Annotated in this window: 62 protein-coding genes, 2 tRNA genes, 1 other RNA gene and 1 pseudogene (1 of these 66 only partly in view); 30 read left to right on the plus strand and 36 right to left on the minus strand. The window is 65.5% G+C overall.

Annotation, left to right across the window (positions count from 1 at the left end; genetic code table 11):
- Positions 1–110 precede the first annotated feature (110 nt).
- Entirely contained in the window at positions 111–722 is a 612-nt protein-coding gene (gene recR / locus VGG53_RS17895) for a recombination mediator RecR (protein WP_331519423.1), read from the minus strand.
- On the minus strand, positions 715–1044 hold the full coding sequence (locus VGG53_RS17900) for a YbaB/EbfC family nucleoid-associated protein (protein WP_331519424.1): 330 nt from the start codon (positions 1042–1044) through the stop codon (positions 715–717). Before VGG53_RS17900 ends, recR begins: the two co-directional genes overlap by 8 nt.
- 104 nt (positions 1045–1148) lie before the next feature.
- On the opposite strand from VGG53_RS17900, the gene VGG53_RS17905 reads away from it, so the two are divergent.
- Positions 1149–1919, plus strand: a complete 771-nt coding sequence (locus tag VGG53_RS17905; protein ID WP_331519480.1) for an Rv3717 family N-acetylmuramoyl-L-alanine amidase — start codon at positions 1149–1151, stop codon at positions 1917–1919.
- Positions 1920–1972: 53 nt separating this feature from the next.
- Here VGG53_RS17905 and VGG53_RS17910 read toward each other — a convergent pair whose 3' ends face one another.
- The 4 genes from VGG53_RS17910 to ffs form a co-directional block, all read right to left on the minus strand.
- Positions 1973–2410: an SRPBCC family protein gene (locus VGG53_RS17910; RefSeq protein WP_331519425.1), complete on the minus strand. Its 438-nt coding sequence runs from the start codon at positions 2408–2410 to the stop codon at positions 1973–1975.
- 32 nt (positions 2411–2442) lie between these two features.
- Positions 2443–4239, minus strand: a complete 1797-nt coding sequence (locus tag VGG53_RS17915) for a DNA polymerase III subunits gamma/tau (protein WP_331519426.1) — start codon at positions 4237–4239, stop codon at positions 2443–2445.
- A gap of 108 nt (positions 4240–4347) precedes the next feature.
- Positions 4348–5658: an aminotransferase class I/II-fold pyridoxal phosphate-dependent enzyme gene (locus VGG53_RS17920; RefSeq protein ID WP_331519427.1), complete on the minus strand. Its 1311-nt coding sequence runs from the start codon at positions 5656–5658 to the stop codon at positions 4348–4350.
- Between the two features lie 20 nt (positions 5659–5678).
- An RNA gene (gene ffs, locus VGG53_RS17925) (signal recognition particle sRNA small type) lies at positions 5679–5773 on the minus strand.
- A 126-nt stretch (positions 5774–5899) separates the two neighbouring features.
- On the opposite strand from ffs, the gene VGG53_RS17930 reads away from it, so the two are divergent.
- From VGG53_RS17930 to VGG53_RS17940, 3 genes are all read left to right on the plus strand, one after another.
- Positions 5900–5985, plus strand: a tRNA-Ser gene (locus VGG53_RS17930).
- Between the two features lie 74 nt (positions 5986–6059).
- The gene (locus tag VGG53_RS17935) at positions 6060–6839 is read left to right on the plus strand and encodes a hypothetical protein (protein WP_331519428.1); all 780 of its coding nucleotides are present in this window, start codon (positions 6060–6062) and stop codon (positions 6837–6839) included.
- 27 nt (positions 6840–6866) lie between these two features.
- Complete coding sequence (locus VGG53_RS17940) at positions 6867–7922, plus strand: dihydrodipicolinate reductase (protein ID WP_331519429.1); 1056 nt, start codon at positions 6867–6869, stop codon at positions 7920–7922.
- Here the strand turns inward: VGG53_RS17940 and VGG53_RS17945 are convergent.
- Positions 7919–8248, minus strand: a complete 330-nt coding sequence (locus VGG53_RS17945; protein ID WP_331519430.1) for a DUF732 domain-containing protein — start codon at positions 8246–8248, stop codon at positions 7919–7921. The two genes, VGG53_RS17940 and VGG53_RS17945, sit on opposite strands and share 4 nt — an antisense overlap.
- Before the next feature lie 217 nt (positions 8249–8465).
- Between VGG53_RS17945 and VGG53_RS17950 the strand changes: the two genes are divergently transcribed.
- Complete coding sequence (locus tag VGG53_RS17950) at positions 8466–9020, plus strand: MmpS family transport accessory protein (protein WP_331519431.1); 555 nt, start codon at positions 8466–8468, stop codon at positions 9018–9020.
- Positions 9021–9082: 62 nt separating this feature from the next.
- Positions 9083–11947 (plus strand): MMPL family transporter, encoded by a 2865-nt coding sequence (locus VGG53_RS17955; protein ID WP_331519481.1) that lies wholly within the window; start codon positions 9083–9085, stop codon positions 11945–11947.
- Here VGG53_RS17955 and VGG53_RS17960 read toward each other — a convergent pair.
- Together VGG53_RS17960 and VGG53_RS17965 are read right to left on the minus strand one after the other, a co-directional pair.
- Complete coding sequence (locus VGG53_RS17960) at positions 11944–14877, minus strand: RND family transporter (RefSeq protein ID WP_331519432.1); 2934 nt, start codon at positions 14875–14877, stop codon at positions 11944–11946. The genes VGG53_RS17955 and VGG53_RS17960 overlap by 4 nt on opposite strands.
- Before the next feature lie 26 nt (positions 14878–14903).
- Positions 14904–15362, minus strand: a complete 459-nt coding sequence (locus VGG53_RS17965) for an MmpS family protein (RefSeq protein ID WP_331519433.1) — start codon at positions 15360–15362, stop codon at positions 14904–14906.
- 186 nt (positions 15363–15548) lie between these two features.
- Here VGG53_RS17965 and VGG53_RS17970 point away from each other — a divergent pair, with 186 nt between their 5' ends.
- Positions 15549–16235 (plus strand): TetR family transcriptional regulator, encoded by a 687-nt coding sequence (locus tag VGG53_RS17970; protein ID WP_331519434.1) that lies wholly within the window; start codon positions 15549–15551, stop codon positions 16233–16235.
- A gap of 20 nt (positions 16236–16255) precedes the next feature.
- Here the strand turns inward: VGG53_RS17970 and VGG53_RS17975 are convergent, their stop codons facing one another.
- Together VGG53_RS17975 and VGG53_RS17980 are read right to left on the minus strand one after the other, a co-directional pair.
- Positions 16256–16765, minus strand: a complete 510-nt coding sequence (locus VGG53_RS17975; protein ID WP_331519435.1) for a DUF5078 domain-containing protein — start codon at positions 16763–16765, stop codon at positions 16256–16258.
- A 53-nt stretch (positions 16766–16818) separates the two neighbouring features.
- Positions 16819–17217, minus strand: a complete 399-nt coding sequence (locus VGG53_RS17980) for a PPOX class F420-dependent oxidoreductase (RefSeq protein ID WP_331519436.1) — start codon at positions 17215–17217, stop codon at positions 16819–16821.
- 96 nt (positions 17218–17313) lie between these two features.
- On the opposite strand from VGG53_RS17980, the gene VGG53_RS17985 reads away from it, so the two are divergent.
- Positions 17314–18168 carry a phytanoyl-CoA dioxygenase family protein gene (locus VGG53_RS17985; RefSeq protein ID WP_331519437.1) on the plus strand — a complete coding sequence of 285 codons (855 nt, stop codon included), beginning with the start codon at positions 17314–17316 and terminating at the stop codon, positions 18166–18168.
- A gap of 7 nt (positions 18169–18175) precedes the next feature.
- Here the strand turns inward: VGG53_RS17985 and VGG53_RS17990 are convergent, their stop codons facing one another.
- The gene (locus VGG53_RS17990) at positions 18176–19480 is read right to left on the minus strand and encodes a serine hydrolase domain-containing protein (protein WP_331519438.1); all 1305 of its coding nucleotides are present in this window, start codon (positions 19478–19480) and stop codon (positions 18176–18178) included.
- Between the two features lie 60 nt (positions 19481–19540).
- On the opposite strand from VGG53_RS17990, the gene VGG53_RS17995 reads away from it, so the two are divergent.
- On the plus strand, positions 19541–20176 hold the full coding sequence (locus VGG53_RS17995) for a cutinase family protein (protein ID WP_331519439.1): 636 nt from the start codon (positions 19541–19543) through the stop codon (positions 20174–20176).
- A 40-nt stretch (positions 20177–20216) separates the two neighbouring features.
- On the opposite strand, the gene VGG53_RS18000 is transcribed toward VGG53_RS17995, so the two are convergent.
- Both VGG53_RS18000 and ligD read right to left on the minus strand, forming a co-directional pair.
- On the minus strand, positions 20217–20558 hold the full coding sequence (locus VGG53_RS18000; RefSeq protein ID WP_331519440.1) for a hypothetical protein: 342 nt from the start codon (positions 20556–20558) through the stop codon (positions 20217–20219).
- A gap of 77 nt (positions 20559–20635) precedes the next feature.
- Positions 20636–21661, minus strand: a complete 1026-nt coding sequence (gene ligD, locus VGG53_RS18005) for a non-homologous end-joining DNA ligase (protein WP_331519441.1) — start codon at positions 21659–21661, stop codon at positions 20636–20638.
- Positions 21662–21699: 38 nt separating this feature from the next.
- Between ligD and VGG53_RS18010 the strand changes: the two genes are divergently transcribed.
- Together VGG53_RS18010 and VGG53_RS18015 are read left to right on the plus strand one after the other, a co-directional pair.
- Complete coding sequence (locus VGG53_RS18010) at positions 21700–22791, plus strand: ATP-dependent DNA ligase (protein WP_331519443.1); 1092 nt, start codon at positions 21700–21702, stop codon at positions 22789–22791.
- A complete protein-coding gene (locus tag VGG53_RS18015) occupies positions 22784–23218 on the plus strand; it encodes a nitroreductase family deazaflavin-dependent oxidoreductase (protein WP_331519444.1) in 435 nt (144 codons plus the stop codon). The genes VGG53_RS18010 and VGG53_RS18015 overlap by 8 nt, the downstream gene beginning before the upstream one ends.
- Positions 23219–23220: 2 nt before the next feature.
- Here VGG53_RS18015 and VGG53_RS18020 read toward each other — a convergent pair whose 3' ends face one another.
- Positions 23221–24453 (minus strand): cytochrome P450, encoded by a 1233-nt coding sequence (locus tag VGG53_RS18020; RefSeq protein ID WP_331519445.1) that lies wholly within the window; start codon positions 24451–24453, stop codon positions 23221–23223.
- A gap of 94 nt (positions 24454–24547) precedes the next feature.
- Between VGG53_RS18020 and VGG53_RS18025 the strand changes: the two genes are divergently transcribed.
- Positions 24548–24988 (plus strand): lipoprotein LpqH, encoded by a 441-nt coding sequence (locus VGG53_RS18025; RefSeq protein ID WP_331519446.1) that lies wholly within the window; start codon positions 24548–24550, stop codon positions 24986–24988.
- An 11-nt stretch (positions 24989–24999) separates the two neighbouring features.
- On the opposite strand, the gene VGG53_RS18030 is transcribed toward VGG53_RS18025, so the two are convergent.
- The 3 genes and pseudogenes from VGG53_RS18030 to VGG53_RS18040 all read right to left on the minus strand — a co-directional run bounded on the left by VGG53_RS18030 (position 25000) and on the right by VGG53_RS18040 (position 27772).
- Entirely contained in the window at positions 25000–25905 is a 906-nt protein-coding gene (locus tag VGG53_RS18030; protein ID WP_331519447.1) for a haloalkane dehalogenase, read from the minus strand.
- Positions 25906–25926: 21 nt separating this feature from the next.
- On the minus strand, positions 25927–26412 hold the full coding sequence (locus VGG53_RS18035) for an NUDIX domain-containing protein (protein ID WP_331519448.1): 486 nt from the start codon (positions 26410–26412) through the stop codon (positions 25927–25929).
- A 5-nt stretch (positions 26413–26417) separates the two neighbouring features.
- A pseudogene (locus VGG53_RS18040) lies at positions 26418–27772 on the minus strand (WS/DGAT/MGAT family O-acyltransferase).
- 121 nt (positions 27773–27893) lie between these two features.
- On the opposite strand from VGG53_RS18040, the gene VGG53_RS18045 reads away from it, so the two are divergent.
- The 3 genes from VGG53_RS18045 to usfY all read left to right on the plus strand — a co-directional run bounded on the left by VGG53_RS18045 (position 27894) and on the right by usfY (position 29539).
- Positions 27894–28667, plus strand: coding sequence for a DUF732 domain-containing protein (locus tag VGG53_RS18045; RefSeq protein WP_331519449.1), 774 nt, complete (start codon positions 27894–27896; stop codon positions 28665–28667).
- Between the two features lie 62 nt (positions 28668–28729).
- Positions 28730–29110, plus strand: coding sequence for a hypothetical protein (locus VGG53_RS18050; RefSeq protein WP_331519451.1), 381 nt, complete (start codon positions 28730–28732; stop codon positions 29108–29110).
- Positions 29111–29239: 129 nt separating this feature from the next.
- Positions 29240–29539 carry a protein UsfY gene (usfY, locus tag VGG53_RS18055; protein ID WP_331519452.1) on the plus strand — a complete coding sequence of 100 codons (300 nt, stop codon included), beginning with the start codon at positions 29240–29242 and terminating at the stop codon, positions 29537–29539.
- A 6-nt stretch (positions 29540–29545) separates the two neighbouring features.
- Here the strand turns inward: usfY and VGG53_RS18060 are convergent.
- From VGG53_RS18060 to VGG53_RS18070, 3 genes are all read right to left on the minus strand, one after another.
- Positions 29546–29636, minus strand: a tRNA-Ser gene (locus VGG53_RS18060).
- Positions 29637–29665: 29 nt separating this feature from the next.
- Entirely contained in the window at positions 29666–30124 is a 459-nt protein-coding gene (locus VGG53_RS18065; RefSeq protein ID WP_331519482.1) for a nucleoside deaminase, read from the minus strand.
- A gap of 77 nt (positions 30125–30201) precedes the next feature.
- A complete protein-coding gene (locus VGG53_RS18070; RefSeq protein ID WP_331519453.1) occupies positions 30202–30714 on the minus strand; it encodes a tRNA adenosine deaminase-associated protein in 513 nt (170 codons plus the stop codon).
- A gap of 130 nt (positions 30715–30844) precedes the next feature.
- Between VGG53_RS18070 and VGG53_RS18075 the strand changes: the two genes are divergently transcribed.
- On the plus strand, positions 30845–31789 hold the full coding sequence (locus tag VGG53_RS18075; protein WP_331519483.1) for a prephenate dehydrogenase: 945 nt from the start codon (positions 30845–30847) through the stop codon (positions 31787–31789).
- On the opposite strand, the gene VGG53_RS18080 is transcribed toward VGG53_RS18075, so the two are convergent.
- From VGG53_RS18080 to VGG53_RS18100, 5 genes are read right to left on the minus strand one after another with little or no spacing between them, the layout of a single operon-like run.
- Positions 31752–32312, minus strand: coding sequence for a putative glycolipid-binding domain-containing protein (locus VGG53_RS18080; protein WP_331519484.1), 561 nt, complete (start codon positions 32310–32312; stop codon positions 31752–31754). The genes VGG53_RS18075 and VGG53_RS18080 overlap by 38 nt on opposite strands.
- Positions 32313–32350: 38 nt before the next feature.
- Positions 32351–33073, minus strand: a complete 723-nt coding sequence (locus VGG53_RS18085; RefSeq protein WP_331519454.1) for an ABC transporter permease — start codon at positions 33071–33073, stop codon at positions 32351–32353.
- A complete protein-coding gene (locus VGG53_RS18090) occupies positions 33070–33753 on the minus strand; it encodes an ABC transporter permease (RefSeq protein WP_331519455.1) in 684 nt (227 codons plus the stop codon). The genes VGG53_RS18085 and VGG53_RS18090 overlap by 4 nt, the downstream gene beginning before the upstream one ends.
- 2 nt (positions 33754–33755) lie before the next feature.
- Positions 33756–34853, minus strand: coding sequence for an ABC transporter ATP-binding protein (locus VGG53_RS18095; RefSeq protein ID WP_331519456.1), 1098 nt, complete (start codon positions 34851–34853; stop codon positions 33756–33758).
- A gap of 3 nt (positions 34854–34856) precedes the next feature.
- Complete coding sequence (locus tag VGG53_RS18100) at positions 34857–35798, minus strand: ABC transporter substrate-binding protein (protein ID WP_331519457.1); 942 nt, start codon at positions 35796–35798, stop codon at positions 34857–34859.
- Positions 35799–35891: 93 nt separating this feature from the next.
- Here VGG53_RS18100 and VGG53_RS18105 point away from each other — a divergent pair, with 93 nt between their 5' ends.
- Positions 35892–36236, plus strand: a complete 345-nt coding sequence (locus VGG53_RS18105) for a LapA family protein (protein WP_331519458.1) — start codon at positions 35892–35894, stop codon at positions 36234–36236.
- Between the two features lies 1 nt (position 36237).
- Here the strand turns inward: VGG53_RS18105 and VGG53_RS18110 are convergent, their stop codons facing one another.
- Positions 36238–37272 (minus strand): phosphotransferase family protein, encoded by a 1035-nt coding sequence (locus VGG53_RS18110; RefSeq protein WP_331519459.1) that lies wholly within the window; start codon positions 37270–37272, stop codon positions 36238–36240.
- 16 nt (positions 37273–37288) lie between these two features.
- On the minus strand, positions 37289–37954 hold the full coding sequence (locus VGG53_RS18115; protein WP_331519460.1) for a histidine phosphatase family protein: 666 nt from the start codon (positions 37952–37954) through the stop codon (positions 37289–37291).
- An 82-nt stretch (positions 37955–38036) separates the two neighbouring features.
- Here VGG53_RS18115 and VGG53_RS18120 point away from each other — a divergent pair, with 82 nt between their 5' ends.
- The 5 genes from VGG53_RS18120 to VGG53_RS18140 all read left to right on the plus strand — a co-directional run bounded on the left by VGG53_RS18120 (position 38037) and on the right by VGG53_RS18140 (position 42776).
- A complete protein-coding gene (locus VGG53_RS18120) occupies positions 38037–39050 on the plus strand; it encodes a phosphotransferase family protein (RefSeq protein ID WP_331519461.1) in 1014 nt (337 codons plus the stop codon).
- Positions 39047–39811, plus strand: a complete 765-nt coding sequence (locus VGG53_RS18125) for an SDR family oxidoreductase (RefSeq protein WP_331519462.1) — start codon at positions 39047–39049, stop codon at positions 39809–39811. Before VGG53_RS18120 ends, VGG53_RS18125 begins: the two co-directional genes overlap by 4 nt.
- Before the next feature lie 76 nt (positions 39812–39887).
- Complete coding sequence (locus VGG53_RS18130; protein WP_331519463.1) at positions 39888–41183, plus strand: acyl-CoA dehydrogenase family protein; 1296 nt, start codon at positions 39888–39890, stop codon at positions 41181–41183.
- Positions 41179–41802 (plus strand): TetR/AcrR family transcriptional regulator, encoded by a 624-nt coding sequence (locus tag VGG53_RS18135; protein ID WP_331519485.1) that lies wholly within the window; start codon positions 41179–41181, stop codon positions 41800–41802. Before VGG53_RS18130 ends, VGG53_RS18135 begins: the two co-directional genes overlap by 5 nt.
- Positions 41802–42776, plus strand: a complete 975-nt coding sequence (locus tag VGG53_RS18140) for an NADPH:quinone oxidoreductase family protein (RefSeq protein WP_331519464.1) — start codon at positions 41802–41804, stop codon at positions 42774–42776. Before VGG53_RS18135 ends, VGG53_RS18140 begins: the two co-directional genes overlap by 1 nt.
- Here the strand turns inward: VGG53_RS18140 and VGG53_RS18145 are convergent.
- Complete coding sequence (locus VGG53_RS18145; RefSeq protein WP_331519465.1) at positions 42766–44592, minus strand: alkyl/aryl-sulfatase; 1827 nt, start codon at positions 44590–44592, stop codon at positions 42766–42768. The genes VGG53_RS18140 and VGG53_RS18145 overlap by 11 nt on opposite strands.
- Before the next feature lie 202 nt (positions 44593–44794).
- On the opposite strand from VGG53_RS18145, the gene VGG53_RS18150 reads away from it, so the two are divergent.
- Complete coding sequence (locus VGG53_RS18150; protein ID WP_331519466.1) at positions 44795–45277, plus strand: lipoprotein LpqH; 483 nt, start codon at positions 44795–44797, stop codon at positions 45275–45277.
- Between the two features lie 78 nt (positions 45278–45355).
- Here VGG53_RS18150 and VGG53_RS18155 read toward each other — a convergent pair whose 3' ends face one another.
- From VGG53_RS18155 to VGG53_RS18180, 6 genes are all read right to left on the minus strand, one after another.
- Positions 45356–46825, minus strand: a complete 1470-nt coding sequence (locus VGG53_RS18155; RefSeq protein ID WP_331519467.1) for a HAMP domain-containing sensor histidine kinase — start codon at positions 46823–46825, stop codon at positions 45356–45358.
- Positions 46826–46827: 2 nt separating this feature from the next.
- A complete protein-coding gene (locus tag VGG53_RS18160; protein ID WP_331519486.1) occupies positions 46828–47532 on the minus strand; it encodes a response regulator transcription factor in 705 nt (234 codons plus the stop codon).
- A 121-nt stretch (positions 47533–47653) separates the two neighbouring features.
- Complete coding sequence (locus VGG53_RS18165) at positions 47654–47809, minus strand: hypothetical protein (RefSeq protein WP_331519469.1); 156 nt, start codon at positions 47807–47809, stop codon at positions 47654–47656.
- A 65-nt stretch (positions 47810–47874) separates the two neighbouring features.
- Entirely contained in the window at positions 47875–48030 is a 156-nt protein-coding gene (locus VGG53_RS18170; RefSeq protein ID WP_331519470.1) for a hypothetical protein, read from the minus strand.
- Positions 48027–48293 (minus strand): hypothetical protein, encoded by a 267-nt coding sequence (locus VGG53_RS18175; RefSeq protein WP_331519471.1) that lies wholly within the window; start codon positions 48291–48293, stop codon positions 48027–48029. Before VGG53_RS18175 ends, VGG53_RS18170 begins: the two co-directional genes overlap by 4 nt.
- 209 nt (positions 48294–48502) lie before the next feature.
- Entirely contained in the window at positions 48503–49435 is a 933-nt protein-coding gene (locus tag VGG53_RS18180; RefSeq protein ID WP_331519472.1) for a class I SAM-dependent methyltransferase, read from the minus strand.
- A 122-nt stretch (positions 49436–49557) separates the two neighbouring features.
- Here VGG53_RS18180 and VGG53_RS18185 point away from each other — a divergent pair, with 122 nt between their 5' ends.
- Both VGG53_RS18185 and VGG53_RS18190 read left to right on the plus strand, forming a co-directional pair.
- Entirely contained in the window at positions 49558–50544 is a 987-nt protein-coding gene (locus tag VGG53_RS18185; RefSeq protein ID WP_331519487.1) for a phosphotransferase family protein, read from the plus strand.
- Positions 50541–51725 (plus strand): acyl-CoA dehydrogenase, encoded by a 1185-nt coding sequence (locus tag VGG53_RS18190; protein WP_331519473.1) that lies wholly within the window; start codon positions 50541–50543, stop codon positions 51723–51725. The genes VGG53_RS18185 and VGG53_RS18190 overlap by 4 nt, the downstream gene beginning before the upstream one ends.
- Here the strand turns inward: VGG53_RS18190 and VGG53_RS18195 are convergent.
- Complete coding sequence (locus VGG53_RS18195) at positions 51722–52087, minus strand: STAS domain-containing protein (RefSeq protein ID WP_331519474.1); 366 nt, start codon at positions 52085–52087, stop codon at positions 51722–51724. The genes VGG53_RS18190 and VGG53_RS18195 overlap by 4 nt on opposite strands.
- 163 nt (positions 52088–52250) lie before the next feature.
- Here VGG53_RS18195 and VGG53_RS18200 point away from each other — a divergent pair, with 163 nt between their 5' ends.
- The 5 genes in view from VGG53_RS18200 to VGG53_RS18220 are tightly spaced (at most 33 nt apart) and all read left to right on the plus strand, a layout consistent with a single transcriptional unit that may run on beyond the window.
- The gene (locus tag VGG53_RS18200) at positions 52251–53156 is read left to right on the plus strand and encodes an STAS domain-containing protein (RefSeq protein ID WP_331519475.1); all 906 of its coding nucleotides are present in this window, start codon (positions 52251–52253) and stop codon (positions 53154–53156) included.
- Between the two features lie 33 nt (positions 53157–53189).
- Positions 53190–53576, plus strand: a complete 387-nt coding sequence (locus VGG53_RS18205) for an STAS domain-containing protein (RefSeq protein ID WP_324438493.1) — start codon at positions 53190–53192, stop codon at positions 53574–53576.
- Positions 53563–53976: an ATP-binding protein gene (locus VGG53_RS18210; protein WP_414688994.1), complete on the plus strand. Its 414-nt coding sequence runs from the start codon at positions 53563–53565 to the stop codon at positions 53974–53976. Before VGG53_RS18205 ends, VGG53_RS18210 begins: the two co-directional genes overlap by 14 nt.
- Complete coding sequence (locus tag VGG53_RS18215) at positions 53969–54595, plus strand: SpoIIE family protein phosphatase (RefSeq protein ID WP_331519476.1); 627 nt, start codon at positions 53969–53971, stop codon at positions 54593–54595. Before VGG53_RS18210 ends, VGG53_RS18215 begins: the two co-directional genes overlap by 8 nt.
- On the plus strand, positions 54592–54861 hold the 5' portion of the coding sequence (locus VGG53_RS18220; protein WP_331519478.1) for a SpoIIE family protein phosphatase. The gene runs 1935 nt beyond the window's last position; 270 of the gene's 2205 nt are visible here — the first part of the coding sequence; the start codon lies at positions 54592–54594; the stop codon falls past the right edge of the window. Before VGG53_RS18215 ends, VGG53_RS18220 begins: the two co-directional genes overlap by 4 nt.

The following is a 54861-nucleotide window of genomic DNA, read 5'->3' on the forward strand; positions in this document are numbered from 1 at the left end:
TATCACGGCGTCATTCGCCGGGCCGGTGATATCGCCGGTGGTGTCGATTTGCGACAACGCCTATTGGGCCGGTCTCGGTGCCAGAGTTGCCGGTGTGACTGAAACCCGCGTCAGACCATTGCGCGGCGGCCGGTCAGCGCGCGGCCCAGGGTCAGCTCGTCGGCGAATTCCAGGTCGCCGCCCATCGGCAACCCGGACGCGATCCGGCTCACGGTCAGGCCGGGGATATCGCGCAGCATCCGCACCAAGTAGGTGGCCGTCGCCTCGCCCTCGGTGTTGGGGTCGGTGGCAATGATCACCTCGGTGATATCCACGCCGTCGACCTGTTCACCGATCCGGTTGAGCAACTCGCGGATCCGTAACTGGTCGGGCCCGACACCGGACAACGGGTCCAATGCTCCGCCCAAAACGTGGTAGCGCCCGCGGAATTCGCGGGTGCGCTCGACGGCCTGCACATCCTTCGGCTCTTCGACGACACAGACCTGCGAGCCGTCCCGGCGCGGATCGGCGCAGATGCGGCAACGCTCGTCGTCGGAGACGTTGCCGCACACCGAACAGAACCGCACCCCGTTGCGAACCTTGGCCAGCACCGCGGTGAGCCGGTCGATGTCCGGCGGCTCGACCGACAACAGATGAAAAGCGATGCGCTGCGCACTTTTAGGACCGATACCCGGCAGCTTGCCGAGCTCGTCGATCAGATCCTGGACCGGTCCTTCAAACACCCAGCGCGCCGCCGCCCATGCCACCGGCCAGCGGACCCAGCTGCTCTTGGGCCAGGGTCGCGACCTGCTTGGCGGCATCGGAAAGCGCGCCGACGATCAAGTCCTGCAGCGTCTCGACGTCGTCGGGGTCGACGACCTTGGGATCGATCTTGACCGAAACGACCTCGCCGCTGCCCTTGACGGTGACCTCGACCAGACCGCCGCCGGCCTCTCCGTGGACCTCGGAGCTGATGAGTCGCTGCTGGGCAGCCATCAGCTCTTGCTGCATCTGCTGTGCCTGGGCGAGCAAGGCCGACATGTCGGGCTGGCCTCCGGGTTGCATGACAGTCCCCTTGCGTCTTGGTCTCGACTTGGTTTCGCCTGCGCGGTGCGGGCGGTTCAGAGTTCCAAGCGTAGACGGCGCCGGGCTAACGTGGCGCCGTGCGTATACCTCATCGCCTGCGTGTCGGGGCTCCTGCGGTGCTGGCGGCGGTCGGCCTCCTGGCGCTCGTCGCCGTCGCACCGGTACCACCCCCGAGCGCCATCGCGGCACCCGGCGGCATCGCCGGCATGATCGTGTTCCTCGATCCCGGTCACAACGGCGCCAACGATGCTTCCATCAGCCGCCAGGTGCCCACCGGTCGCGGCGGCACCAAGGACTGCCAAGCCAGCGGAACCTCGACCAACGGCGGCTACTCGGAGCACACCTTCACCTGGGACACCACGCTGCGCATCCGCGCCGCGCTCAACGCCATGGGGGCGCGCACGGCCATGTCGCGCGGCGACGACTCCACGGTCGGCCCATGCGTCGACCAGCGCGCCGCGATGGCCAACGCGCTGCACCCGAACGCGATCGTCAGCATCCACGCCGACGGTGGTCCCCCCGGCGGGCGAGGTTTCCACGTCAACTATTCGGCGCCGCCGCTCAACCAGGCCCAGGCCGGGCCCGCGGTGCAGTTCGCCCGCGTCATGCGCGACCAGATGCAGGCCTCAGGTATCCCGCCGGCCAGCTACATCGGCCAGGACGGCCTGTACGGGCGCTCGGATCTGGCCGGGCTGAACCTGGCGCAGTATCCGTCCGTCCTGGTCGAGTGCGGCAACATGAAGAATCCCGCCGACTCGGCGTTGATGGAGAGCCCGGAGGGCCGGCAGAAGTATGCCGACGCCGTCGCCAGGGGCGTCGCCGCCTTCCTGGGTGGCCAACCCGCGGTGCACTAGGCCGATTGCCCGGCTCCTCCTCATCGCGCTGCGCGCTCTGCATCGTCGCCGGGCTAGCTTTCGAGTTCCCGCTTCAGGTTGGCCAGCACCTCGGCTTGAATCTTCTTCAGCCCGAGCGGCGCGAACGTCTTCTCGAAAAAGCCCTTCACCCCACCGGCACCCGTCCACGTCGTGGTGACGGTGACGCTCGAACCGGCTCCGGCAGGAGCCACCGTCCAGTTGGTCACCATCGTCGAGTTGGCGTCTTTCTCGATGACGGCGTGGCCGGCGACGTCGACGTTGGCCCGCACGTCGCGGACGCGGGATTCGGTGGCCTGCAGCTTCCAGGCGGCGACGGTGCCTTGCCCCTGCCCGCCTTCGAGCACCTGGTAGTCGCGGTAATGCGAAGACAGGATCTTGGGCCGGACGTTTTGGTAGTCACCAACAGCGAACAGCACGGCTGCGGGGTCGGCATTGATCAGAATCGTGCTGGCTGCACTGACCTGTCCCATAAAGCGAAACTCCTCTGCGATTGACTGGTTGGCTAGCCGTTATCGATGCGGCGCGCGCCTAATTCGTTTTGCAGCAACTCCAGCGCCGCTTCTTCAGGATCCCGGCGGGGTGTCGACGCGTCCTCCTGGCCGGCTTCGGCGAGCATGCTCTCCTCTTCGGCCCGCTGATCCGGGTCCGCATCTGCGGTTGCTTCGGTCGGGGCGGATGCACGCGGCACCACCCTGCGGGCGGGGCGCTCGACCGGGCGCGGCGCGGCAGCCGGCCCTTCGGGTGCCGGACTCGCGACGCCGGGGTCGCACCGCACCCGCCAGTCGACGCCCAGGGCGTCTTTGAGGGCCTCGGCGATGACGTCGGCGTTGCGTTCCTCGCTCAGTCGCTTGGCCAGCGGCGCCGACTCGTGGCTGAGCACCAACGTGTTGCCTTCGACCGCACGGACGGTGGCACCGGCCAGCATGACCTCAGTAGTGCGGCTGCGCTGCCGGACCTTGTCGCGCACCGTCGGCCACAAGGTGCGGACTGCCGCCGCGCTCGGTTCGGCCGAGGCTGCCGCGGCCGGATTCTCTTCGGGCGCGCCGGGTTCCGGCGGGGCGGATTCCGGCGGGGCCGGTTCGGGTACCGGCGGGGCGGGCTCAGCGGCGGCAGCCGGCTCCGACTTGTCAGTGAGCGGAATGGACATGTCCAGCCTGGTCTCTATGCGCTCGAGGCGTTGTAGCAGAGCCGATTCGGCGTCACTGGCCGACGGCAGCAACAGCCGCGCGCAAATCACCTCGAGGAGCAGGCGCGGCGCCGTCGCGCCCCGCATCTCGGTCAAACCGGCGTGGACCACCTCGGCGTAGCGGGTGAGCGTTGCGCGACCCAACCGCGTCGCCTGCTCGCGCATGCGGTCCAGCACGTCTTCGGGCGCATCGACCACACCGCGGCTGGTGGCGTCTGGAACAGCTTGCAGCACAAGCAAATCGCGGAACCGCTCCAACATGTCGGTGGCAAACCGGCGCGGGTCGTGGCCGGCGTCGATCACCGATTCCACCGCCCCGAACAACGCCGCCGCATCCGCGGCGCCAAGCGCGTCGACGGCCTCGTCGATCAGCGCCACGTCGGTGGCGCCGAGCAAGCCCAGCGCACGCTGGTAGTTCACCCTGTTTCCGTCGGCGCCGGCCAGCAACTGATCAAGAACCGACAGTGTGTCGCGGGGTGAGCCGCCGCCGGCCCGGATCACCAGCGGGTAGACGGCGTCGTCGACGACCGCACCCTCCTGAGCGAGGATTCGTTCGACCAAGCCTCGCATGGTCTTGGGCGCGAGCAGCCGGAACGGGTAATGGTGGGTGCGCGACCGAATGGTGGTGAGCACCTTCTCCGGTTCGGTGGTGGCGAACACGAAGATGAGATGTTCGGGCGGCTCCTCGACGATCTTCAGCAACGCGTTGAACGCCTGCGGCGTCACCATGTGCGCCTCGTCGATGATGAAGATGCGGTAGCGGGATTCCGCCGGAGCGTAGAACGCCCGGTCACGCAATTCGCGCGCATCGTCGACGCCGTTGTGGCTGGCGGCGTCCAATTCGGTGACATCCAGGCTGCCCGGGCCGTTGGGGGCCAGCGCCACGCACGATGCGCAGACACCGCAGGGCGTCGCCGTCGGCCCCTGCTCGCAGTTCAGCGAGCGGGCCAGGATGCGCGCCGATGACGTCTTGCCGCAACCACGCGGGCCCGAGAACAGGTATGCGTGGTTGATCCGGCCCGCCGTCAATGCGGTGGACAGCGGCTCGGTGACGTGTTCCTGCCCCACCACCTCGGCGAAGGTCGCCGGTCGGTACTTGCGGTAGAGAGCCACGCTCAGCAGGCTACCCAGCCGGGGTGACGACGGCTCGGCTGGCCGTCGAGTGTGAATTTGCGTACTCGAATGTGAGCGTTGAGCGGGATTTCTTGCGGGTTCCCGCCCTCAGCTCACACTCGAACCGTCCGCGCGCGCGAGCAGCGACTCGCTCGCGGCCAGCAACGCGCTCGTCGCCAGCCCGTCGATCGCATCGTGCAGATCGGACACCGGCGGAAAGGTCGGCGCGATCCGGATGTTCTTGTCGTCCGGGTCTTTCCGGTACGGGAACGATGCGCCCGCGTCGGTGACGGCGATGCCGGCGTCCTTGGCCAACGCGACCGTGCGCCGCGCCGTACCGGGCAGCACGTCCAGGCTGATGAAGTAGCCGCCCTCGGGCTCGTTCCAGGAGGCGATCTTGGATTCGCTCAGGCGCTTGTCCAAGATCTCCAGTGCCAACGCGAATTTGGGCGCGAGCAGTTGCTGGTGACGCAGCATCTGCAGGCGCACGCCGTCGGCGTCGCCGAAGAAGCGTAGGTGCCTCAGCTGGTTCACCTTGTCCGGTCCGATCGACTTCTTACCGGCGTACTGCAGGTACCAGGCGATGTTGCCCAAAGATCCCCCGAAGAAGCTGACGCCACCCCCGGCGAAAGTGATCTTCGACGTCGAGGCGAAGACGTACGGCCGGTTGGGGTTGCCGGCGGCGGCGGCCAGGCCCAGCACATCGATCTGACGGGGGAAGTCCAGCGTGAGGGTGTGCACCGCGTAGGCGTTGTCCCAGAACAACCGGAAATCATCGGCGGCCGTACGCATTTGAACGAGCCGTCGGACCGTCTCCCACGAGTAGCTCAGCCCGGTGGGGTTGGCGAACACCGGGACCGCCCACAAGCCTTTGATGGCCGGGTCGACGGCGACCAGCTCTTCGATCAGGTCGACGTCCGGACCGTCCTCGCGCATCGGGATCGGGATCATCTCGATGCCGAGGGTTTCGGTGATGGCGAAGTGCCGGTCGTAGCCGGGCACCGGACACAGGAACTTGATCCCGTCTTGCTCGCGTACCCAGGCCCGCGGCGAGTCCACGCCGCCGTACAGCATCGAAAAGACGATGACGTCGTGCATCAGCTCGAGGCTGGCGTTGTTGCCGGCGATCAGGTTCTGCACCGGAATGCCGAGCAGCTCGCCGAAGATGGCCCGCAGTTCGGGCAGGCCGTGCTGCCCGCCGTAGTTGCGGGTGTCGGTGCCTTCACCGTCGCGGTAGTCAGACCCGGGCAGACTCAGCAGCGCGCTCGAGAGATCGAGCTGCTCGGTGCACGGCTTTCCGCGAGTGAGGTCGAGGGCCAGCTTCTTGGATTGCAGCTCGGCGTAGTCCTGCTGATGGCGGGCATGCAGTGCCTCCAGGTCGGTACGGCCTAGGGAGCTGAACGAGCCGTACGACACCATCCGCCTTTCACAGTGAGTGTGATTAGGGACCCCGCGCACCCGCCAGAGCCCATTGACCCTTGCTGCCTTCCGGCCCTGGGGGAGTTCACAGGATAGACGCCACGCGGGGTCCTCCGAGAGTCTAGTACCCGGGCTCGGTGTGATCGCCCGAAGACCCTGACCTCGGTTTGACTGCCCGGCTCCTCCTCAGGCCGTTCCGGCCTGCATCGTCGCCGAGCGGCGCTCGGCTACCATGGCCGACGGAGGATTCGCCTAGTGGCCTATGGCGCTCGCCTGGAACGCGGGTTGGGTTAACAGCCCTCGCGGGTTCAAATCCCGCATCCTCCGCACTTAGTCCGGGTGTGACCAGGCCCGGGTTGATAGGGTCTGGTCGCTTCCGGATTACCAGCTCGAGGAGGGGCATGGGACGCAGGGCCGCCACTTTCTGGCACGCGACGTCATCGGTCGCCGCCGGCGTCCTCTACTTCTTCTTCGTGCTGCCGCGGTGGCCCGAGCTGATGGGTGACACCTCACATGCACTGGGGACGGCCGCACGGATAGTCGCCGGCGTGGTGATCGCGCTGGCCGCACTCCCGGTGGTGTTCACGCTGCTGCGGTCGCGCAAGCCGGAGTTCGGTACGCCCGCCCTGGCGTTGTCGCTGCAGACCTGGTCGGTCGTCGCGCATGTGCTGGCCGGCGTATTGATCGTCGGCACGGCGATCAGTGAGATCTGGTTGAGCCTGGACAACGTCGGTCAGTGGCTGTTCGGCGTTTACGGCGCCGCGGCCGCGATCGCGGTGCTCGGCATCTTCGCGTTCTACCTCTCGTCTGTCGCCGAGCTGCCGCCTCCGCCGCCGAAACCGCTGAAGCCCAAGAAAGAGAAGAAGCAACGCCGACGCCGCCGCAGCAAGGATGGCGAGACCGAAGACAGCGCGGCCGCCGACGAAACCGACGAAGCCGTAAACGCTGACGAAGCCGAGGCCGTGGCGGCTGACGACGAAGCCGAGAGTCCCGAGGTCGAGTCGGCTGCGGTGGAATCCGAGGCCCCGGCCACCGAGGCCACCGAAGCCACCGAGGACACCGAGGACACCGCCGACACCGCCGAAGCCGATTCATCGGGTGGACTACGCAATCGGCGGCCGACCGGAAAAGGATCACATCGGCTTCGGCGTTCGCGCCGCAGCATCGCTGTCGACGAGTGAGCCGTCCAGCGCATCTATGCTGAGCGAGTGCCAAACACTTATCGCGTAGTTCAGTGGAACACCGGAAACGTCGGCAAGAGCTCCCTCAAATCGATCGCGGACAATCCGCTGCTCGAGCTGGTCGGGTGCTACGCCTGGTCGTCGGAGAAGGTCGGCCGCGACGCCGGTGAGCTGGTCGGCATCGCGCCACTCGGAGTGGCCGCCACCAACGACATCGATGCCCTGCTGGCACTGAAACCGGATTGCGTTGTCTACAACCCGATGTGGATCAACGTCGACGAGCTGGTCCGCATGCTGTCGGCAGGCGTCAACGTGGTCACCACGGCGTCATTCATCACCGGACGGAACCTGGGCGACGGCCGCGACCGGATCGTCAAAGCCTGCGATAAGGGCGGCTCGACGATGTTCGGCTCTGGCGTGAGCCCGGGCTTCGCCGAGCTGCTGGCCATCGTCTCGGCGATGGTGTGCAACCGGGTCGACAAGGTTACGGTCAACGAGGCTGCCGACACCACCTTCTACGACTCACCCGAAACCGAGAGGCCGGTCGGCTTCGGTCAGCCGATCGATCACCCGGACCTGCAGGCGATGGGCGCCAAGGGCACCGCTATTTTCGGCGAGGCCGTCCGGCTGGTGGGCGACGCACTGGGAATCGAACTCGACGATGTGCGCTGCGAAGCCGAATTCGCCCAAACCACAGCGGATCTCGAGATGACGTCGTGGACAATCCCCGCCGGATGTGTGGCCGGCGTCTACATCAGCTGGCAGGGAATTCTGGGCGGCAAGACCGTCATCGACCTCAATGTCCGGTGGCGCAAAGGTCAGACGCTCGAACCGGACTGGAAGATCGACGGGGATGGCTGGGTCATCCAAGTCGACGGGCAGCCGACGGTGACCACCAAGGTCGGCTTCCTGCCGCCACCGTATTTCGAGGCCACCACGATCGAGGAATTCATGGACCTCGGGCACATCATGACCGCGGTGCCCGCCATCAATGCGATTCCCGCTGTGGTTGCCGCGGCGCCGGGCATCGCGACCTACGCCGATTTGCCTTTGACGCTGCCGCGAGGGTTCGTCAAAACCTAACGGGCGGGGATGTTCTGCAGCTTGCCCTGAAGGTCGGGGCAGTACTGGGCAATGGCACTACCCAGGAACTGGTACGTCTGTACCTGGGTGGTGCCCCGGGGAAGGTTGATGGAGAGGAAATGCGCGGATGCCGCGGCGTCTGGGTCGACACCTACGGCCAGTCGGTGGCAGGTGATCTTGGCGATGTACGGGTTGAAGTCGTGTGGCCCGTAGATGCCGAATCGGCCGAGCTGGTTGTCGAAATCGGTGTCCGGGTCGGCGAATGCCGGCGTCGACAGGCTGATTGCCGCGGCCATGGCGGCGACCGCAACACCCACAAGCTTCATGGGCCGGATATTACCTTTGTTGATTCTGCGTCCGCTCATCGTCACCGATCTCCTTCCACCCGCCGAGCCACCCGCCCGGGCTCGCGCTACGGTCTTGAACAACCGCCGTGCCCAGTTTCTTTCTGGTCGCCTATTCAGATTAGAGTAGCTAAGGTTACACACAGGCTAATTAGTTGAGCCCCCTTCGCCCCTGGTTAAGGAATTGGAAGAAGCGCCCATGACGACCACCGAGCCGAGGACCGAGCCGTTGGCGACCCAGGGTCACGGTGGCAGCGCCGAGAACGCCGCTCGGCGGCCGGTCAAACGGAGGCCACTTTACGGATTCCTTTCCAGGTTCTGGCTCGTGCTGCTCATCGGGGCCGTGGTCGTGCTGTCCGGATTCGTCGTGCATAGGCTGCATAACATCTTCGGTGTTCACAGCGGTTCGTTCGGTGGCGGCACGTCGGGCGAGGTCCTCGACCAGTTCAACGCCAAGACGATCACACTCGAGGTGTGGGGCTCACCGGGCAGCACGGCAACGATCAACTACCTCGACGAGAACTCCCATCCGCAGCAGGCCCTCAACGTGCCGTTGCCCTGGAGCAAAGTATTGAGTTCGACGAAACCCGGCATCCCGGCCAACCTGGTAGCGCAAGGAGACGGCAGTTGGATCGCCTGCCAATTCGTCGTGAACAAGCACGACGGGAGCGGTGACGTCATCAAGACTCCGAATCACTCGCCCCCGAACGAAAACGTCAATGCCTTCGTCTATTGCCTGGACAAGTCCGCGTGAGCGAGACCACCGAGGCTGCGCGACGCGTCGACCAGCCGTTGATCCCGCCGTTCCTGCCGCGGATGATCCACCGGCTGGCGCTGCCGATCGTCCTGGTGTGGCTGGGCATTGTCTTCGTCACCAATACCGTGGCTCCGCAGCTGGAGGTCGTCTCCAAGAACCACTCGGTGTCGCAGAGCCCGAAAGATGCAACATCCTTCCAGTCGATGATGCGCGTCGGAAAAACATTCAACGAGTTCAGTTCCGACAGCTCAGCGATGGTCCTCCTGGAGGGCGACAAGCCGCTAGGGGCGGAAGCGCACCGCTATTACGACGAGATCGTCAAGCGACTCGAGCAAGACAAGAAACACGTTCAGCACATCCAGGATTTCTGGAGTGATCCGCTGACTGCCGCGGGCTCCCAGAGCCACGACCAAAAGGCCGCGTACGTCCAGGTCTACCTCGCCGGCAACATGGGCGGCGGTTTGTCCACCGAGTCCACCGAGGCCGTCCGCAAGATCGTGGACTCGGTGCCCGCGCCGCCGGGAATCAAGGCCTACGTCACCGGCGCGGGTCCGCTGATCGCCGATCAGTCCCACGCGGGTGAGAAAGGCGTCGCGAAGGTCACCCTGGTGACCATCTTGGTGATCATCGTGATGCTGCTTATCGTCTACCGGTCGGTGAGCACCGTGTTGATCATGCTGACCATGGTGTTCATCGAGTTGGCAGCGGCCCGCGGAGTCGTCGCGACGCTCGGTAACTACGGCTTCATGGGGCTTTCCACGTTCGCCAACAACATGCTGGTGCTGTTGGCGATCGCCGCCGGAACGGACTACGCGATCTTCGTGGTCGGCCGCTATCACGAGGCCCGTGGTCTGGGTGAGACGCGTGAAGAGGCGTTCTACACGATGTTCCACAGCACCGCGCACGTCGTGCTGGGGTCCGGGCTGACCATCGCCGGCGCGATGTATTGCTTGAGCTTCTGCCGATTGCCGTATTTCGAGTCGCTGGGCGTGCCCTGTGCGGTCGGGATGCTGGTCGCGGTCTTCGGGGCGTTGACGTTGGGCCCGGCGGTGCTGACGGTGGCCAGTTTCTTCAAGCTCCTGGATCCGAAGCGAAAACTGCAGACCCAGGGCTGGCGTCGCATCGGCACCGCGATCGTGCGTTGGCCCGCACCGGTTCTCGCGGTCACGATCGCGATCGCGCTGGTCGGTCTGCTCGCTCTGCCCGGCTACAAAACGGACTACGACACCCGCCACTTCCTGCCGCCCGACACCCCGGCCAACGTCGGTTACGCCGCCGCCGACCGGCATTTCAATCAGGCCCGGTTGAATCCCGAGCTGTTGATGATCGAGACGGATCACGACTTGCGTAACTCAGCCGACTTCCTGGTCCTGGACAAGGTTGCCAAAGCTGTGTTCCGCATCCCGGGTATCGGCCGGGTGCAGACCATCACCCGGCCGCTGGGCACGCCGCTCGACCACAGCACCCTCGGTTTTCAGATGGGCGCGCAAGCCGCGGGCCGGATCCAGACCCAGCACTACCAAGAAGAGCAGGCGAAGAACCTGCTGAAGCAGGCTGACGAGCTCCGGAAAACGATGGCAACCCTGCATGAGCAGATGCAGGTGACCCAGGATCTCAGCAACACCACGCACGAGACCACGCTGCTAACAAAAGAAACGATGAAGATCACCGAGGCACTGCGAGACGACATCGCTGTCTTCGATGACTTCTTCCGGCCAATTCGTAGCTTCTTCTACTGGGAGAAACACTGCTACGACATCCCGGCCTGCTGGTCGCTGCGATCCATCTTCAACGCGCTCGACGGCATCGACCAAGTGACTGAGAACATTGAGGGACTCAGCGCGAATATCGATAAACTAGACAAGATTCAGCCGAAGCTGGTGGCGCTGATACCGCCACAGATCGAAAGCCAGCAGCACAACCTTGACACCATCATGTCGAACTACGCGACGACCAAGGGTCTCAACGACCAGGCAAAAGCGCAGTCCGACAACGCCACTGCCCAGGGCGATGCGTTCGACAAAGCGAAGAACGACGACACGTTCTATCTTCCACCGGAGGCGTTCAAGAGCCCGGATTTCGCCCGCGGTCTCAAGCAGTTCATGTCGCCCGACGGCCATGCTGTCCGGTTGATCATCTCGCACGAAGGCGACCCGGCGACCCCTGAAGGCATCAGCCACATCGAGCCGATCAAGCAGGCCGTGCACGAGGCGATAAAAGGTACGCCCTGGGAGGGCTCCAAGGTCTACCTGGGTGGCACCGCGGCGACGTACAAGGACATGCACGACGGCTCCAACATCGACCTGTTGATCGCCGGAATTGCCGCTGCCACATTGATTTTCGTCATCATGCTGGTCATCACCCGAAGCGTCGTGGCGGCCTTCGTGATCGTCGGTACCGTGCTGCTCTCGCTGGGCGCCTCATTCGGGCTCTCCGTGCTTCTCTGGCAGTACATCCTCGGGATGAAGCTGCACTGGATGGTGCTGGCGATGGCGATCATCCTGCTGTTGGCGGTCGGTTCGGACTACAACCTGCTGCTGATATCGCGGTTCAAGGAAGAAATTCACGCCGGGCTCAAGACCGGCACGATTCGCGCAATGGCCGGGTCGGGTTCGGTGGTGACCTCTGCCGGTTTGGTGTTCGCCGCCACCATGGCCACGTTCGCCTTCAGTCCGCTGAAGGTGATGGCCCAGGTGGGTACCACGATCGCGCTGGGTCTGTTGTTCGACACCCTGATCGTGCGGTCGTTCATGACACCGTCGCTGGCAACCTTGCTCGGGCGCTGGTTCTGGTGGCCGCAGCACGTGCGTCCGCGCCCGGCCAGTGTCATGCTCCAGCCGTACGGATCGCGTCCGGCGGTGCGCGAGCTGATCCACCGCGACACCCAAGACGACACCGATGCCGGAGTGGTCCAAAAAGTCTAGTTGCTGGTGGCTTTCGGCAACGGCGCGGTCTCGGCGTTCTCCGGCTCGCCGAAACTGGTGCCGAGCAAAGAGCGCACCGACGGGCGGGACCCACTGGGCCGCAGCATCGTGCTGGCCGGCCGGGGCCGTACCGGAATCGGCCACCAGAACCAGCGTCCGAGCAGTGCGGCGATGGACGGCGTCATGAACGAGCGGACCACCAACGTGTCGAACAGCAGACCAAGACCGATGGTGGTGCCCACCTGCCCGATGATGCGCAGGTCGCTGACCACCATCGATGCCATCGTGAACGCGAACACCAGGCCGGCGGATGTCACCACCTTGCCGGTACTGCCCATGGCCCGGATGATCCCGGTTTTCAGCCCGGCGGGGATCTCCTCTTTCAACCGGGATACCAGCAGCAGGTTGTAATCGGACCCGACCGCCAGCAAGACGATCACCGACATCGCCAGCACCATCCAATGCAGTTTGATGCCAAGGAAGTACTGCCAGACCAGCACGGACAGGCCGAACGACGCACCCAGTGATATCGCCACCGTGCCCACGATCACGAAAGCCGCGATGAGGCTTCGGGTGATGATCAGCATGATGATGAAAATCAGGCAGAGCGAACCGATTCCGGCAATCCAGAGGTCGTACTTGGAGCCGTCCTTCCAGTCCTTGAAGGTGGCCGCGGTGCCGGCGAGATAGATCTTGGCGTCTTCCAGCGGAGTGCCCTTGAGCGACTCCTCGGCGGCCTGCCGGATCGAGTCGACGCGCGCGATGCCCTCCGGCGATGCGGGATCACCGCGATGCGAGATGATCAATCGAACGGCCTTGCCGTCGGGCGAGAAGAAGTTGTTCAACGCTCGCTTGAAGTCCTTGTTCTGAAAGACTTCTGGCGGCAGATAGAACGAGTCGTCATTTTTCGCCTGATCGAACGCGTGCCCCATCGCGTTCGCATTGGAGCTCATGTCATCCATCTGGTTGAAGATCCCGGACATGGTGCTGTGCATGGTCAGCATCATGGTGCGCATCGATTCCATGCTGTCGATCATCGGCGGGAACTCCGCGATCAACTGCGGCATCAAGGCGTCGAGCTGACTGAAGTCGTTGGTCAATATCTGGAACTTCTCGTCGATCTCGTCAACACCGTCAACGGCTTCGAAGACCGATCGCAGCGAGTAACAGATCGGGATGTCGTAGCAGTGCTTTTCCCAATAGAAGTAACTACGGATCGGCCGCCAGGTGTCCTCGAAGTTGGCGATGTCATCCCGCAATTCCTCGGTGACCGCCTGCATCTCCTTGGTCTCGCCGATCATCTTGTGGGTGATGTTGTTGAGCTCCACCATGTGGCCGTACATCCGCCTCATCCGATTCATGGTTTCTTCGAGCTCGTCGGCCTGCTTGAGCATGTCGTCCATGCGAGCCTTCTGAAACTTCATCGTCTGCACCTGCCCGGCGTTCTGCATGCTGAGCTGGAACGGAATCGAGGTGTGCTCCATCGCCGTCCCCTCGGGGCGGGTAATCGCTTGCACCCGTGAGATTCCGGGAACGCGGAAGATGCCTTTGGCCAGTTTGTCGAGGACGAGGAAGTCGGCCGGATCGCGCAGATCATGGTTGGCCTCGACCATCATCACTTCCGGCATCAGCCGAGCCTGCGAGAAGTGCCGCTCGGCGGCGTCGTATCCCTTGTTGGCGGCGATGTCGTGCGGGATGTACAGCCGGTCGTTGTAACTGGTCTGGTATCCCGGCAAAGTCAGCAAACCGATCAGTGCGACGCCACACGCCGCGGCGAGAATGGGCAACGGCCAGCGGACGACGGCGGTGCCGATCCGGCGCCAGCCACGCGTCTTGATCCGCCGCCGGGGGTCGAACAAGCCGAAGCGACCGCCCACCACGATGACGGCCGGAACCAGTGTCAGCGCGACGGCGACCGCGACGATCATGCCCACCGCGCATGGCACACCGATGGTTTGAAAGTAAGGCATCCGGCAGAAGCTCAAACAGAAGGTGGCACCCGCGATCGTCAAGCCGGAAGCCAGCACCACATGGGCGACACCGTGATACGTGGTGTAGAACGCGGTTTCGCGATCTTCGCCATTCTGGCGCGCCTCTTGATAGCGGCCGAAAAAGAAAATGGCGTAGTCGGTGCCCGCGGCAATTCCCAGCGATACCAACAGGTTAACGGCGAAAGTGGAGAGTCCGATGAGCTGGTGGTAGCCGAGGAAAGCGACCATGCCTCTGGCCGCGGTCAATTCGACGAAGACCGTGAACAGCAGGACCGCCACTGTCCGGACGGACCGGTACACCAGAAGCAGCATGGTAAAGATCACCAGCATGGTCACCACGGTGATCTTGACCAGCGTGCTGTCGCCACTGTGGTGCATGTCCGACACCAACGCCGACGGGCCGGTCACGTAGGTCGTCACGCCCTTTGGCGCGGGTGTTCGGTCCACGATCTTCCGGACGGCTGCTATCGACTGCTCCGCCAGCGTGGTGCCCTGGTTGCCCGCGAGGTTGAGTTGGACGTATACCGCTTTGCCGTCGGGGCTTTGGGCGCCCGGGGCCGTGAGCGGATCGCCCCAGAAGTCCTGCACGTGCTGGATGTGCGCGGGATCTGCGCGCAGTTGCTTGATGATGCTGTCGTAGTAGTGGTGGGCGTCGTCCCCGAGCCGGTTGTCGCTTTCCAACACAAGCATCGCGAAATTGTCCGAATCGGATTCCTTGAATTTCTTGCCCGTTTCCTCCATCGCCTGCACCGACGGCGCATCTTTGGGGCTCAACGAGACCTGACGTTGTTCGGCGACTTTCTCCAGCGGTGGCACGGCCACGCTCATCACGACGATCAGTCCCAGCCACGCCAGGATGACGAGCACCGGAAACCGGTGGATCATCCGCGGGATCCTCGGCGGCTTGGTCTGTTCGGCGCCTGACCGGTGGTTGCTCATGCGCCCTTGAGAGCGCTGCACGCTAATCATGCGCCCTTGAGAACGCAGTAGGTGAACGCGTTCACCTCGCGCGAAACGCGCTCGGCCTTGACCACGTCGTCAACGATTATGCGGCACCCCAGCGTGTTGCTGTTACCTTGCGCCACAATATTTCCCACGACGGATGCCGCTTTCGTCGTGAGGTTCAAGGTCCAGGGCAGCTTGGCGCCGTCCACGTGCTGCGGATCGGCGTTGGTATCGAAATAGCTGATGTCCGCCGTGGTGCCGGGCGGGCCATAGACCTCGTAGGTAATCCGTTTCGGATTGAAAGGCTTGCTGTCGTCGGTCGCGCTGTCGGAATAGGAGGGCCGTTTCTCGGAGCCGAAGATGCCGTGAATCCGGAATACGGTGAAACCCCCGACCCCGATCACGATCAAAATTACGAGCGGAATCCACACCCGCTCCAGCACCCTGAAAATCGAAATCCCCTTCACCCGTGGCCGCATTTGCGGCCGGCGACATCTGACCTACTCGAAGATATTCGCCAACCAATCGGCGAGTCACGCTACCCGTCGCCACACCGAACGCCCCGGCGCGTCTCCTCAGCCCGCTTATTGGCTATCCAGATATAACGCATGGCACGTGCGTAAACGGACGGTACCGGCTTACACAGCGGCCCGCAATGCGTCCGTGTGCGCTATCCTCGCGCGGTGCCGCAGCTCTCGTTCCAGCGTGCCCGCACCGAGGACAAGAAGCGCCAGCGCGCAGCAGCGCTGGTAGAAGCCGCACGCTCACTGGCGCTGGAATCCGGTGTCGCGTCGGTGACGCTGAGTGATGTCGCCGGCCGGGCCGGCGTGCACTACTCCGCGGTGCGCCGCTACTTCACCTCACATAAAGAGGTGCTGCTGCATCTGGCCGCCGAGGGGTGGGCTCGTTTCTCCGACGCCGTGTGCGAGAGCCTGCGCGAGCCTGGGGCCATGTCGCCGGCCCGGGTGGCCGGGGCCCTGGCCAATGGCTTGGCGGCCGACCCGTTGTTCTGCGACCTGCTTGCCAACCTGCACCTGCACCTCGAGCACGAAGTCCAACTCGAACGGGTTCTCGAGCTCAAGCAGATCAGCAACGGTGCGGTGCTCGCGCTGACCGACGCGATCGACGATGCGCTGCCAGGGCTGGGCCGTGCGGGTGCTTTCGACGTCCTTCTTGCTTCCTACTCGCTGGCAGCGCCGTTGTGGCAAATGGCCCACCCGCCGAAAAGGCTCGCCGACGAGTACGCGAAAAGAACGGACGTCCCGCCCGACTGGAACATCGATTTCACCGCCGCGTTGACGCGACTGATCACGGCGACCTGTGTGGGGCTACTGGCCGAGCCCGCGAAATAGGGCTACGACCCCTGGACCCTTTAAGACCAGTTCCACACCGACATGTCGCCGCGCGGATAGTTCTGGCAGTTCTCGGTTTCCTTGGCGACGACACCCTTGTTGTTGAAGAAGATCTTCATGTGGTTGGGCCAGGCCAGGTTCAGCGAATCGATCTGGGGAGCATAGAAGTTAGCGGAATAAGCCCTGCGGTCCGCTGGCGATAGCGAGTAAAACCAGTGCACCTTGTTTTGGGCGTCCTGGTTTACGTTCGGGTGATTGTTGTAGTCGATCATGTACCGCTGGTAGTACACCGGTGCGAAATCACGCGCGGCGGCGAGCAGCTGCTCGGCGTCGCAGGTCGTTGAGATCATCCGCCGCGGAATCGGGAAATCATCGGTGGAATCGTTCTGCGAACAGCCATCGCACGGCGTGAACCCCGGATCGGCCGAGGCGACCCGGGGGAAAGCGGTCGGCAACGCGGTGACGACGGCACTGAGAGCGAGCGCTGCGAGGCCGGCGCGGACGGCAAGGCCCAGACGAAAAAGACGCATGCGGCTACTATAACGCTCCGATAAAGGCTGCGCCCAGGGGCTGGGAAGCTTGGCTAACCAACGGGCGGCGTGATCGCTCTGATTTCCAAGCCGACGTGAACCTTGTCGATCCCACCGCGCACGATCGAGTGCACGTAGAACCACGGGGCGTGGTACCAGTACCGCTTGAGCACCGCGTTGTAGACCCGTCGGGTTTCCGACTTCGGCAGCACCCGGGCAATGCCCTCGACGTCGTCGCCCCTGGGCTTGCCCAACACTCCGCTCTTGGCGATCGTGACCCGCGGAGTGTTTTTGATCCGCTTGGTCTTCCACGACCCGTCGTCGGTGATCACCAAGAGCTTGTCGCCCTCGGGCACGCCCCAGATCGGTGTCGGCTTGGGGCGACCGTCCTTGGTGAAGGTGGTCAAGCGCAGGTACTTGGACTTGATGACGTCGTGAAAGCTGGCGGCCACGCTTTTCTTTATAACGCTCCGGTGCTGGCCGCGCCGAACGCGTGACGCCGATCCGGACTCGGCTTACTGTGTCGTCATAGCCAAGGACGAGTGCAGATGACCCCCAACGACCAGTCCGACACCACGCTGGAAGACCTTCGCAGCGATCTGGCGCTTCGGTACAAGTGGACGCCCAGCGGCGGCGCCTCGGTCGATTCGTCTGTCGTCGCGGCTGACATGGCCGCGCTGGACCGCGACGGCTACGTCATCTGGGAGAACCTGCTCACCGCCGAGGAGTGCCGGCAGATCCGCGATGTCGTCGCACCCTGGCTGGGGTGCACCGGACGCAACTCCTTCGAGGGACGACGTACCCAACGCGTCTACAGCGTGCTGAGCAGGACTCGGGTCTGTGACGCACTGGTCGACGCTCCGCGGGTGCTGGCCGTGCTGGATCGGCTGCTGATGCCCAACTACCTGCTTTCGGCGTTGCAGGCCATCAACATTCAGCCCGGCGAGGCCGCTCAGCTGGCGCACCACGACGACGGCTTCTACCCGGTTCCCCGTCCTCGGGAGCCGCTGGCGGCCGCGACGATCTGGGCCATCGACGACTTCACCGCCGACAACGGCGCGACGGTGCTCTACCCGGGTAGCCACCGCTGGGGCAAGCGTCGACCGGGTCCCGAGGATCGATCACTGCCGGTCGTTATGCCCGCCGGCTCGTGCGTGTTCTTCGTCGGCACCCTCTGGCACGGCGGCGGGGCCAACACCAGCAGGGCCGACCGCCTTGCCGTCACGGCGCAGTATTGCCAGCCGTGGCTGCGACCGATGGAGGCCTTCACGCTGTCGGTGTCGCGGGAGATCGCGCGGACGGTGTCCGGCGACATCCGCCGCATGCTGGGCTACAGCATCCACCCGCCGTTCGTCGGCGCGGTCGACGGTTTGCACCCGCTGCGATTGCTGGACGACGAGTAGCGAGATCCTAGCGCCTGCCCGCTACGGCCTTGCCGGCCAACGGCTTTCGCTGCTTTGCGTAAGCCGCGCCGAACTTCGGCACCTCGAGCACGCCGGCGTGACGGGCGGCGGTGATGGCGCTGCGCAGCGGGCGGGCCAGCCCGGCGAACGACGCCATGTCGAACAGCATCGGCGTCAACAGCCGGTTGTGCACAAAACCGAACGCGCTGCCGGTTTGCGGATCCGCCCAGCCGAGGGTGCCGCCCAGACCGATATGCCCGAACCCCTTCAGCAACCCGGGAATCGGCGATTCGTGATAGCCGAGGTGAAACGGCATCGGCACCATGATGTTCAGGTCCGGCAGCACCCGCGGCTTTCCGATCAGGCCTTCCGCCAACTCCGGTGAGAGGAACTGCGTGCCGTCGATGTCGCCGTGGTTGGCCAGTGCCGCATACATCTTGGCCAGCCCGCGACCGGTGACCACGCCGTTGGCCGCGGGTATCTCGCCGTCCAGAAACGGGATATCGCCCTGCACAAAGGATTTGATACCCGGGAAGTACATCGCGCCCAGGGCGCCGGAGAACGGCAGACCGGCGACCCGCGGCGCGACGAAATTGAACAGCGGATTTCCCCGGGTGCTCTGCGGGGCCAGGATCTCGGCGACCTTGGTGGGGCCGCCGGCGGGCGGTCGACCGAGATGCAGCCCGTCGGTGTCGAGCGGCGACGCCAGCTCGGTGCGGATCAGCTCGCGCATGCCCAAGCCGGTCACCGCCCGGGCCAGGCCGGACAGCAGCCAGCCGTAGGTCAGCGCGTGATAGGCCGGGGCGCCCCGCAGGTGGTCCACCGGTGCGGCGGCCAGTCGCTCCTCCATCAGGAGGTGGTCCATCAACTCCGTCTTGTCGATGCCCTTGAGATGCGAGAGCCCAGATCGATGCCGCAAAACGTCGCGCACGGTGATGTCGGCCTTGCCGTTGGCGCCGAACGCCGGCCAGTACTCCGCGACCGGGGTGTCGTAGCCCAGCAACTGGCGGTCGGCCAACCGGTGGATCACGGTCGAGGCGACTCCTTTGGTTGCGGAGAACACCATCGCGGCGGTGTCGGCCGTCCACGGCACCTCGCCCGCCCGGTCCGACCAACCCGTCCAGACGTCGACGACCGGTCGACCATCGATGTAGACGCACAGCGTGCCGCCGCCGAATCGGCGTCCGGGGAAAAGCCCGGCGAACAGGCGGATCACGTTCGCGAAGCGCGGATCGGCGGCGCCGCGGACGCCGCGAGGCAGGCCGTCATCGGCCTTCAACAGAGCTACACCGCCACGCTGCGACGCGATCATCAGGTGATGCTATTCCCTGTAGTGAACCCGTCGGATCGAAAGGATGGCAACATTCCCAACATGACGAGACGCAGCATCTGCCGCGGCATTGCCAGTGCGCCGCTATTGGTTTTGACCCTGTTCAGCGCTCCTGCCGGCTTTCCTGTCGCCGCAGCCGATGGGTGCCCCGACGCCGAAGTGGTGTTCGCCCGCGGCACCGGTGAACCCGTCGGACCGGGCGGGCCCGGCCAGGCCTTCTTCGACTCGCTGACCGGTCAGCTGCCCGGAAAGTCGGTGAATCTCTACCCGGTCGACTACCCGTCGACCAACGACTACGTGAACAGCGCCCATGCCGGTGCCGGCGACGCGGTCGCCCACGTCCAGGGCACGGCCGCGAACTGCCCGAACACCAAAATCGTGCTGGGGGGATATTCGCAGGGCGCGGGCGTGATGGACATGACCAGCCACCAACTGTCCGCGCAGGTCGCCAATCACGTTGCCGCCGTTGCCCTTTTCGGAAATCCGCAGAGCAGCTACGCAAAGCAGTTGTCGGACAATCAAATTCCGGCGATCAACCCGAGTTACAGCCCGAAGACCATCGACATCTGCCTGCCCGACGACAACATCTGCGCCGAGGGCGGCAGCATTATCGCGCACCTGGGCTATGTTCCCGGGGCGACCGACCAGGCCGCGACGTTCGTGGCGCACAAGCTGTAGCGCTACCGGAACCGGTGCCCGCCGGTTTTCGGTGATCGGCTCAGCAGAACTCGAGGTTCACACCCCATTGCCCGTACGCGCGGAACGGGGGCGAGTCATGAGCAGGGCCGACTTTTTCGTTCCAGTAAGCCACTTGAAACGCGCCACCCAACTGAGGGTTGGCGTCGTGGATAGTGCCCGCGCCGCCGGCGTCCGGGTTGAAGTTGTCCCAGCTGATCGACTGGAGCGACGGCGGCATGCTCGGCGTGCATCCGCGTTGAACCCGGTTGTAGATGGCCGTCACAGCCTGTTCGGCTGACGCCTGATCACCGCTGTAAGCCTGCGCTGATGGTGTGCAGATGACGGCCGCCGCGACCATCCCGCCGATCAGTAATTTCCTCACAGCTACCACCTGTTTGCCGGCCCCCAGGGATGAAGGAAACGTACGCCGATCTTGGTTGTGCTGCACAAGCTATAAAGCTACTTCTTCCGGTCGGTGTCTTTGCTCGGCTGAACGCGTTTCGGCTCGCCCGGCATCTTCGGGTAGTTGGGCGGGTACGGCAGGTCGCCGAGGCCACGTTCCTCGTCGGCGGCCACCATCTCCAGCAGCGGCGCAATCGACTGGCCGACCGAGTCGATATCGGCCCACGGGTCATCACGGCCGGCCACCAGATCGGCCGCGGTCGCGATCGTGTAGTCGTCGGGATTGGCATCGGCCAGCTCGGACCACGTGACCGGCATCGACACCGTGGCGATCTCGGTACGTCGCACCGAGTAGGCCGACGCGAACGTCCGGTCGCGGGCGTTCTGGTTGAAGTCGATGAAGATGCGCTTGCCCCGTTCTTCCTTCCACCACGACGTCGTCACCGCATCCGGCGCGCGACGCTCCACCTCGCGGGCCAGCGCGATGCCGGCGCGGCGTACCTGGATGAAATCCCAATCGGTTTTGATCCGCACGAACACGTGGACACCGCGACCGCCGGATGTCTTGGGATAACCGACCAGCCCGAGCTCGTCGAGCAACGGCCGCAGCACATCGACGGCGACCGACCGTGCTTCCGCGAAACCGGTACCGGGCTGCGGATCCAGGTCGACGCGCAACTCGTCGGGGTGCTCGGTATCGGGGCAGCGGATTTGCCACGGGTGCAGCGTCACCGTGCCCATCTGCGCGGCCCATACGATGGCGGCCGGGTGGGTCACCCGTAGCGCGTCGGCGGTCCGGCCCGACGGAAACGTGACCTGGCAGGTCTCCAGGTAGTCGGGGTGGTGCTGCGGTATGCGCTTCTGGTAGATCTCCTCGCCGTCGATGCCGTCGGGGAAGCGCTGCAGATGCGTTGGCCGGTCGCGCAGCGAGGCCAGCATCGGGCCGCCCGCGACCGCGCGGTAGTACTCGACGAGCCGTCGCTTGGTGCCGTTCGATCCCAGCTTCGGGAAATACACCTTGTCCGGATTTGTCAGCCGGACCGCGATCCCGTCGACGTCGAGTTCCTCTGCTGGCGCTGCCACATCCCGATTCCAGCACACGGTTCCAGCACAATGTGCAAATGGACTTACCTGTGATGCCGCCGGTTTCGCCGATGCTGGCCAAATCCGTCAAATCGATCCCGTCGGACGCCTCATATGAGCCCAAGTGGGACGGGTTCAGGTCGATCCTTTTCCGCGACGGCGATCAGGTGGAAGTGGGCAGCCGCAACGAGAAACCGATGACCCGGTACTTCCCCGAATTGGTCGCCGCAGCCACCGCCGAGTTGCCGCAGCGGTGCGTGATCGACGGCGAGATCGTCATCGCCACCGATCACGGCCTGGATTTCGAAGCACTGCAGCAGCGCATCCACCCGGCGGATTCGCGGGTGCGGATGCTGGCCGAGAAGACGCCAGCGTCCTTCATCGCCTTCGATCTGCTCGCGCTCGGCGACGATGACTACACCCGCCGGCCGTTTTCCGAGCGCCGCGCGGCGTTGGTCGATGCGCTCGCAACGTCGGGTCCCTCGATTCACGTCACGCCCGCGACAACGGATCTGGCGACCGCGCAACGCTGGTTCGACGAGTTCGAGGGCGCAGGTCTCGACGGCGTCATCGCCAAGCCGTTGACGATCACCTATCAGCCGGACAAGCGCGTCATGTTCAAGATCAAGCACGAGCGCACCGCGGACTGCGTGGTCGCCGGTTACCGGGTGCACAAATCCGGCGCCGACGCGATCGGCTCGTTGTTGCTCGGGCTCTTTCACGACGACGGGACGCTGGCGTCGGTCGGCGTGATCGGCGCTTTTTCGATGGCCGAGCGACGGCGACTGTTCATCGAGCTGCAGCCGTTGGTGACCAGCTTCGACGATCACCCGTGGAACTGGGCTGCCCACCAGGCCGGCGAACGCACGCCACGAAAGAACGAGTTCTCTCGCTGGAACGCGGGTAAGGACTTGTCGTTCGTGCCGCTACGCCCCGAACGCGTCGTCGAGGTGCGCTACGACCACATGGAAGGCGAGCGGTTCCGTCACACCGCTCAGTTCAACCGCTGGCGTCCTGACCGTGAGCCACGCTCATGCACCTATGCGCAGCTCGAGGATCCTGTCACGTTCAGCCTCGGCGATATCGTCCCCGGGCTCGGCGCAACCGGGAAGACTGTCGGACATGAGTGACGGCAATGACTTCAATGAACGCAATATCGCCGAGTTCCGCGCGAATCACGGTCAGGTGGGCGGCAACTTCGAGGGTGCCCCGCTGGTCGTCCTGCACACCGTTGGTGCTCGCAGCGGGCAGCCGCGGACCAACATCATGATGTATCAGGCTGACGGCGAGCGATATTTGATCTTTGCCTCCTACGCCGGTGCCGACAGCAATCCCGCCTGGTACTGGAATCTGAAAGCCAATCCGGACGCTCGCGTCGAGGTCGGCGACGACATCGTCGACGTGCATGCCACCGAGTTGGAGGGTGCCGAGCGCGACGAGAAGTACGCGCTGCAAGCGCAGCGGTACCCGGGATTCGCCGACTACGAACGCAAGACGTCGCGGACGATTCCCGTCGTCGCACTCACGCCGACCGGTCCGGCGAAGCCGCGCGACTGAATTCAGACCACAACATCCAGTGACGCCAGTCCGCGCAGTGTGACGTTGGGTTTGTAGACCGGTTCGGAGTCCAGCCGCGCATCGGGGAAGCGCGCCGTCACCGCCGACAACGCGACAGCGGCCTCCAGCCGGGCCAGCGGTGCGCCCAGGCAGTAATGCAGTCCACGCCCGAAGGACAAGTGCCGGAACGCTTTTCGATCGGGATTGAAGATCGCCGGTTCGTCGAACTCGGCTGGGTCGTGCTGAGCCGCGGCCAGCAGCAGCATCATCGTGTCGCCTTTGGCGACCTGCGTGTCACCAATTGTCATGTCGTCAGCGGCAATTCGGGCCACCAGGTGCACCGGCGGGTCGTATCGCAGTGTCTCCTCGATGACCGCCGGCGCGCGTTCGGCGTCGGCGCTCAACGCGGCCCACTGCATCGGGTCACGCAACATGGCCAGCATTGCGTTGGCGATGAGGTTCACCGTGGTCTCGTGACCGGCGATCAGCAGCAGGCTGCAGGTCGAGACGATCTCGTCTTCGGACAGCTGATCGCCGGACTCCTCGACCGCGATCAACCGCGACATCAAATCGTCGCCGGGCGCAGAGCGACGCTGGTCGATCAGGCCGTGCAGATACTGCCGCAGCCACTGACCCGCGGCGATCCGCTTGTCCATGCCGTCCACCGGTGCGCCGGTGACCGCGAAGAACGGGTCCAGCGCCTGCGCCAGCAACGCCGACGCCCGGCTGAACTCCGCCTCCTCCTCCAGCGGAACGCCGAGCAGCCGGCAGATGACCGTCACGGGCAGCGGATGCGCCAGATCGCTGATGACATCGAATCGGCCTTGGTCGGCGACCCGGCCGAGCATCCCGTCGACCAGGTCGGCGATGTGCGGCGCCAGCGCGTTGACCACTTTGGGCACAAATGCCTTGCTGACCAGTTTGCGCAACCGGGTGTGATCGGGCGGATCGAGGAACAGAAACATCGGCGGCACTTGCGGGCGCTCGGTCGTACCGTCGGCGAGCATCCGTTGGGCAACCGTCGACTTGAGGCGGTCGACCGAGGACGACGGGTGCCGCAACGCCTCGTCGCAGTCGCGGTAGGACGAGAAGACGGTGAGGTTGGCGTCGGGAAGTCGCATGGGGCCGCGGTCGCGGAACCGCTCGTAGACCGCGTACGGGTTGGCCCGGTTTGCCGGGTCCAGCAGTTGCAGCAGGAGTTCCTGCGGACCGGCGACACTCGACGTGGCAGACATATTTGCATTGTGCAGGTGTCAAAGAAACTGCAGGTGGCTACGGTCCCGCGAACACCACAAGACAGCGACGGGCCCGCGGCGCTACATTTCTGCAGTGGAAAAAGGCATCTGCGTTGCCGCCGCGGCGATGCTGCTGATCGGCGCCACCGCCGGCTGCTCGTCCGATAAGACCGCATCACCCAGGGCGGGGGTGTTGCCGCCCGGCACCGCAGTGCTCACCGTCGACGGCAAAGAAGTGGGCCGCACGTATTCGGTGCGGTGTGAGTCGATCGCGTGGATGACCAGGATCCACACCGACCACCAGGCATCGGGCGTGAGCGCGATGGTGTCCAACGCGAGCCGGCTGAAGGCCGAGTTCGTACGGCTCGAGGATCTCGACGGCTTCACCGGCTCCTATGAGCGCGACCTGCAGGGCGAGGCCGCGGTCACCATGACCGGTCCCACCTACCACATCACCGGGGCCGCACTGGGTTTCAACGATGCGCAACCGACCAGGCTGAAGGCCGAGACGTTCGCCGTCGCGGTGTCCTGCTGAACCGCTTCGGCTCAGCCGGCTAAGAAGTCCACGATGTATCCGGCGAGCTCTTCGCCGGCATCCTCCTGGAGGAAGTGCCCGGCATTGCCTACCACCGGGTGATTGATCCCCTGTGCGCCCGGCATCTCCCGCTGAAAGATCGGCGCCATGCCGCCGGTGATCGGATCGCCGTCGCTGAAGGCGACCAGCATCGGCGTCGAGCTCGCGGACAGTGTCGCCCATGCGGACCGGTTGGCCGGCCCGGCGGGATCGTCTGGCGAGGTCGGCACCAGGCCGGGCATGGCCCGTGGTGCCGCGCAGTAGCTGTCGTCGGGAAAAGGCGCGTCGTAACCGGCGCGGATCTCGTCGCCCATCGGGCGACGGCAGCCGCCCTGCACGAACCGGCCGACGTCGATCGTCGGCGCCCCCTGGATCGCCTGGCGGAACTGCCACCAGATTTCCGGCATCGGTATGTCACCGGTGGGCAACCCGGTGTTGGCGACCACCAGCCTGCTGAACCGCTCGGGGTGTTCGGCGGCCAGCCGCAACCCGATCAACCCACCCCAATCCTGTCCGACCAAGGTCACCTGCTGCAGATCCAGCACATCGAACGCCAGTTGGCGTACCCACTCGACATGACGCGCGTAGCTGTGGTCCTCGATGCGAGTCGGCTTGTCCGAGCGACCGAAGCCCACCAAGTCCGGGCAGATAACCCGGTGCCCGGCCGCGGCCAGCACCGGGATCATCTTGCGGTACAGGAAGGACCACGACGGCTCGCCGTGCAGCATCAGCACCGGGTCGGCCTCGGCCGGACCGTCGTGCACCCAGGCCATCCGCAGCGTCCCGCCGTCGCCATCTGCAACGTCGCAATAGCTTGGGCGATAAGGAAATTCGGGTAAATCGGTGAAACGGTCGTCAGGTGTGCGCAGCGTCTGCATGAATGCGAACATACGCCAGGTTCATCGGCCCTCCCGCAAACCGGCCACGCTGGGGTCTGCCATCAGTTGATCCAGCAGGGCACGCTGGCCCTTCAATAACTTCGCCCTGGCCTGGGCCACCGGGAACCACTCCACCCGATCGACCTCGGGATAGGTTCGCATTTGCCCTGAGCCCCTTGGCCATTCGAGCTCGAAGGTGTTGCTGTGTGCAGCCGCCGCATCGAGGTCACCCAGTATCGCGAACGCGGTGACGACCTTGCCACCGGGTTGCTTGGCCGGAGTCAGATCGACGCGCGGGCCGACCGGTGGTGCCGACCCGATCTCTTCTTCGAACTCGCGCTGCGCGGCTGCCCATGGGTCTTCGCCTTGCGCGTACTCGCCCTTCGGAATCGACCAGGCGCCGTCGTCCTTGCGCGCCCAAAACGGCCCACCCGGATGCGCGATCAGGACTTCGACAACGCCGTCGCGCACCCGGTACAGCAACAGGCCCGCGCTGAGCTTGGGCACGGGAGTCAGACTCCGACCGCGCGTTCCAGATCCTTGAGTGCGGTTTCCAGGTGACCGAGCAGCCGCTGCAGGTGTGGCACGCTTCGCCGGCATCCGACCAGACCGAAATCGATGTTGCCGGCGTTGTTGACCACGGTGATGTTCAGCGCCTGGCCATCGAGCGCGATCGACAGCGGGTAGTTGCCGTCCAGCCGGGCACCGCCCCAGTACATCGGCTCGGTCGGCCCCGGCACATTGGAGATGACGATGTTGAACGGTGGCGGTGCCGTCGAGACGAAGCCCGGGACCATGGCCAGTCCCAACGGCGCGATGAGAAAAGCCGACAACGCAAACGCTTGCAGCCGAGGCAATTCGGAGAACACCTTTTTGTTGCCCCGCATCGATTGGCTGATCGTTTCCAGCCGTTTCACCGGATCGTCCACGTCGGTGGCCAGGTTGCACAACAGGGCACCGACCTGGTTGCCGCCACTGTCGGCGTGTTCCTCCGAACGCATGCTCACCGGAACCATCGCGATCAGCGGAGTGTCGGGCAGCGCTCGCTCATCCTGCAGGTAGTAGCGCAGCGCGCCGGCGCACATCGCGAGGACTACGTCGTTGAAGGTCGCGCCGGCGGCCCGCTTGATGCTCTTGAGCCGGTCCAGCCCCCACGACTGGGCGGCAACTCGCCGCGCACCGCCGATGGGAACGTTGAACATCGTGCGCGGCGCGGCAAACGGCAACGTCAGCTGTTGCTCCACCAGCGCGGCGCGGGCCAGCGACCACGTCGAAGGGCCATACGCCGCAACGGATCCCGCCAACTGGATCAGGCCAGGCCGTTTCGGCTTTCCGGTGTCCCGATGACGTCGGGGCAGGTCCCAAATGGCGTGCATTTCAACGTCATCGGGATCGGTCGACAGCGTCCGCTGCATGAGTCGCAACGCGGAGACGCCGTCGATCAGCGAGTGGTGGAACTTGCTGTACAGGGCGAACCGGCCGTCGTTCAACCCCTCGACGAAATGCGCTTCCCACAGCGGGCGGTGCCGGTCGAGCAGGCCGCTGTGCCACCGCGAGGTCAGCTCGAGCAGCTCGCGGACGCGTCCAGGCGACGGCACTGCCGACCGCCGCACGTGATAGTCGATGTCGACGTCGTCGGCGGCGTCATGGGTCCAGGCGAGGTTGCCGATCCCGCCGAGCAGCCGGGCAGGATGTTTCCGGAAGGTGGGCTGGAAGTCAGTATTGGCGACCAAGCCGTCGTAGATCTCCCGGACGAATTCCGGGCGCCCTCCGGCGGCTCGAACAGTTGCAACCCGCCGACGTGCATGGGGTGCTCGCGGGATTCGGTCATCAGAAATACCGAATCGGTGGGGCTCATCAGTTCCATCGCACCATTAAAGCCCGAGCCCGGTCGGCCGTTCTGCACTTCGCGCGGTGCCCTTTCATCGTCGGCCCGATTTGCGCCGAGACCGGGTGGTAACGGCGCCGGATGGTTCTAAGCTCAAGAGATGCGCGATCGCGAGACGATCGACTCCGAGTTGCGGCGGCTGGCAGCCCAGCGCCGCTCCATCCGCGAGCGTGGCGGCCAGCTGTCCAGTCAGCAACTCGACGCGCTTCTCGACGAGCGCCTGGGGCATCCCGCGGAGGCGCTGCGCGACACCGCGGTGCTCGACGAGATCTGGTTGCCCGCTGCCGAAGCCGACGATCGCCCGCCTCGACGTCGTCAGAGTCTGTTGCTGCGCCTTGCGCTGCGCGCGGCGATCCCGCTGTCGCTGATCACCATTGCCGCTGTGGTTGCCGCGATGCTTGTCATGCACCATCGCCACTCAACGACGGAGCCGACGGCAACCCCGCCGTCAGATGAGCAGGCCAGCCGGGCCGCCCACGCACCGCTGTTTCCGCCGGCCAACCACACTGCGCCGGTCGACATCGCCGAGAAGGCTTTGATCGACGCGTTGCAACACGAAGGCGTGCCGGTCCCCAGCCGCGACTACGTCACCGCCCAGGGGCATGCCGTGTGCGACTTCCTCGGGCGACAACCCAGCCTCACGGAGGCCGCGCACTTCGTACAGCAATCGACGATCTGGGATGCCGATCAAAGCGCGGATGTCACTGCTGCTGCCGTCATCACGTACTGCCCGCAGTACGGGACGGCGAACTCGGATCAGATGCAGCAGACCTTTCAGAAATCGCTGACCAATCTGCAAGCCATCCAAGGTGATCTGCAGGGCATCAACCACGATTTGCAAGGCATCAGCGACGGCCTGCCCGGCGGACGCTGACCCGTCCGGAGATCAGAGTCCGGTCTTTCATGGACCAACTCCCGAGACCTAGGCTTAGTGCCATGAGGCAATTTCTGCTGCGCGCAGTTCTGCTTACGGGATCGTGGGCGATCGGACTACTGGTGGCCGCATGGGTTGTTCCCGGCGTTTCGTTGTCGGTCTCGGGGTTCATCGTCGGCGTCGTGGTGTTCGCTGTAGCCCAGGCGGTGCTGTCCTTGCTGATCTTGAAGCTGCCCCATGGGTATGCGTCGCTGGCCCTTGGGGGCACCGGTTTGGCAGTGACCGTTTTCGCGTTAAGTCTGGCCACCGCAGTGACGCACGGGCTCACCATTCGCGGCATGGCATCCTGGGTGGCCACGACGCTCGTGGTCTGGCTCGTGACAACGATTGGGGCAGTGTCACTGCCCGAGTTGTTGAGCCGCCAACGCGCCGGCTCGACCTGACCCAATCGAGGCGGATGCCGCTCAGAATCGGGTAATCGCGACACCCCGTGCAAATTCGGCAACAGCCTCTGGTAGCTATGCCGAGTGAGTAACATTTGGTTATCTCGTCCGACGACGGAGGGAGACGTGGTGGGGGACACTCATCACGATCCGACGGATCATTCTCGGACCACGCAGCCGCATGCTGGTATCACCATGAAGGACAACCTCTTCTGGCCTGGGTTGATCCTGCTGGCCGTGGCAGCGTTCGGGATTATCTGCACGGTGGCAGCCGCCGCCTACCGGCATTACGAATGGCTCACCACGACGACGCTCATCGCCGTGCTCGGAGCACTCGCCGGAGCGCTGTGGATCGTCGTCGAGCAGCGCCGGGTGATCCGCATCGAGCAGCAGTGGCACGCCGCGCACCCCGACGGTCGGTACAGCTAGCGCAGTTGGCGGTGGCGGAGGGATTTGAACCCTCGGACGGGGGTTACCCGTCACACGCTTTCGAGGCGTGCTCCTTAGGCCGCTCGGACACGCCACCGCCGGAGAGCTTACCCAACAGCTGCTCGGCTATCCCAATCGCTGGCGGGCGAAGAAAGTTTCCAACAGGCCGGCGCACTCCTCGGCCAGCACGCCGCCGCGTACCGCCGGGCGATGGTTGAGCCGGCGATCGCGGACCACGTCCCACAGCGAGCCAACCGCGCCGGTCTTGGGTTCCCAGGCCCCGAACACCAGGCGGTCGACCCGCGCCATCACCAGCGCACCCGCGCACATCGTGCACGGCTCCACGGTGACCGCCAACGTCGCTCCGGGCAGCCGCCAGCCGTCGCCGAGTGCGCGAGCGGCCGTCCGAATGGCCAGGATCTCGGCATGCGCGGTCGGATCGCCGAGCGCCTCACGCGCATTGACCGCGCGGGCCAACTCGGTCCCGTCGGCCCCGACGACCACCGCGCCCACCGGCACATCGCGTGGACCCGCGGTCAGGGCTACCGCCAGCGCCGCGCGGATCAGATCTTCGTCGGAGCTCACCGCCCCCGCCGCGCTTGCGATCACCGACCGAGCCTCATGGCGGCGACCCGCTGCGCCCGGCTCCGCCGCGCTTGCGATCACCGACCGAGACGGTCGAGCACCGACGACAGCTCATCGGCGAAGCCCATCTCTCGCGCAATGCGGCCCAGCTGCTCGTCGGCGTAGAGATCGGTCTCGTCGAGGATGACGCTCAGCACCGCCTCGGGCAGCCCCACATCGGACAGCAACCCTAGATCGCCCTCTTCGAACGGGTCGGCGTCTTCAAGATCTTCCGGGTTGATGTCGGCGTCCAGGTTGTCCAGCACTTCGGCGGCGATGTCGTAATCCAGCGCCGCGGTCGCGTCGGAAAGCAGCAGCCGGGTTCCCGACGGCGCGGGCCGCACAATCACGAAGAATTCGTCGTCCACGTCCAGGAGGCCGAAAACCGCTCCGGCACTGCGCAACTCGCGCAATTCGGTCTCCGCGTCGGACAAGCTGGCCAGGGCTTTCGGCCGCATGGCCGAACAACGCCATTTGCCGTCTTCACGTATGACGGCCACACCGAATCCGTCCGGAGTGTCCGCCTGCGCGGAAGCCCGTTGTGCTCCCATGGGCGCCTACGCTAGTCGTGCCAGAGCCCGTTGACCAGCACATCCCCAGCAAATCGGCATCGCGTCGAGCGGGATAGCACAGTGCGAATTCGCACGGATGTGCCAACCTTGGGGGGTGGCGAAGACATCCGTGTGCGTGCTGGGCCTGGGGCTGATCGGCGGCTCGATTCTGCGCGCCGCCACCGCGGCCGGCCGCGAGGCGTTCGGCTACAACCGGTCGGTCGAAGGGGCCCAGGCCGCCCGCTTCGACGGCTTCGACGCCACCACCGACCTGACCGCGGCGCTGACCCGGGCCGCCGACGTCGACGCGCTGATCGTGCTGGCCGTGCCGATGCCGGCGTTGCCGACCCTGCTGGCCCATATCAGCCAAACGGCGCCGCACTGCGCGCTCACCGACGTCACCAGCGTCAAAGGCGCAGTGCTCGACGCGGTGACCGCGGCGGGCCTGCAAGCACGCTTCGTCGGAGGACATCCGATGACCGGCACCGCGTATTCGGGCTGGGAGGCCGGACATGCCCGGCTCTTCACCGGCGCCCCGTGGGTGATCAGCGTGGACGACCATGTGGACCCGACGGTGTGGTTGACGGTGATGCACCTGGCGCTGGACTGCGGGTCGTTCCTGGTGCCCGCCCGGTCCGACGAACACGACGCCGCGGCCGCGGCCATCTCGCACCTGCCGCACCTGCTCGCCGAGGCATTGGCGGTGACGGCGGCGGAGGTGCCGTTGGCGTTCGCACTGGCCGCGGGGTCGTTTCGGGACGGCACCCGGGTGGCGGGCAGCGCACCGGATTTGGTGCGGGCGATGTGCGAAGCAAATGCGGGCCAGCTGCTACCACGGGTTGACCGTGCGATCGCATTGCTGACCGAAGCCCGAGAGTCGTTGGAGCACAACGACTCTGTGGCAGAACTTGTCGAGGACGGGCATGCCGCCCGCGCGCGCTACGACAGTTTCTCGCGACCGCAGATCTTCACCGTGTTCGTCGGCGCCGAGGATTGGCGCGCAGAACTGGCTGCCGCCGGTCGTGCCGGCGGCGTGATCAGATCCGCTCTGCCAAGCCTGGATAGTCCACGATGAACCCGTCGGCGTCGACCGTGAGCGTCGTCTTTGACACCGGCGAATGCACCTTGATCCCCTCACTGGAGTCCACGGCCGCGCTGCTGTAACTGATCGCCGCCGAGGTCACGGTCATTTCCGGCAGGCTGACGTAAATCGTCGGCACCGTGATCGAGTCGGCCCGCTCGTTGAGCCCGACCCGGCGAATCGGCAGCGCGTTGAAGAACGGGCTGAAAGCCACGTCGACGTCCAGCGCCCCCTCGTAGGCCGCTCGCGACTCGCCTTGGTAGCCGGTGACCATCCACATGTTCTCCAAGTCGCGGGCGACGGCGAGCTGCCGTTCCCGCTCGGCCAGCGTGACCGTCATGCCGAGTCGCTTGGTCGCACCGGTCTCGTCGGTCTGCAGGTCGTAGTAGGCGGCGAAGGCCGGGTTGGTGTCGGCGGCGGCGGCGACAATGCGGCCGTTGGCCTTGATTCGCTTGCCGGACAACTGCACCCGCACCGACTCCATCCGTCTGGCGTCGTGTGACCGCCAGGTCAGCATCGCCGACCAGGAACTGCTCGTCGCGTCCGGGGCTGGGCTCACGCGTCTACGTTAAGCGACGGCTGCAGAGATTTCGACGTCTGGTGCTGTGGGCTACGGCGCATCCGGCCCATGCCGGGCACCGATGCCCACACCGCGAATGCGAGCACGCCGTCGAGGATCAGCGCCAGTGCGGCCACCATCAGCGCGCCGACCAGTGCGATGTGGAACTGACGCACTTTGATGCCGTCGATCAGATATCGGCCCAGCCCACCCAGGCTGGCATAGGCCGCCACCGTCGCGGTGGCGACGACTTGCAGCGTCGCGGTCCGCAGCCCGCCCACGATCAGCGGCAGCGCGTTGGGCACCTCGACTCGTAAAAGCACCCGCAACTCGGTCATGCCCATCGAACGTGCGGCGTCGACCACCGTGCGGTCCACCGCCGCCACCCCGGCGTAGGTTCCGGCCAGCAACGGCGGAATCCCGAGCAGCATCAGCGCCACGATCGGCGGCACCAGCCCCAGCCCCCACAGCAGCACGGCCAGCAGCAGCACCCCCAGCGTCGGCAACGCGCGCAGCGCGTTGACCAGGCTGACCACCACCAGCGTGCCGCGCCCGGTATGGCCGACGATCAACCCCAGCGGGACGGCGATCAGCGCCGAAACCGCCACCGCCGCCGCGGTGTATTCCAGATGCTCCAGCGTGCGGGCCGCCAGTCCCACCGGGCCCGCCCAGTTATCCGCGGTGAACAGATAGGACAGCGCCTGGGACAAGAAGTTCATCGCGCGCCGCCCACCACGGGGGCCGTCGGCAACCGGCGACCGGGACGCGAGACGCGGGCCCAGGGCGTCGCGACCCGGCCGGCAAGCATCAGCAAGACGTCGATGACGACCGCCAGCACGAAGATGGCGACGATTCCGGCCACGATCTGGTCGCTCTTGTTCGCCTGATAGCCCTCGGTGAACCAGGTGCCCAGGCCGCCGATGCCGATCACCGCGCCCACCGAGACCATCGAGATGTTGGTCACCACCACAACGCGCAAACCCGCGACGAGCACCGGAATAGACAGTGGCAGTTCGACTTTCAGCAGCCGGGTGATCGGCCGGTAGCCGACGGCACGGGCGGCGTCCCGCACCTGTGGCGGCACCGCGTCCAATGCCTCGAACACCCCGCGCACCAGCAATGCCGTGGTGTACAGGGTCAGCGCGACAACGACGTTGGCCTCGTCCAAGATGCGGGTCGGGATGATCAGCGGCAGCACCATGAACAGCGCCAGCGACGGGAGGGTGAACACCACGCTGGCGGTAACCGTGGTCAGTCGTCGCAGCGCCGTCGTGCGCCAGGCCAGCACGCCCCATGGCAATGCGATCACCAGCCCGGCCAGCACCGGCACAAGTGACAGCCGTAGGTGGATCACGGTCAGCGCCCACGCCGCCGGAAGGTGATGAATCAGATAGTGCACGGCTAATCCCGCCGGTGAGAATCCAAGGCGGCCAACACATCACCGGCTCGCACTCCCCCGATAACCTTGCCGGCCGTGTCGACGGCCACGCCCATCGCCGCCGGCGACGACAACGCGGCGTCCAACGCCTGGCTCAGGTTGGCGTCCGGCCGGAACAGCGCACCGACCGACGTCACGCTGTCGCGCAGCGATGCGCCATCGCGGTGCTTGCGCACACCGTTGGCGTCGATCCAGCCCAAGGCCGCGCCGTCAGGTTTGACCACCAGGGCCCAGCCGTCGCCAAGCTGCGCCTCGGCAACAGCAGCGGGGTCGGTGATGGTGGCGATCTCATGGAGGGGCAGCGTCGTCGCGTCCAAGAACTGCAGCCAGCGGTAGCCACGGCCGGCACCAATCATCCTGGCCACGAAATCGTTGGCCGGGCGCGAAAGCAGCCGTGCGGGTTCGTCGTACTGCTGCAGCACACCGGCCCGGCCGAACACCGCGACGCGGTCGGCGAGCCGGATCGCCTCATCGATGTCGTGCGTGACGAACACGATGGTCTTGTGCAATTCGGCTTGTAGCCTGAGTATTTCGCGTTGCAGCTCCTGGCGGACTATCGGGTCCACGGCCGAAAACGGCTCGTCCATCAGCAGAATCGGCGGATCGGCGGCCAGCGCTCGCGCCACGCCGACACGCTGCTGCTCGCCGCCGGACAGCTGTGCGGGATATCGGTTGGCCAGCTTGGCATCCAGGCCCACCCGCTCCAGCACCGCGTAGGCGGCGGTGCGTGCCGCCCGCCGCGACTGGCCTTTGAGCACCGGCACCGTCGCGACGTTGTCGATCACCCGCTGGTGCGGCATCAGGCCCGCGCCCTGGATCACGTAGCCGACCCCGAGGCGCAGCCGCACCGGGTCGACGCCCGCGACGTCGGCGCCGTCGACGACCACGGTTCCCGACGTCGGCTCGGCCATCCGGTTGATCATCCGCATCGACGTCGTCTTGCCGCACCCGGACGGGCCGACGAAAACGGTCAGCGTGCCTTGGGGCACTTCCAGGTTCAACCGGTCGACGGCGACGGTCCCGTCAGCGTAGACCTTGTGGACGTCATGGAAGCCGATCAACCGTCAGCTTCCGATCGGGTGATTGAAGTCGTTGTCACGCAACCAGTTTCGTGCAGCCTGATCCGGGTCGATACCGGAATTGCCCGACACCGAAGCGTTGAGGTCGGCGACCGCGCGGCTGGTCAGCTTGGCCGATACCGCATCCAGCACTACCTTCAGCCGATCCGACATCTTCTGCGAATTCACCAGTGGGACAATATTTCCGGCCAGGAAATTATGCTGCGGATCATCGAGCACCACCAGATGGTGAGCCATGATCGACGGCGAGGTGCTGAAAATATTGGCCGCGTTGACCTTCCCGTCCACCAGAGTCCGGACGGTGACCGCACCGCCGTCGTCGCTGATCGCGACGAAGTTTCCCGGTGCGACATCCAGGCCGTACCGCTGACGCAGCCCCTTCAATCCCGAGGGCCGACTCTGAAAGTCCGACGGCGCGGCGAACTTCACCTCCGGTGAGTGCGCGGCGAGATCCTCGATCGTCTTGAGGTTCCATTTGGCCGCGGTCTCGGCGGTGACCGTCACGGTATCGGTGTCGCATGCCGGCGACGGCGTCAGAATCGACAGGTCCCCGGGCAGTCGCTTGTACAACTCCAACTCGACGTCGTCGAGCATGGTCACGGTCGCATCCGGCTGCAAGTACAGCAACAGGTTGCCGATGTATTCGGGCACCAGATCGATCGAATGGTCTTTCAGCGCAGGAACATACGTCTCGCGGCTACCGATTCCCATCTGCCGGCCGACATTGAAACCGTTGGCCTGCAAGGCTTGTGCGTAGATTTCGGCGACGATCTTGGATTCCGGAAAGCCGGCGGACCCGACCACGATCGAGTTCACGCTGCTCGATGCTCCGCCGAGCGGGTTCGAGCTGCCGCAGCCGCTCGCCACAAGGCACCCGATTGTCAGCCACACCGCGACGCGGTGCCAGCGCCGTCGCAGCATGCTCATAGCAACCGACACTATCTGCCGGCGGCGCCAGGTGAGCCCAGGTTTCCTGGAGGTTGGGTTCCGTTTACCCCGGCAACGGGTAAAGATGACTTCATGAGCAGCGATCCGTCGGTCTCCCCTGACCAGCCGCCGGCGACGTCCGCGTCCGTCCCGGACACCGCGCCGCCCACCGAATCAGCCGTGAAGTTCACACGTACTGCCAGCGTGTGGACATCGTTGACGGCGGGCTTCCTGATCCTGATCGTGCTGTTGATCTTCATCACCCAGAACACCGCGACGGCGCAGTTGGCCTTTCTGCACTGGCGGTGGAGCCTTCCGCTGGGGGTGGCGATTCTGCTGGCAGCGGTAGGCGGCGGGCTGATCACCGTGCTCGTTGGCACCGCGCGCATGTACCAGCTGCGCCGTGCCGCGAAAAAGAACCTCGCCGCCGGCCGATAGCTCAGGGCCTCTGCAGCTCGGTCAGCCCGCGGGCGACCAGCGGTGCGACGGTCTCCCCGACCCGGTCGGATGCGTCCACCTCGTCCGCTCCGCCCGACATCCGCCTACGGAAATCGATGCCCGCGGCGATGATGGCCAGCTTGAAGTAGGCCAGCGCCATATAGAAGTTCCAGTGCGCCAACGGCTGTCCGGAGACCACCGAATACCGGTGTGCCAGCTCGTCGGCATCCGGCAATTGCGGCGACGTCCAGGCGGCGTGTGCGTTGATGATCAAGTCCAGTGACGGATCGCGGTACACACACATCAGTGCCGCGTCGCTTAGTGGATCACCCAGCGTGGAGAGCTCCCAGTCGACGACGGCACGCACCTGGGTGGGGTCATCGGCGTCCAGGATGGTGTTGTCGATGCGGTAATCGCCGTGCACGATCGAGGTCCGGCTCTGCTGCGGAACGGCTTCCTGCAACGCCGCATGCAGCCGCGTGACGTCGGCGTCGCGGTCGTCGTCGGGCAGGTGCACGAGCTCCCACTGCGAACCCCAGCGGCGGACCTGGCGTTCCAAATACCCGCTGGGCTTGCCGAAGTCGGCGAGCCCGACCGCGGCCGGGTCAACGGCGTGCAGGTCGGCCAGCACCTGGATCAGTCGGTCAACACAGCCTTCGATGACGGATTGGCCGCCCAGTGCCTCAAGTTCGGCCCGGCTGCGTACCACCTGTCCGGCAACGTATTCCACCATCTGGAATGGCGCACCGAGCACCGACGCGTCGTCGCACAGCGTGACCGCGCGGGCCACCGGAACCGCGGTATCGGCCAGCGCCGCAACCACCGTGTACTCGCGTGTCATGTCGTGTGCCGACGGCGTCAGACCGTGCAGCGGCGGGCGGCGCAGCACCCACTGCGACGAGTCATCGGCGACCCGAAAGGTCAGATTGGAACGGCCGCCGGAAATGAGCTGCGCCGTCAGCTCCCCGTCCCGGCCGACGCCGGCCGAACGCAGGTATCCGTCCAGCGCGGAAAGGTCGAGCCCATCAAGCGTCACGGAACTTACTTACCACTCATTTGCCCGACTCCTCCTCAGCCGTTCCGGCTGCATCGTCGTCGGGCGTGCGCTGATTGCGCGGCAGCAGGTCCCACGCATGTTCGGTGCCGTTCACCGTCACCACGCTGGCCTGACCGGACCGGGAGAACAGCAGCCGGGTCACCGAGACGTAGTCGATCGGAAACGACAACACCCGCTTGGTCCCCAGGATTTCGTGCAGCACCACGTTGATCACCCCGCCGTGGCTGAACACCGCGACGGTGTCCTCGTGCTCGGCGGTGGCGGCGACGTCGTCGACGGCCGCACGCACCCGTGCCCGAAACGCGTCTTCGTCGACCGAGCTCGGCAGGTGTCCCTGTGCCATCCGGGCCCACTCCCGCGGGTTCTCGGCGCGGATCTGCTCGATGGGGATGTACACCGGTAGATCACGGTCGTATTCGGCGAAGCGGTCGTCGATTTCGACGGCCAGCCCACGCGCGGCGGCGACCGGCTCCGCGGTCTGGATCGAACGACGCTGGGGGCTGCTCACCACCCGGGAGATCGGAAACCTGGCCAGCGCATCGGGCAGCCGCGCGACCTGTACACGTCCCTCGTCGGAGAGGTCGGGGTCGGCGCGCTCCTGGCTTGCAGGGCCGGGCTCGCTGCGGAGCGGCAACGCATGCCGGACCAGAAGCAACTGCATGGGCACAGCCTCGCATGTGTCAGAACGCCCTTGGCATCCCGACGGAGAATGCTATTCTCTGCGCGGAGAGTGGGGTGTGCGGATGTTGGACGCCGGAGTACTGGGACGCTGGCTGGACGCGAACAACGCTCCGGGCGACGGCGAAGAGCCTGTCCTCGAGCAGTTGTCCGGGGGCTCGCAGAACACCCTGTACCTGATTCATCGGGGCGAGGCACGGATGGTGCTGCGGATGCCCGGCCCGCGGGCCGATGCCGCCCGCATCGACGGGCTGTTGCGCGAGATCCGACTGGTCCGCGCGTTGGGCGGCACCAACGTGCCGCATGCCGAGCTGATCGCCGCCAACGACGCCGGCGATCTGTTCGGCATGCCGTTTTACGTGATGGCTGCGATCGACGGCTGGAGCCCGATGGACGGCGGCTGGCCGTCGCCGTTCGACGACGATCTGAGCGCGCGCCGTGATTTGGCCTTCGAGCTCGTCGAAGGCGCGGCCAAGCTGGGCCGGGTGGACTGGCGGGCACAGGGTTTGGACGGTTTCGGCCGGCCCGACGGATTCCACGAACGGCAGGTCGACCGGTGGCTGGCCTTCCTCGACAGCTACCGGGTGCGCGATCTTCCCGGACTCGGTGCCGCCGCCGACTGGCTGCGCAGCAACCGGCCGGCGCACTACAAGCCGGGCATCATGCACGGCGACTACCAGTTCGCCAACGTGATGTTCGCGCACGGGAAGCCGGCCCGGCTCGCCGCGATCGTGGACTGGGAGATGACCACGGTCGGCGACCCGCTGCTCGACTTGGCCTGGTGCCTGCTGGGTTACGACGGCGAAAACCCGCGCCAGGACGGCTTTTATCTCGACATGAAAGGGATGCCGCCGCGCAGCGAGTTGCTCGAGCGCTACCAGAAGGTCAGCGGCCTGGCATGCGACAACATCGACTACTACTTGGTGCTGGCCAACTGGAAACTCGGCATCGTGCTGGAAAAGACTTACGCTGCCGGAGTGCGCAGCGGCAAGGTCGACCCCAAGATCCGGGACGCTTTCGGGGCGATGGTTCCGCAACTGATCGCCACCGCGGCCGAGCTGGCCGGGTCGACCACATGAGTTATGCGGAAGAACTTTTCGACCTGACCGGCCAGACGGTGCTGATCACCGGGGGCAGCCGCGGGCTGGGCCGTGAAATGGCGTTCGGCATCGCGCGGTGCGGCGCCGATGTGGTGATCGCCAGCCGGAAGATGGAGAACTGCGTCGCCACCGCCGAGCAGATCGAACGCGAGACCGGTCGCGCCGCGATGCCGTACCAGGTACACGTGGGCCGCTGGGATCAGCTCGACGGGCTCGTGGATGCCACCTACCAACGGTTCGGCAAAATCGACACGCTGATCAACAACGCCGGCATGTCGCCGGTGTACGACAAGCTCACCGACGTCACCGAAAAGCTGTTCGATGCGGTGGTGAACCTGAACCTCAAGGGCCCATTTCGGTTGTCCGCGTTGGTCGGTGAACGGATGGTCGCCGCCGGCCGCGGGTCGATCATCAACGTCAGCACCGCCGGGTCACTGCGCCCCACACCCGACATCATCCCGTACGCGGCGTCCAAGGCCGGTCTCAACGCCATGACCGAGGGTCTGGCGCGGGCCTTTGGACCGAAGGTCCGGGTCAACACGCTGATGGCCGGTCCATTCCTGACTGATGTCAGCAAGTCGTGGAATCTGGGCCAGGCCGCGAACAACCCATTCGCCGGCCTGTCGCTGCAGCGAGCCGGCGACCCCAGCGAAATCGTCGGTGGTGCACTGTTTCTGGCTTCCGACGCATCCAGCTTCACCACCGGTTCGATCGTGCGGGCCGACGGTGGAATCCCTTAGCGGCGAACAGGACGATCGCAAGCGCGGCGGAGCCGGGCGCAGCGGGTCGTCCTCAATCAACCTAGGAGTGATCGATATGGCATGGGACTTCTCTACCGAACCGGAGTTCGAGAAGAAGCTCGACTGGATCCGCGAGTTTGTCCGCGAAGAGGTCGAGCCGTTGGAGGTGGTGTTCCCCGGCTGCGAGTTCTTGCCGCTGAACGACCAGCGGCGCAAGATCGTCGACCCGCTCAAACAGCAGGTCCGCGACCAAGGTCTGTGGGCACCGCACCTCGGCCCGGAACTCGGCGGGCAGGGCTTCGGTGCGGTGAAGCTGACGCTGATCAACGAGATTCTCGGGCGCAGCCCGTGGGCTCCGATCGTGTTCGGCACTCAGGCGCCCGACACCGGCAACGCGGAGATCATCGCCCGCTTCGGCACCCAGGACCAGAAGGACCGCTATCTGGCCGGGCTGCTGTCCGGCGAGATCTTCTCTTGTTTCTCGATGACCGAGCCGCAAGGCGGAGCCGACCCGCGCGTCTTCACCACCACGGCCCGCCGTGCCGGGCCGGAAGATGATGCCGACTGGGTCATCACCGGACGGAAGTACTTCTCCAGCAACGCATCCGTCGCCTCCTTCTTCATCGTCGTGGCGATCACCAACCCTGACGTGGCGGTGCATCACGGCGCCTCGACGTTCCTGATTCCGGCCGACACCCCGGGTCTGGACGTGGCAGCCAACCACCATCTGGTCGGGGCGGACCCACACGAACCCGGACATTCGCTGGTGCACTACGACGGAGTGCGGGTGCCGTCGGACGCTCTGCTCGGTGAACCCGGGCAGGGCTTCCTGATCCTGCAGACCCGATTGGCGGGCGGGCGGCTGCATCACGCGATGCGTTCGATCGGGATGGCGCAACGGGCGGTCGAGATGATGTCCAAGCGCGCGAAAAGCCGTTTCACTCAAGGTACTTTGCTCGCTGACAAGCAGTTGGTGCAGGAGTTCATCGCCGACTCGTACACCGAGTTGACACCGTTCAGGCTGACGGTGCTGCACGCCGCGTGGCTGATCGACAGCGGTGACGAGCACGCCGCCCGCGCGGAGATCGCCACCTGCAAGATCTTGGCGTCGCAGGTGCTGAAATCGATTGCGCTGCGGGCCATCCAGGTGCACGGCGCGCTCGGATTGACCGATCAGCTGCCGCTGGTCAATGTCCTGCTGGGCGGCATCGCGCTCGGTCTGGCCGACGGGCCGACCGAGGCGCACAAGGTCAACCTGGCCCGGATGCTGCTCAAGGGCTACCAGGCCGAAGACGAAGATTGGCCCAGCGAGATGCTGGATGTCCGCCGCGAGGCCGCGCGCGCCAAATACGGTGAGCTCATTGCCTATTAGCCGAGCGACCGGTACCCGGGTAACCGCGGCCGTCGAGCGTGCCCTCGACGACCGTCAGCGAGAAGCCACCGAAGAAGTCGAACGCATCCTTGCCGCCGCTGTCCGGGTGATGGAACGAGTGGCGCCGGAACCGCCGCGGGTCAGCGACATCGTCACCGAGGCCGGTTCGTCGAACAAGGCGTTCTACCGTTATTTCGCCGGCAAGGACGACGTTATCCTCGCGGTGATGGAGCGCGGCGTCGGGATCGTGGTCTCGTATCTGCAGCATCAGATGACCAAGGAGCGCACGGCCGCGGGTCAGGTACGGCGCTGGATCGAAGGCGCTTTCGCACAGGTCGCCGATCCGCACCTGATCAGCATGAGTCGTGCTGCGGCAGGACAGGTTTCGGCCGCCACCGACTGGCGGGCCGCCGATGACGCGATCATGCGGCCGCTGCGCGACCTGTTGACCGAGCCGATCGCGGCATTGGGCAGCAACGATGTGCACCGCGACGCCGACGCAGTATTTCATTGCACGGTGTCCGCCATGCGCCGCTATCTGGATTCCGCGCAGCGGCCCGCCCCGGCCGACGTCGACCATTTGGTGAGGTTTTGTTTGCGCGGACTGGGAGTCAGCTGATGCGCGCTGTCGTCTGCCGGTCCTACGGGCCGCCGGAAGACCTTGTCGTCGAGGAAGTTCCCGATCTCGTGCCGGGCCCCGGCGAGGTGGTGGTACGGGTGCACGCGGCGGCGGTCAATTTCCCCGATGTGCTGCTGATCGCCGGGAACTATCAGATCAAGATCCCGGTTCCGTTCACGCCGGGCAGCGAACTCGCCGGCGAGGTTGTCGCCGTCGGCGAAGGCGCGTCTTTCCGTCCCAGCCAACGGGTTTCGTCGACGACGTTCGTGGGTGCGTTCGCCGAGCAGGCGCTGCTGCCCGCGGAGGCGGTGACAGAGATACCCGACACGGCCGACTTCGCGTCCGCCGCGGCGTTCGGTGTCACGTATCGGACCGCCTATCACGCTCTGCGATCGGTCGCCGAGGTGCGACCCGGCGATTGGGTCGTTGTGCTCGGTGCCGCCGGCGGGGTGGGTTTGGCCGCCGTGGACCTGGCGGTCGCCATGAAGGCGCGGGTGCTGGCCGCCGCGTCGAGTCCGGAAAAGCTCGAGCTGTGCCGGCAGCGCGGCGCGCAAGCAACGGTCGATTACGACCGCGAGGACCTGAAGAGTCGTATCCGCGAACTCACCGGTGACAACGCCCGCGCAGTGCTCGATCCGGTCGGCGGCGGCTACGCGGAACCAGCGCTACGGGCCCTCGCCCGCGGCGGGACGTTCGTCACCCTGGGTTACGCCGCGGGCGCGATCCCATCCATTCCGCTGAACCTGGTCCTGCTCAAGGGAATCACCATCCGCGGCATGGAGATTCGTACGTTCACGGGCGACCGACCGGACGACTCCGCGCGAGATATGCAGGAGTTGACGCAGATGTTTGCGGCGGGCGTGATCCGGCCATACATCGGCGCCCGGTTTCCGCTGGCCGACACCGCGGTGGCGCTGAGGCAGGTGGCCGACCGCAAGGCGATCGGCAAAGTGGTCATTGACGTCATGGGGTGATGATGTTGAACGCCGGGTCAGGCCGGTCGAGCACGCCGAGGAACCGCTGCAGGGCCGCTTGGTCGCCGGAGAGTTCGAAACCCGGTGAGGTGAAATCCCCCATTCCCAGCATCAGCAGGCGAAAAGCATTGTCCAGCTTGATGGTCGCGGCTGCGGTCACCGCATCGGCGGGCGCCCGACGATGCACCAGCACACCGTTGCGCAGTGCGAGCCGGTAGTTCGCGTCGCGATCGGTCAACGTGACGTCGATGACGATGTCCAAGTCCCAGGCCCGGGGCCCGTTGATAGTGATGGCCAGCCCGTCGAAGATCTGCTCCGGGGTCAATTGCGACAACAACGTCGGCGAGGATGTTTGTGTCGCGGTGCCGAAGTTGCCGTCCCGCAGTTCGGTCGCCCCGGACAGGAAGAAGTTGCGCCAGGTACCGTTCTCCGCACCGTACGCCAACTGCTCCAACGTGTCGGCGAGCAGCGTGCGGGCACCGGCATGGTCGCTGTCAGCGAACACGGCGTGATCCAGTAGTGTTGCAGCCCAACGCAAGTCACCGGAATCGAACGCCTGCTGGGCGAGCTCGACGACACGGTCGACGCCGCCGATCGCGTCGACGTACCGGGCGGACAGGGCTTCCGGCGGGTGCGGCCACAGCCGAGCGGGGTTGCCGTCGAACCAACCCATGTAGCGCTGATAGACCGCCTTGACGTTGTGACTCACCGAGCCGTAATAGCCGTGGGTATGCCACGCCCGATCCAGCGCCGGCGGCATCTGCAGCGTCTCAGCGATTTCGGCGCCGGTGTGCCCCTGGTTGAGCAGTCGCAACGTCTGGTCGTGCAGGTACGCATACAAATCGCGTTGCAGCGAAAGGAATTCGACGACACGCTCGCGCCCCCAGGTCGGCCAGTGGTGGGAGGCGAACACCGCATCGGCACGGTCGGCGAAGGTATCGATCGCCTCGGTCAGATATCCCGACCAGGCGTGCGCGTCGCGGACCAGCGCGCCGCGCAGCGTCAACAGGTTGTGCAGGTTGTGGGTGGCATTCTCGGCCATGCACAACGCGCGGAATCGCGGGAAATAGAAATGCATCTCGGCCGGGGCCTCGGTCCCCGGCGCCATCTGGAACTCGATCTCGACCCCGTCGATGGTGTGGGTTTCACCGGTGCTCCGGATGTCGACGGTCGGAACGATCAGCGCTATCTCGCCTTGCGAAGGCGCCTGGCCCAGGCCGCAACCGACATGTCCTTGCGGGCCGCGCGGCAGCAGAGTGCCGTACATGTAGGTAGCGCGGCGGGCCATCGCCGGCCCGGCGTAGACGTTCTCCTGCACCGCGTGCTCGGTGAACCCCTCGGGCGCCAGCACCGCCACCTTTCCGGCATCCACGTCGGCCTGCGAGGCGACGCCCAGCACCCCACCGAAATGGTCCACGTGGCTATGGGTGTAGATGACCGCGACGACCGGCCGGTCGCCTCGGTGGGCGCGGTACAGCTGCAGCGCTGCGGCCGCCACCTCGGTGGAGACCAGCGGGTCGATCACGATGAGACCGGTATCGCCCTCGACGAAGCTGATGTTGGACAGGTCCAGGCCGCGGACCTGATAGATGCCCGGCACCACCTCATACAAGCCTTGCTTGGCGGTCAGCGTGCACTGCCGCCACAGGCTGGGATGCACCGATGGTGGCGCATCGCCGGCGAGGAACGCATACGCGTCGTTGTCCCACACCACCCGCCCATCGGCGGCCTTGACGACGCAGGGCGTCAGCGCACCGACGAAGCCCCGGTCGGCGTCGGCGAAATCGGCGGTGTCGTCGAACGGCAACGAGTCCATCGACGCATTATTTCAGCCGCGCCGAACCGGAGCCCAGCCAACCGGAAAGCCAACTGGCAAATATCGGCTGAAAAGGAATCAGGCCGTCTCAACAGGCAGCTTAAATTTTGGCCAAATCGCTATCCGCGGTTCTAGCAAAGTTGCATACTGCCGAAACGGCCCGTCAACGCTGGCGGCCCGCCACACAACAAAGGAGAACCGGGTGAAGCGTTCAGTAACGGTCGCCACAGCAGCGATGGCGATCGTCGTCGTGGGTCTGTCTGGCTGTTCGAGCAATAAGTCGTCGACGAGCGGTTCGAGCGCATCGAACCAGAGCACCGCGGCGGCGTCCGGCTCGAGTGGTTCCTCGACAGCGAAGGTCACCATCGACGGCAAGGACCAGAGCGTACAAGGCACTGTCGCCTGCACCACCGCGGCCGGCAACGTCAACATCGCGATCGGTGGTGCGGCAACCGGTATCGGCGTCGTGCTGACCGACGCCAGCCCGCCTGCGGTGAAGTCGGTGGGGCTGGGCAATGTCAACGGCGTGACGCTGGGCTACACCCCGGGCACCGGCCAGGGCAACGCCAGCGCGACCAAGGACGGCAACAAATACAAGGTCAGCGGGACCGCGACCGGGGTGGACATGTCCAACCCGATGCAACCGGTGAACAAGCCCTTCGAGATCGACGTCACCTGCCCCTAGCGCTCTCGATATCGATCGAATCGCAACCCACGACCGCGACGACCCGGCGTCGCCGTCGTGGGTTGTGCTCGTTGGGTCTCAAACCTCGGTAAGCGGTAATCGAACCGTGAAATCGGTATGTCCCGGCGCGCTTTTCAGCCTGATCGTGCCGTTGTGGGCCTTCACCACCGCCGAGACGATGGCAAGCCCGAGGCCGGTGCTGCCGCCCTTGCGGGAGCGCGAGGTGTCGCCGCGGGCGAACCGCTCGAATACTTCGGACTGCAGTCGCTCCGGTATTCCGGGCCCGTTGTCGCACACGCTCAGCGCGGCAGACGTAGTGTCCGAAGCCAATCGAGTGGTCACCACGGTGCCCGGACCGGTATGCACGCGCGCGTTGGCCAGCAGGTTTGTCAACACCTGATGCAGCCGGGCCGCGTCGCCGAAGACGATCACCGGCTCCTCGGGTAAGTCGAGCTCCCACTGATGATCCGGACCGGCGACGTGCGCATCGCTGACCGCGTCGACTGCCACCCGCGACAGGTCCACCGACTCGCGTTCCAGCGGCCGTCCGGAGTCCAGGCGGGCCAGCAGCAGCAGGTCCTCCACCAGGCGGGTCATCCGCTCGGTTTCGGACTGCACGCGACTCATGGCATGCGCCACCGCGTCGGTGTCGTTTCCCACTCGTTGGGCCAGCTCGGTGTAGCCGCGGATAGCGGCCAACGGGGTGCGCAGCTCGTGGCTGGCGTCGGCGACGAACTGCCGCACTCGCGTCTCGCTGGCCTGCCGAGTAGACAGCGCCGCGGCGATGTGGTCGAGCATCCGGTTGAGCGCCGAACCGAGTTGACCAACTTCGGTGTGCGGGTTGGCATCTGACTCGAGCACCCGCATCGGCAGCGCGACTTCGCCACGATCCAGCGGCAAATCGACGACCTGGCCGGCGGTTTGGGCTACCCGGCGCAGCGGCGCCAGCGCTCGGCGGATGATGACGATGTCCGTGGTGGTGGCCGCCGCCACGGCGATCACGGTGACCACCCCGAAGATCATCAGGACGCGGATCATCGTGGCGTCGACATCGGACAACGGCAGACCAGTGATGACGACGTCGCCGCTGCGCCGGGCGTACGCGGCAACCACGCGATAGCGGCCCAGGCCGTCGAGATTTTGCGCCACCGGCGGGCGGTTGACCACCAGCCCGCCCAGCTGAGCCCTGGCGGCGTCGGTCAATGCGGCGCGACCCCCGGCCGTGGTCAGAACGCCGGCCTCCATCGCCCCGGTGTCGTTGATCACCGCCGCGACCATGCCCACCGGCTGGCCCGGAGCGTCCAGAAAGACCGGGCCCGGGCCGGGGCGGGGGAATGATCGCAAATGGTGCCGCCACGGCGCAGCGGGCGGCTCGTCGAATATCCGCACCGAGCGTTGCGACGCATCGTGCAGCTGAGTGTCCAGCTGCGCCACCAGGTATCGGTACAACGCGAGTTCGGTCGCCGCGCCGATCCCGATACACACCACGGCGAGGACGACGACCTGACCGATCAACAGCCGAAACCGAAGGGACCAAGCCCGGCCCATTACTAACGAGCCGGCTTGAGGACGTAGCCCGCGCCGCGCAGGGTGTGGATCATGGGCTCGCGCCCGTTGTCGATCTTCTTGCGTAGATACGAGATATACAGCTCGACGATATTGGAGCGACCGCCGAAATCGTAGCTCCATACCCGGTCCAGGATCTGCGCTTTACTCAGGACCCGCTTGGAGTTGCGCATCATGAAGCGCAACAGCTCGAATTCGGTGGATGTCAACGAGATTGGCTCGCCGGCGCGGGTCACATCGTGGCTGTCCTCGTTGAGCACCAGATCGCCGACGATGAGCTGCGCGCCGCTGTCCTCGGTGGTGACGCCGGTGCGTCGAAGCAGTGCACGCAACCGCAGGACAACTTCTTCCAGGCTGAACGGTTTGGTGACGTAGTCGTCGCCGCCGGCGGTGAGCCCGGCGATGCGGTCCTCGACCGCGTCCTTTGCGGTCAGCAACAGCACCGGAAGCTGTGGGCTTTCTTCGCGGAGTTTGCGTAAGACGTCGAGCCCACTCATGTCGGGCAGCATCACGTCGAGAACGACGACGTCCGGCCGTTGCGACCGGGCACATTCCAGTGCCGCAGCGCCGTCGCCGGCGGTGGCGATGTTCCAGCCTTCGTAGCGCAACGCCATCGACACCATCTCGGCGAGGACCGCTTCGTCGTCGACCACCAGCACGTTGATCGGGTTGCCGTCGGCGCGGCGCATGACGACCCGCTCGACGGGGGCTTGGGGTTGGCTCACAGTTCCCAGTATGCGCACCGCGATGAGGCGTTGCTATGGCAATCCTATGTGCCTGCTGTGAGCCACCCTTGTCGCGGCTCGGCGGTTAGAACCAATACCTTCGGCCGGCGACCGGGCGCCCGACGCTGCCGAGGATCCAGAAGACGGCACCGATGACCACCAGAATCCAACCGAGGGTGATCAGAATCGGCACCGTCAGCACATAACCCAGGACGAGCAAGATGATCCCAAGGACGATCATTGCGACTCCATTCCAGTTGTTTTGATAAAAGCCTTCTCGAGTTATTCGGGGCGCGGTAATTCGCCTCAGTACCAGTAGCGTCTGCCGGCCACTGGGCGACCCACGGAACCCAGAACCCATAGCACCGCGCCGATAACGAGCAAGACGACGCCGATCGTTTCAAGGACATAAACCTTCAGGACATATCCCAGGATCAGCAAGATGATGCCCAAGGCGATCATGACGCCTCCATTCCGGTCAGGTAGTCGATGTCGATGGCAGGCATCGAACTGGGTTGCGGCAAATGACAATCGGCCACCTTTGGGTTGACACCCGCGTAGTTCAGCGGACCTACCAGCACGGTGACTGCGATAGTGCCTAAAGTGGCACAATTCTGATCGGTGTTTCTCAGGTAATCCCGTTGAAATGCGGCAATCACGCCGATTACCAGCCAGACCACGACTACCGCACTGAGTAAACCTCCGCCACGCATCCTGACCTCCATCGATGTCGGGCAAAAACGCAGAGCTTAGCTAAGGTACCCAGCGCCTCAAACGTCCAAACATTTGGACCGGACATCTGAATTACCGACGGGGCGGCTAATGTCGCTTTCGGGACTGCTCAGCGGATTTGCCGCGCCGGCGATGCCATCCAGCTACTGGGTACAAGAAAATGTCCGCAATCTGAACCCGGCGGGCGTACCGCGCCAGCAAATCAGGGCCGGAGCGCAGAGACGAAAACCGTCGGCGGCAGGACGTCGTCGTCGGGGACCCGGCGCCCGTAGCCGGCCAGCAGATCGGCCATGCCGATCGCCGACGCATCCCAGCCGTGTGCGGCCAACCATTCGGTCACCTCGGTGCGCTCCTCCGGGTACCAGAGGTCTTCGACGTTGGGAATCTCGGCATCAAGCACCTGGGCGGCTGCCGCGCGCATGCGCTTCGCCTGTTCACGCTGATTCGCCAGCAGGTTCGGGTCCACGGCGCTGCTCGCGGGTGCGTTGGTCGCCAGCCGGCTGCCGGCCGCGCTCAGCGAGTCGACCCGCTCGAAGAGCAGATCCTGTGCCGCCGCGGGCAGGTAGCGCAGCAGCCCCTCGGCCGACCACACCGTCGGCTGGGCCGGGTCAAAGCCCGCTTGCCGCAACGCCGTTGGCCAATCTTCTCGCAAATCCACCGCGACGCTCACCAGCTGCGCGGTGGGCTGGGCACCGCGGCGCTGCAAGGTGCTCGACTTGAAGTCCAGAACCTTCGGCTGATCCAGCTCGTAGACCGTTGTTCCGTCGGGCCACGGCAGCCGCCAGCAGCGCGCGTCCAAACCGGCGGCGAGTATCACCACTTGCCGCGGGCCGGAGGAGACCGCCTCCAGGAAGAACTCGTCGAACCACGCGGTGCGCACGGCCATGAAGTCGACCATCACCTGCATCTGCGCCTGCAACTCGGGAGCGCGCTCGCTCAGCTCAGCCGACAATTTCGGATCCGACGTCAGGCTCCACATACCTTCGCCGGCCGCCTCCAGGAATACCCGCGCGAAAGGATCCTGGATTAGCGGGTTTTCGCTGTCGGTTTCAGCGGCCCGGGCCGCGGCCACTCCCAATGCCGTCGACCCGACACTCTCGGTGATCTCCCAGGAATCGTTGTCGGCACGCGGCATGGTCGCTTCTCCCGTTAGTAGCCAGCATCGGACACTACGCGCGCCGGCTGTGAGGAAGCTGGCGCTGAGGTAGCTTCACCTTCGTGGAGGAGCTCAAAGCCCCGGACGGCCTCGCCGAGTGGATGTCAGAGCAGGGGCTCGGCGACGGCCCACTGGAAAACACCTCGCGGATCACCGGCGGAACGCAGAACATCATGTTGCGATTCACCAGATCGGGCCGACCGTACGTCCTGCGCCGCGGCCCGAAGCATCTGCGGCCGCGCAGCAACGTCGTGATCATGCGTGAGACCCAGGTGCTCGCAGCGCTGGCCGGGACCGACGTACCACATCCGCACCTGATCGCCAGCTGCGACGACCCCGACGTGCTCGGCGGCGCGGTCTTCTATCTGATGGAGCCCATCGACGGGTTCAATGCCGGCCAGGAGCTGCCCGCGCTGCACTCCGGCGACCCGGCGGTGCGTTTCGAGATGGGGCTCTCGATGGCCGACGCGCTGGCCAGGCTCGGGGCGGTGGACTACGCCGCGGTGGGCTTAAGCGATTACGGCAGGCCCGACGGCTTTCTGGAACGCCAAGTGCCACGCTGGCTTTCGGAGTTGGAGTCCTACAAAGAGTTTGAAAACTACCCTGGCCCAGACATTCCCGGCGTCGACGACGTCGCCAGGTGGCTCGAAGATGGCCGGCCGACGGCGTGGCAGCCCGGCATCATGCATGGCGACTACCACGCGGCCAACGTGATGTTCTCTCGCAGCGGCCCCGAGGTCGTCGCGATCGTCGACTGGGAGATGTCCACCATCGGCGACCCGCTGCTGGACCTCGGCTGGCTGCTGGCCACCTGGGGACAGTCGGCGGCGTTCGGCGGCCCGCTGTTCGAGAAGGGCGGCTTGGCCGACACCGGTGATCTGGTAAATCGCTACGCCCGCAACACCACCCGCGACCTGTCGCACATCACCTGGTACACCGTGCTGGCCTGCTTCAAGCTCGGCATCGTGCTGGAGGGCACGCTGGCCAGGGCCGGTGCCGGCAAGGCACCGAAAGACGTCGGCGACTTACTTCACCAGGCCACCGTCCAGCTGTTCGAGCAGGCGCTGACATTGATGGACACCGCATGATCGATTTCGACATTCCCGCCGACACCGCGGCACTGCGCGACGAGATCCGCGCATTCGTCAACGACAAGATCGCGCCCTACGAGACCGACCCCCGCCTTACCCGGCACGGTCCCGACGACTCGTTGCGCGCCGAACTGGTGGAGCTGGCCCGCGCCGCCGGACTGCTGACCTTCCAGGCGCCCAAGCGTTTTGGCGGCCGTGAGCCGTCGCACCGCGAGCAGGCGGTGTTGTTCGAGGCCGCCGGTTGGTCGACCCTGGGCCCAGTCGCGCTCAACTGTGCCGCCCCCGATGAGGGCAACATGTTTCTGCTGGGCAAGATCGCCAATTACGGGCAGGTCGAGGAATTCCTGCTGCCGGTGATCGACGGCCGGCAGCGGTCGGTGTTCGCGATGACCGAACCCGGCGGCGCCGGATCAGATCCCAACCAGCTGGCCACGACGGCGGAATTCGATGGCGCCGACTATGTCATCAACGGCCGCAAGTGGTTGATCACCGGCGCGCACGGCGCCAAGACATGGATCATCATGGCCCGCGTCGCACCGAATCCGCATGGTCCTGACGGCCCGACCCTGTTCCTGTGCGACGGCGGGGCTGGGGGCCCCAAAGGCCTTGTGATCGAGCGGGTGATGAACACGATGGACCGCAACTACGTCGAGGGCCATGGCGTGGTGCGGTTCAGCGATCTGCGGCTGCCGGTCGCGGCGGTGCTCGGTGAGGTGGGCCAGGCCTTACGCTATGCGCAGTTGCGACTGGCACCGGCCCGGCTGACTCACTGCATGCGCTGGCTTGGGGCCGCCTCGCGCGCACAGTCGATCGCGGTGCGCCACGCCCGCGAGCGCACCGCGTTCGGCAAGGCGCTCGGTGAGCATCAAGGCGTCAGCTTCATGATCGCGGACAACGAAATCGCCTTGCAGCAATGCCGACTCGCGATCTGGTGGGCGTGCTGGACCCTGGACATGGGCGATCGGGGCACCGGTAGACACGAGAGCTCGATGGTCAAGGCTTACGTGTCCGAGGAGCTGTTCAAGGTCGCCGACCGCTGCGTCCAAATCCTTGGCGGCATCGGCATTTCCGACGAGACACCGGTCGGGATGATCTTCTCCGATATGCGGGCCTTCCGGCTCTACGACGGCCCGACCGAAGTACACAAGCACGCGATCGCCCGCCAGGTGCTGCGCTAGTTTTCAATCTCCGCGCCCACCGCGGTCAATGCGGCGTCCAACGTCGGGTACAACGCCAAGACTTTGTCCAGGCCGGTCAACTGCATCGGTCTGCTTGTCGCCGGATTGCCGGCGACAATCGCGACCTGAGCCGATTTGCTGACCTTTTCGTGGGTGGCCACCAGGATCCGCAGGCCGACCGATGCCATGAAGCTCACATCGGACAGCTCGATGACCAGAACCGGTGGACCATCGTCAAGCGCCCCGGTGATTGCCGCTTCGAATGCCGGCGCCGTGCTCAAGTCGATTTCGCCGCCGATGCTCACCACCGCGACGCCTCCGCGGTAAAGGACGGAGGTAGTGATCGCATCCGCAGCTGACAACGGCCATCCTTCGTCGGGTTCCCGTTGCGCAATCGCGGACCTGGTGCCGACCCGGTGGCCGCCCTCGCAAACTGGCAGGAATACTACTTCAACAGTCACCGCAGCGAGGCTCGGTTAGTCTTGGCGCGGGACTTGCGCCCGCTGCGGAGAGCCTGGAGGTTCGATGTCGGATCAGTCGACAGATTTTTCGGGAACCAGCGTCGTCAATCCGACGCCGCCGATCTCGAGTGAGGGTTTGCTACTACCACAGCTGGTGCAGCACCTACGCCAGAACCGAACAGTTTTGCGCGAAGAGTGGGCCCGCAGGATCACCGTGGCCGAGCTGCTCACCGCGATGACCCCGGAGGAGCTCTTCTCCGAAGCGACCGCCGTTTACGACAACTACGTCGAGGTGCTCGAGACCGGAAGCGTCGAGGCCCTGCAGGCCTATGCGCGCGACCTTTCCGAACGCATCATTCCGCGGGGCGTGGAAACGGACGAGGTGCTCGGCATCGTCCTGCTGCTGCGCGACGTGCTGGCCCGCTCGTTGTTCGAGAAGTACCAGGCCGACTTCGAGATGCTCAACCGGGTTCTGGACGCCTATGAGCCGGCCGCCAACCGCATCGCCAATACCGTGGGCGTCAGCTTCGTCCAGGAACGCGAGCGCATCATCCGGCAGCAGCAGGAGGCCATCCGGGAGCTGTCCACGCCGGTGCTGCAGGTGCGCGAGCAGTTACTGATCCTGCCGATCATCGGTGTTCTGGACAGTCAGCGCGCCCGCCAGGTGACCGAGCAACTGTTGCGGGCCATTCGCGCCAACCGGGCCAAGGTCGTCGTCATCGACATCACCGGTGTGCCGACCATTGACTCCACGGTGGCCAACCACCTGGTGCAGACCGTGGACGCATCGGGCCTGATGGGTGCCAGCGTGATCATCACCGGCCTGTCCTCGGAGATTGCGCTCACCCTGGTGACGATCGGACTGGATCTTTCCAAGATGAATGCGGTCGGCGACCTGCAGGGCGGCATCGAAGAAGCCGAACGCCTGCTGGGCTACGAGGTCACTCGCACTGGCGAGACGAGCGGCTGACTGTACTTCGTTGAGAACTGACACGAGCAAGCCATGCCAGTACCGATCCTGAAGCAGGGCCCGATCCTCATTGCGTCGGTGCAAGCGGCGCTTACCGACTCCGACACCGAGCGGTTGCGCTACGACCTCATGGAGCGGGTCAGCCGCTACCGCGCACAGGGCATCATCGTCGACGTGACCGCGATCGACGTGATGGACTCATTCGCCGCCCGGTCGCTGCGCACGATCGCGCACATGACCCGGCTTCGTGGCGCGGACACCGTGATCGTCGGCCTGCAACCGGAGGTGGCGTTCGCGATGGTCCAGCTCGGCTTGATGTTCGACGACATGTATACCGCGCTGGACTTGGAAGAGGGTCTGGCGCTGCTGAATCGCCAACTGGGGCTGGGCAAATCGATCGGACTCGATGGTGGCGGATGACGTCATCGTCGATGTGGGCAACCCCGACGACATCGTCGCCGCGCGCCAGGCGGGCCATCAGATGGCGCACGCCCTGGGCTTCTCGCTGACCGATGTCACGATGATCGCCACGGCGATCTCGGAAGTCGCTCGCAACATCACCAGCTACGCCGGTTTCGGGGCTATTCGGGTTGCGGTGCAAGACCGCGAGGGCCGGCAGGCGCTGGTGGTGCGTGCCGAAGATGACGGCCCGGGTATCGCCAACATCGAAAGGGCCATGGAGGACGGCTATTCCACCGGCCGCGGCCTGGGACTCGGCCTGCCCGGCGCTCGCCGGCTGATGGACCGCCTGATCGTGGAGTCCACACCGGGCCACGGGACGGTGATCGAGATGTGGAAGTGGATTCCGCGCAATGGCTGAGCACGGTCAGCTGGGTCCGATCGAATGGGCCGCCAAGGCGCGTCCCCGCCCGGGCGAAAACGTCTGCGGCGACCGGCTGATCGCCGTCGACGTGGACGGTACGGCCGCCCTCATCGGGGCACTGGACGGTCTTGGCCACGGTGTGGAAGCCGCCGAGGCGGCGAACCGAGGCGTCGACGTGCTCCGGGCCGCCCGTGCCGAGCCGCTCGACGTGCTCGTGCAGCGCTGCCACCGTGCCCTGTCGGGCACCAGGGGGGCAGCGATGACGTTGGCGCGCATTGATTTTCGGACCGATACCCTGAGTTGGGTCGGAATCGGTAATGTCGCCGCCGACCTTGTTGCCAAACACCCCGCCGGTGTCGAGGTGCGGTCTTCGGCGCGTCTTGCCGGCGGCATCGTCGGCTACCGGATACCCGAGGCGCTGAAACCGCAGAAGGTGCCGATCCGCCCCGGCGACCTGTTGGTGATCGCCAGCGACGGCATCGTCGAGAATCACCTGGACGACATCGACTTCGCCGCATCGTCTTTGGCGATCGCCGAGCGTATTCTGCACAACCACGCCAAGGACAGCGACGACGCGCTGGTGCTCGCGGCGCGGCACCGAGGTGCGTCGGGATGACGCACGACGATTTCGACAACGAGTACGCGACCGCGCTGCGCAGTTACCTGAAGACCCGCAGCGAGGAAGACCTCACGATCGGCCACGAGCTCGGGCGCCGGGCCCTGCACGACGACATCAGCATGCTGATGATCGTCGAGAAACACGCTCAGCTTGTCCGAGAGCTGGTGGCCCGCCCGGGGTTCGACAGTCCAGTCGCACTGGCCTTCCTCTTGCAGACGCTGGCTCCGCTCGACGTCGCGACGCGCGGATTCCTCGATGGCACA

Origin of the sequence: Mycobacterium sp., from assembly GCF_036490025.1 — a bacterium.
Taxonomy (GTDB): domain Bacteria; phylum Actinomycetota; class Actinomycetes; order Mycobacteriales; family Mycobacteriaceae; genus Mycobacterium.

Excerpts from the sequence above, each read along its gene's own strand:
- VGG53_RS17900 (WP_331519424.1), bottom strand. The coding sequence starts at position 1,044 with ATGCAACCCGGAGGCCAGCCCGACATGTCGGCCTTGCTCGCCCAGGCA.
- VGG53_RS17910 (WP_331519425.1), bottom strand. The coding sequence starts at position 2,410 with ATGGGACAGGTCAGTGCAGCCAGCACGATTCTGATCAATGCCGACCCC.
- VGG53_RS17920 (WP_331519427.1), bottom strand. The coding sequence starts at position 5,658 with ATGGTGTCGTACGGCTCGTTCAGCTCCCTAGGCCGTACCGACCTGGAG.
- VGG53_RS17935 (WP_331519428.1), top strand. The coding sequence starts at position 6,060 with ATGGGACGCAGGGCCGCCACTTTCTGGCACGCGACGTCATCGGTCGCC.
- VGG53_RS17945 (WP_331519430.1), bottom strand. The coding sequence starts at position 8,248 with ATGAAGCTTGTGGGTGTTGCGGTCGCCGCCATGGCCGCGGCAATCAGC.
- VGG53_RS17950 (WP_331519431.1), top strand. The coding sequence starts at position 8,466 with ATGACGACCACCGAGCCGAGGACCGAGCCGTTGGCGACCCAGGGTCAC.
- VGG53_RS17955 (WP_331519481.1), top strand. The coding sequence starts at position 9,083 with ATGATCCACCGGCTGGCGCTGCCGATCGTCCTGGTGTGGCTGGGCATT.
- VGG53_RS17960 (WP_331519432.1), bottom strand. The coding sequence starts at position 14,877 with ATGAGCAACCACCGGTCAGGCGCCGAACAGACCAAGCCGCCGAGGATC.
- VGG53_RS17965 (WP_331519433.1), bottom strand. The coding sequence starts at position 15,362 with ATGCGGCCACGGGTGAAGGGGATTTCGATTTTCAGGGTGCTGGAGCGG.
- VGG53_RS17975 (WP_331519435.1), bottom strand. The coding sequence starts at position 16,765 with ATGCGTCTTTTTCGTCTGGGCCTTGCCGTCCGCGCCGGCCTCGCAGCG.
- VGG53_RS17985 (WP_331519437.1), top strand. The coding sequence starts at position 17,314 with ATGACCCCCAACGACCAGTCCGACACCACGCTGGAAGACCTTCGCAGC.
- VGG53_RS17990 (WP_331519438.1), bottom strand. The coding sequence starts at position 19,480 with ATGATCGCGTCGCAGCGTGGCGGTGTAGCTCTGTTGAAGGCCGATGAC.
- VGG53_RS17995 (WP_331519439.1), top strand. The coding sequence starts at position 19,541 with ATGACGAGACGCAGCATCTGCCGCGGCATTGCCAGTGCGCCGCTATTG.
- VGG53_RS18010 (WP_331519443.1), top strand. The coding sequence starts at position 21,700 with ATGGACTTACCTGTGATGCCGCCGGTTTCGCCGATGCTGGCCAAATCC.
- VGG53_RS18015 (WP_331519444.1), top strand. The coding sequence starts at position 22,784 with ATGAGTGACGGCAATGACTTCAATGAACGCAATATCGCCGAGTTCCGC.
- VGG53_RS18020 (WP_331519445.1), bottom strand. The coding sequence starts at position 24,453 with ATGTCTGCCACGTCGAGTGTCGCCGGTCCGCAGGAACTCCTGCTGCAA.
- VGG53_RS18030 (WP_331519447.1), bottom strand. The coding sequence starts at position 25,905 with ATGCAGACGCTGCGCACACCTGACGACCGTTTCACCGATTTACCCGAA.
- VGG53_RS18045 (WP_331519449.1), top strand. The coding sequence starts at position 27,894 with ATGCGCGATCGCGAGACGATCGACTCCGAGTTGCGGCGGCTGGCAGCC.
- VGG53_RS18050 (WP_331519451.1), top strand. The coding sequence starts at position 28,730 with ATGAGGCAATTTCTGCTGCGCGCAGTTCTGCTTACGGGATCGTGGGCG.
- VGG53_RS18070 (WP_331519453.1), bottom strand. The coding sequence starts at position 30,714 with ATGGGAGCACAACGGGCTTCCGCGCAGGCGGACACTCCGGACGGATTC.
- VGG53_RS18080 (WP_331519484.1), bottom strand. The coding sequence starts at position 32,312 with ATGCTGACCTGGCGGTCACACGACGCCAGACGGATGGAGTCGGTGCGG.
- VGG53_RS18085 (WP_331519454.1), bottom strand. The coding sequence starts at position 33,073 with ATGAACTTCTTGTCCCAGGCGCTGTCCTATCTGTTCACCGCGGATAAC.
- VGG53_RS18100 (WP_331519457.1), bottom strand. The coding sequence starts at position 35,798 with ATGAGCATGCTGCGACGGCGCTGGCACCGCGTCGCGGTGTGGCTGACA.
- VGG53_RS18105 (WP_331519458.1), top strand. The coding sequence starts at position 35,892 with ATGAGCAGCGATCCGTCGGTCTCCCCTGACCAGCCGCCGGCGACGTCC.
- VGG53_RS18115 (WP_331519460.1), bottom strand. The coding sequence starts at position 37,954 with ATGCAGTTGCTTCTGGTCCGGCATGCGTTGCCGCTCCGCAGCGAGCCC.
- VGG53_RS18120 (WP_331519461.1), top strand. The coding sequence starts at position 38,037 with ATGTTGGACGCCGGAGTACTGGGACGCTGGCTGGACGCGAACAACGCT.
- VGG53_RS18125 (WP_331519462.1), top strand. The coding sequence starts at position 39,047 with ATGAGTTATGCGGAAGAACTTTTCGACCTGACCGGCCAGACGGTGCTG.
- VGG53_RS18130 (WP_331519463.1), top strand. The coding sequence starts at position 39,888 with ATGGCATGGGACTTCTCTACCGAACCGGAGTTCGAGAAGAAGCTCGAC.
- VGG53_RS18140 (WP_331519464.1), top strand. The coding sequence starts at position 41,802 with ATGCGCGCTGTCGTCTGCCGGTCCTACGGGCCGCCGGAAGACCTTGTC.
- VGG53_RS18145 (WP_331519465.1), bottom strand. The coding sequence starts at position 44,592 with ATGGACTCGTTGCCGTTCGACGACACCGCCGATTTCGCCGACGCCGAC.
- VGG53_RS18155 (WP_331519467.1), bottom strand. The coding sequence starts at position 46,825 with ATGGGCCGGGCTTGGTCCCTTCGGTTTCGGCTGTTGATCGGTCAGGTC.
- VGG53_RS18160 (WP_331519486.1), bottom strand. The coding sequence starts at position 47,532 with ATGCGCCGCGCCGACGGCAACCCGATCAACGTGCTGGTGGTCGACGAC.
- VGG53_RS18165 (WP_331519469.1), bottom strand. The coding sequence starts at position 47,809 with ATGATCGTCCTTGGGATCATCTTGCTCGTCCTGGGTTATGTGCTGACG.
- VGG53_RS18170 (WP_331519470.1), bottom strand. The coding sequence starts at position 48,030 with ATGATCGCCTTGGGCATCATCTTGCTGATCCTGGGATATGTCCTGAAG.
- VGG53_RS18175 (WP_331519471.1), bottom strand. The coding sequence starts at position 48,293 with ATGGAGGTCAGGATGCGTGGCGGAGGTTTACTCAGTGCGGTAGTCGTG.
- VGG53_RS18180 (WP_331519472.1), bottom strand. The coding sequence starts at position 49,435 with ATGCCGCGTGCCGACAACGATTCCTGGGAGATCACCGAGAGTGTCGGG.
- VGG53_RS18185 (WP_331519487.1), top strand. The coding sequence starts at position 49,558 with ATGTCAGAGCAGGGGCTCGGCGACGGCCCACTGGAAAACACCTCGCGG.
- VGG53_RS18190 (WP_331519473.1), top strand. The coding sequence starts at position 50,541 with ATGATCGATTTCGACATTCCCGCCGACACCGCGGCACTGCGCGACGAG.
- VGG53_RS18200 (WP_331519475.1), top strand. The coding sequence starts at position 52,251 with ATGTCGGATCAGTCGACAGATTTTTCGGGAACCAGCGTCGTCAATCCG.
- VGG53_RS18205 (WP_324438493.1), top strand. The coding sequence starts at position 53,190 with ATGCCAGTACCGATCCTGAAGCAGGGCCCGATCCTCATTGCGTCGGTG.
- VGG53_RS18210 (WP_414688994.1), top strand. The coding sequence starts at position 53,563 with ATGGTGGCGGATGACGTCATCGTCGATGTGGGCAACCCCGACGACATC.
- VGG53_RS18215 (WP_331519476.1), top strand. The coding sequence starts at position 53,969 with ATGGCTGAGCACGGTCAGCTGGGTCCGATCGAATGGGCCGCCAAGGCG.